Annotated in this window: 55 protein-coding genes and 1 tRNA gene (1 of these 56 running past the window's edge); 28 read left to right on the top strand and 28 right to left on the bottom strand. The window is 53.7% G+C overall.

What is annotated here, in order from left to right; genetic code table 11:
* Positions 1–938, top strand: the 3' portion of a protein-coding gene (locus K9N21_02700; protein MCF8142809.1) for a site-specific integrase. The gene continues 238 nt to the left of window position 1, outside the view; the window shows 938 of its 1,176 coding nt (coding positions 239–1,176); the start codon falls outside the window, past its left edge; the stop codon is at positions 936–938.
* A gap of 19 nt (positions 939–957) precedes the next feature.
* On the opposite strand, the gene K9N21_02695 is transcribed toward K9N21_02700, so the two are convergent.
* The 4 genes from K9N21_02695 to K9N21_02680 all read right to left on the bottom strand — a co-directional run bounded on the left by K9N21_02695 (position 958) and on the right by K9N21_02680 (position 2,890).
* Positions 958–1,034: transfer RNA gene (locus K9N21_02695), tRNA-Arg, on the bottom strand.
* Positions 1,035–1,106: 72 nt separating this feature from the next.
* Positions 1,107–1,646, bottom strand: coding sequence for a D-glycero-beta-D-manno-heptose 1-phosphate adenylyltransferase (rfaE2, locus tag K9N21_02690; GenBank protein MCF8142808.1), 540 nt, complete (start codon positions 1,644–1,646; stop codon positions 1,107–1,109).
* Positions 1,647–1,745: 99 nt separating this feature from the next.
* The gene (locus K9N21_02685; GenBank protein MCF8142807.1) at positions 1,746–2,486 is read right to left on the bottom strand and encodes a ComF family protein; all 741 of its coding nucleotides are present in this window, start codon (positions 2,484–2,486) and stop codon (positions 1,746–1,748) included.
* Positions 2,483–2,890, bottom strand: coding sequence for a YkgJ family cysteine cluster protein (locus K9N21_02680; GenBank protein ID MCF8142806.1), 408 nt, complete (start codon positions 2,888–2,890; stop codon positions 2,483–2,485). The genes K9N21_02685 and K9N21_02680 overlap by 4 nt, the downstream gene beginning before the upstream one ends.
* 443 nt (positions 2,891–3,333) lie before the next feature.
* Here K9N21_02680 and K9N21_02675 point away from each other — a divergent pair, with 443 nt between their 5' ends.
* The gene (locus K9N21_02675) at positions 3,334–3,624 is read left to right on the top strand and encodes a TIGR04076 family protein (GenBank protein MCF8142805.1); all 291 of its coding nucleotides are present in this window, start codon (positions 3,334–3,336) and stop codon (positions 3,622–3,624) included.
* A gap of 116 nt (positions 3,625–3,740) precedes the next feature.
* Here K9N21_02675 and K9N21_02670 read toward each other — a convergent pair whose 3' ends face one another.
* The 3 genes from K9N21_02670 to K9N21_02660 form a co-directional block, all read right to left on the bottom strand.
* A complete protein-coding gene (locus tag K9N21_02670; protein MCF8142804.1) occupies positions 3,741–6,629 on the bottom strand; it encodes a DEAD/DEAH box helicase in 2,889 nt (962 codons plus the stop codon).
* A 9-nt stretch (positions 6,630–6,638) separates the two neighbouring features.
* Positions 6,639–6,983 (bottom strand): hypothetical protein, encoded by a 345-nt coding sequence (locus tag K9N21_02665; GenBank protein MCF8142803.1) that lies wholly within the window; start codon positions 6,981–6,983, stop codon positions 6,639–6,641.
* 94 nt (positions 6,984–7,077) lie between these two features.
* On the bottom strand, positions 7,078–9,090 hold the full coding sequence (locus K9N21_02660; GenBank protein MCF8142802.1) for an ABC-F family ATP-binding cassette domain-containing protein: 2,013 nt from the start codon (positions 9,088–9,090) through the stop codon (positions 7,078–7,080).
* Between the two features lie 147 nt (positions 9,091–9,237).
* Here K9N21_02660 and K9N21_02655 point away from each other — a divergent pair, with 147 nt between their 5' ends.
* A complete protein-coding gene (locus K9N21_02655) occupies positions 9,238–11,298 on the top strand; it encodes a Rid family detoxifying hydrolase (GenBank protein ID MCF8142801.1) in 2,061 nt (686 codons plus the stop codon).
* Here K9N21_02655 and K9N21_02650 read toward each other — a convergent pair.
* From K9N21_02650 to K9N21_02610, 9 genes are all read right to left on the bottom strand, one after another.
* Positions 11,295–11,735 (bottom strand): CoA-binding protein, encoded by a 441-nt coding sequence (locus tag K9N21_02650; protein ID MCF8142800.1) that lies wholly within the window; start codon positions 11,733–11,735, stop codon positions 11,295–11,297. The genes K9N21_02655 and K9N21_02650 overlap by 4 nt on opposite strands.
* A gap of 11 nt (positions 11,736–11,746) precedes the next feature.
* Complete coding sequence (gene tatA / locus K9N21_02645; GenBank protein ID MCF8142799.1) at positions 11,747–12,058, bottom strand: twin-arginine translocase TatA/TatE family subunit; 312 nt, start codon at positions 12,056–12,058, stop codon at positions 11,747–11,749.
* A gap of 254 nt (positions 12,059–12,312) precedes the next feature.
* Positions 12,313–13,368 carry a phosphoribosylformylglycinamidine cyclo-ligase gene (purM, locus tag K9N21_02640; protein MCF8142798.1) on the bottom strand — a complete coding sequence of 352 codons (1,056 nt, stop codon included), beginning with the start codon at positions 13,366–13,368 and terminating at the stop codon, positions 12,313–12,315.
* Positions 13,369–13,393: 25 nt separating this feature from the next.
* Entirely contained in the window at positions 13,394–14,536 is a 1,143-nt protein-coding gene (locus K9N21_02635; GenBank protein MCF8142797.1) for an acyl-CoA dehydrogenase family protein, read from the bottom strand.
* A gap of 143 nt (positions 14,537–14,679) precedes the next feature.
* A complete protein-coding gene (locus tag K9N21_02630) occupies positions 14,680–15,006 on the bottom strand; it encodes an SCP2 sterol-binding domain-containing protein (protein MCF8142796.1) in 327 nt (108 codons plus the stop codon).
* On the bottom strand, positions 14,984–15,505 hold the full coding sequence (locus K9N21_02625; GenBank protein ID MCF8142795.1) for a MaoC family dehydratase: 522 nt from the start codon (positions 15,503–15,505) through the stop codon (positions 14,984–14,986). The genes K9N21_02630 and K9N21_02625 overlap by 23 nt, the downstream gene beginning before the upstream one ends.
* Positions 15,506–15,523: 18 nt before the next feature.
* Positions 15,524–16,300 carry an enoyl-CoA hydratase/isomerase family protein gene (locus tag K9N21_02620; protein ID MCF8142794.1) on the bottom strand — a complete coding sequence of 259 codons (777 nt, stop codon included), beginning with the start codon at positions 16,298–16,300 and terminating at the stop codon, positions 15,524–15,526.
* A 212-nt stretch (positions 16,301–16,512) separates the two neighbouring features.
* Positions 16,513–17,631, bottom strand: a complete 1,119-nt coding sequence (locus tag K9N21_02615; protein ID MCF8142793.1) for an acyl-CoA dehydrogenase — start codon at positions 17,629–17,631, stop codon at positions 16,513–16,515.
* A gap of 24 nt (positions 17,632–17,655) precedes the next feature.
* A complete protein-coding gene (locus K9N21_02610; GenBank protein ID MCF8142792.1) occupies positions 17,656–18,798 on the bottom strand; it encodes an acyl-CoA dehydrogenase family protein in 1,143 nt (380 codons plus the stop codon).
* Positions 18,799–19,087: 289 nt separating this feature from the next.
* On the opposite strand from K9N21_02610, the gene K9N21_02605 reads away from it, so the two are divergent.
* The 11 genes from K9N21_02605 to rny all read left to right on the top strand — a co-directional run bounded on the left by K9N21_02605 (position 19,088) and on the right by rny (position 28,570).
* Entirely contained in the window at positions 19,088–19,495 is a 408-nt protein-coding gene (locus tag K9N21_02605; protein MCF8142791.1) for a polymer-forming cytoskeletal protein, read from the top strand.
* Positions 19,496–19,604: 109 nt separating this feature from the next.
* On the top strand, positions 19,605–20,033 hold the full coding sequence (locus tag K9N21_02600) for an ATP synthase F0 subunit B (GenBank protein MCF8142790.1): 429 nt from the start codon (positions 19,605–19,607) through the stop codon (positions 20,031–20,033).
* On the top strand, positions 20,030–20,626 hold the full coding sequence (locus K9N21_02595) for an ATP synthase F0 subunit B (protein MCF8142789.1): 597 nt from the start codon (positions 20,030–20,032) through the stop codon (positions 20,624–20,626). The genes K9N21_02600 and K9N21_02595 overlap by 4 nt, the downstream gene beginning before the upstream one ends.
* Complete coding sequence (locus tag K9N21_02590; GenBank protein ID MCF8142788.1) at positions 20,623–21,174, top strand: F0F1 ATP synthase subunit delta; 552 nt, start codon at positions 20,623–20,625, stop codon at positions 21,172–21,174. The genes K9N21_02595 and K9N21_02590 overlap by 4 nt, the downstream gene beginning before the upstream one ends.
* Entirely contained in the window at positions 21,174–22,688 is a 1,515-nt protein-coding gene (gene atpA, locus K9N21_02585) for a F0F1 ATP synthase subunit alpha (protein MCF8142787.1), read from the top strand. Before K9N21_02590 ends, atpA begins: the two co-directional genes overlap by 1 nt.
* 102 nt (positions 22,689–22,790) lie before the next feature.
* Positions 22,791–23,672: an ATP synthase F1 subunit gamma gene (gene atpG / locus K9N21_02580; GenBank protein MCF8142786.1), complete on the top strand. Its 882-nt coding sequence runs from the start codon at positions 22,791–22,793 to the stop codon at positions 23,670–23,672.
* 36 nt (positions 23,673–23,708) lie between these two features.
* Positions 23,709–25,124 carry a F0F1 ATP synthase subunit beta gene (atpD, locus tag K9N21_02575; GenBank protein MCF8142785.1) on the top strand — a complete coding sequence of 472 codons (1,416 nt, stop codon included), beginning with the start codon at positions 23,709–23,711 and terminating at the stop codon, positions 25,122–25,124.
* Positions 25,125–25,135: 11 nt separating this feature from the next.
* Positions 25,136–25,546 carry a F0F1 ATP synthase subunit epsilon gene (locus tag K9N21_02570; GenBank protein MCF8142784.1) on the top strand — a complete coding sequence of 137 codons (411 nt, stop codon included), beginning with the start codon at positions 25,136–25,138 and terminating at the stop codon, positions 25,544–25,546.
* Positions 25,547–25,822: 276 nt separating this feature from the next.
* The gene (zapB, locus tag K9N21_02565) at positions 25,823–26,104 is read left to right on the top strand and encodes a cell division protein ZapB (protein MCF8142783.1); all 282 of its coding nucleotides are present in this window, start codon (positions 25,823–25,825) and stop codon (positions 26,102–26,104) included.
* 146 nt (positions 26,105–26,250) lie between these two features.
* Positions 26,251–26,550: a cell division protein ZapA gene (locus K9N21_02560; GenBank protein ID MCF8142782.1), complete on the top strand. Its 300-nt coding sequence runs from the start codon at positions 26,251–26,253 to the stop codon at positions 26,548–26,550.
* A 451-nt stretch (positions 26,551–27,001) separates the two neighbouring features.
* Positions 27,002–28,570, top strand: coding sequence for a ribonuclease Y (gene rny / locus K9N21_02555; GenBank protein ID MCF8142781.1), 1,569 nt, complete (start codon positions 27,002–27,004; stop codon positions 28,568–28,570).
* Positions 28,571–28,670: 100 nt separating this feature from the next.
* Here rny and K9N21_02550 read toward each other — a convergent pair whose 3' ends face one another.
* The 5 genes from K9N21_02550 to K9N21_02530 all read right to left on the bottom strand — a co-directional run bounded on the left by K9N21_02550 (position 28,671) and on the right by K9N21_02530 (position 32,579).
* Positions 28,671–29,441 carry an NRDE family protein gene (locus K9N21_02550; protein MCF8142780.1) on the bottom strand — a complete coding sequence of 257 codons (771 nt, stop codon included), beginning with the start codon at positions 29,439–29,441 and terminating at the stop codon, positions 28,671–28,673.
* A gap of 6 nt (positions 29,442–29,447) precedes the next feature.
* Entirely contained in the window at positions 29,448–29,639 is a 192-nt protein-coding gene (locus K9N21_02545) for a hypothetical protein (protein MCF8142779.1), read from the bottom strand.
* Positions 29,640–29,711: 72 nt separating this feature from the next.
* Entirely contained in the window at positions 29,712–31,013 is a 1,302-nt protein-coding gene (locus tag K9N21_02540; GenBank protein MCF8142778.1) for a TRAP transporter large permease, read from the bottom strand.
* A complete protein-coding gene (locus tag K9N21_02535) occupies positions 31,010–31,531 on the bottom strand; it encodes a TRAP transporter small permease (protein MCF8142777.1) in 522 nt (173 codons plus the stop codon). Before K9N21_02535 ends, K9N21_02540 begins: the two co-directional genes overlap by 4 nt.
* A gap of 37 nt (positions 31,532–31,568) precedes the next feature.
* Positions 31,569–32,579 (bottom strand): TRAP transporter substrate-binding protein, encoded by a 1,011-nt coding sequence (locus K9N21_02530; GenBank protein MCF8142776.1) that lies wholly within the window; start codon positions 32,577–32,579, stop codon positions 31,569–31,571.
* Between the two features lie 614 nt (positions 32,580–33,193).
* Here K9N21_02530 and K9N21_02525 point away from each other — a divergent pair.
* The 4 genes from K9N21_02525 to K9N21_02510 all read left to right on the top strand — a co-directional run bounded on the left by K9N21_02525 (position 33,194) and on the right by K9N21_02510 (position 36,888).
* Positions 33,194–34,513, top strand: a complete 1,320-nt coding sequence (locus K9N21_02525) for a YihY/virulence factor BrkB family protein (protein MCF8142775.1) — start codon at positions 33,194–33,196, stop codon at positions 34,511–34,513.
* Positions 34,514–34,864: 351 nt separating this feature from the next.
* The gene (locus K9N21_02520; GenBank protein MCF8142774.1) at positions 34,865–35,533 is read left to right on the top strand and encodes a nitroreductase family protein; all 669 of its coding nucleotides are present in this window, start codon (positions 34,865–34,867) and stop codon (positions 35,531–35,533) included.
* Positions 35,534–35,649: 116 nt separating this feature from the next.
* Positions 35,650–36,201 (top strand): YkgJ family cysteine cluster protein, encoded by a 552-nt coding sequence (locus K9N21_02515; GenBank protein ID MCF8142773.1) that lies wholly within the window; start codon positions 35,650–35,652, stop codon positions 36,199–36,201.
* Positions 36,202–36,357: 156 nt separating this feature from the next.
* On the top strand, positions 36,358–36,888 hold the full coding sequence (locus K9N21_02510; GenBank protein ID MCF8142772.1) for a flavin reductase family protein: 531 nt from the start codon (positions 36,358–36,360) through the stop codon (positions 36,886–36,888).
* Between the two features lie 163 nt (positions 36,889–37,051).
* On the opposite strand, the gene K9N21_02505 is transcribed toward K9N21_02510, so the two are convergent.
* Positions 37,052–37,657, bottom strand: a complete 606-nt coding sequence (locus K9N21_02505; GenBank protein MCF8142771.1) for an alpha/beta hydrolase — start codon at positions 37,655–37,657, stop codon at positions 37,052–37,054.
* A 336-nt stretch (positions 37,658–37,993) separates the two neighbouring features.
* Between K9N21_02505 and K9N21_02500 the strand changes: the two genes are divergently transcribed.
* The gene (locus tag K9N21_02500; protein MCF8142770.1) at positions 37,994–38,308 is read left to right on the top strand and encodes a cupin domain-containing protein; all 315 of its coding nucleotides are present in this window, start codon (positions 37,994–37,996) and stop codon (positions 38,306–38,308) included.
* A gap of 262 nt (positions 38,309–38,570) precedes the next feature.
* Complete coding sequence (locus tag K9N21_02495; protein ID MCF8142769.1) at positions 38,571–38,903, top strand: DUF3147 family protein; 333 nt, start codon at positions 38,571–38,573, stop codon at positions 38,901–38,903.
* A gap of 7 nt (positions 38,904–38,910) precedes the next feature.
* Here the strand turns inward: K9N21_02495 and K9N21_02490 are convergent, their stop codons facing one another.
* The 4 genes from K9N21_02490 to K9N21_02475 form a co-directional block, all read right to left on the bottom strand.
* Positions 38,911–40,221 carry an MFS transporter gene (locus tag K9N21_02490; protein ID MCF8142768.1) on the bottom strand — a complete coding sequence of 437 codons (1,311 nt, stop codon included), beginning with the start codon at positions 40,219–40,221 and terminating at the stop codon, positions 38,911–38,913.
* Between the two features lie 269 nt (positions 40,222–40,490).
* Positions 40,491–41,255: a succinate dehydrogenase/fumarate reductase iron-sulfur subunit gene (locus tag K9N21_02485; protein ID MCF8142767.1), complete on the bottom strand. Its 765-nt coding sequence runs from the start codon at positions 41,253–41,255 to the stop codon at positions 40,491–40,493.
* On the bottom strand, positions 41,252–43,165 hold the full coding sequence (locus K9N21_02480) for a fumarate reductase/succinate dehydrogenase flavoprotein subunit (GenBank protein MCF8142766.1): 1,914 nt from the start codon (positions 43,163–43,165) through the stop codon (positions 41,252–41,254). Before K9N21_02480 ends, K9N21_02485 begins: the two co-directional genes overlap by 4 nt.
* 11 nt (positions 43,166–43,176) lie before the next feature.
* Positions 43,177–43,818 carry a succinate dehydrogenase cytochrome b subunit gene (locus K9N21_02475; GenBank protein ID MCF8142765.1) on the bottom strand — a complete coding sequence of 214 codons (642 nt, stop codon included), beginning with the start codon at positions 43,816–43,818 and terminating at the stop codon, positions 43,177–43,179.
* Between the two features lie 528 nt (positions 43,819–44,346).
* On the opposite strand from K9N21_02475, the gene K9N21_02470 reads away from it, so the two are divergent.
* From K9N21_02470 to K9N21_02435, 8 genes are all read left to right on the top strand, one after another.
* Positions 44,347–46,080, top strand: a complete 1,734-nt coding sequence (locus K9N21_02470) for a YcaO-like family protein (protein MCF8142764.1) — start codon at positions 44,347–44,349, stop codon at positions 46,078–46,080.
* Positions 46,081–46,394: 314 nt separating this feature from the next.
* The gene (locus tag K9N21_02465; GenBank protein ID MCF8142763.1) at positions 46,395–47,366 is read left to right on the top strand and encodes an ABC transporter ATP-binding protein; all 972 of its coding nucleotides are present in this window, start codon (positions 46,395–46,397) and stop codon (positions 47,364–47,366) included.
* 34 nt (positions 47,367–47,400) lie between these two features.
* The gene (locus K9N21_02460; GenBank protein ID MCF8142762.1) at positions 47,401–48,147 is read left to right on the top strand and encodes an ABC transporter permease; all 747 of its coding nucleotides are present in this window, start codon (positions 47,401–47,403) and stop codon (positions 48,145–48,147) included.
* A 13-nt stretch (positions 48,148–48,160) separates the two neighbouring features.
* Positions 48,161–50,044, top strand: a complete 1,884-nt coding sequence (locus K9N21_02455) for a Gldg family protein (protein ID MCF8142761.1) — start codon at positions 48,161–48,163, stop codon at positions 50,042–50,044.
* On the top strand, positions 50,041–51,210 hold the full coding sequence (locus K9N21_02450; GenBank protein MCF8142760.1) for a DUF4340 domain-containing protein: 1,170 nt from the start codon (positions 50,041–50,043) through the stop codon (positions 51,208–51,210). The genes K9N21_02455 and K9N21_02450 overlap by 4 nt, the downstream gene beginning before the upstream one ends.
* Positions 51,211–51,380: 170 nt before the next feature.
* Entirely contained in the window at positions 51,381–51,581 is a 201-nt protein-coding gene (locus K9N21_02445) for a cold shock domain-containing protein (GenBank protein MCF8142759.1), read from the top strand.
* A 175-nt stretch (positions 51,582–51,756) separates the two neighbouring features.
* Positions 51,757–53,694, top strand: coding sequence for an ATP-dependent DNA helicase (locus K9N21_02440; protein MCF8142758.1), 1,938 nt, complete (start codon positions 51,757–51,759; stop codon positions 53,692–53,694).
* A gap of 13 nt (positions 53,695–53,707) precedes the next feature.
* Positions 53,708–54,265: an NUDIX hydrolase gene (locus K9N21_02435; GenBank protein ID MCF8142757.1), complete on the top strand. Its 558-nt coding sequence runs from the start codon at positions 53,708–53,710 to the stop codon at positions 54,263–54,265.
* Positions 54,266–54,409: 144 nt separating this feature from the next.
* On the opposite strand, the gene K9N21_02430 is transcribed toward K9N21_02435, so the two are convergent.
* Both K9N21_02430 and K9N21_02425 read right to left on the bottom strand, forming a co-directional pair.
* The gene (locus tag K9N21_02430) at positions 54,410–55,621 is read right to left on the bottom strand and encodes an HDOD domain-containing protein (GenBank protein MCF8142756.1); all 1,212 of its coding nucleotides are present in this window, start codon (positions 55,619–55,621) and stop codon (positions 54,410–54,412) included.
* A 120-nt stretch (positions 55,622–55,741) separates the two neighbouring features.
* The gene (locus K9N21_02425) at positions 55,742–56,554 is read right to left on the bottom strand and encodes a response regulator (protein ID MCF8142755.1); all 813 of its coding nucleotides are present in this window, start codon (positions 56,552–56,554) and stop codon (positions 55,742–55,744) included.
* Positions 56,555–56,897: the final 343 nt, after the last annotated feature.

Below are 56,897 nucleotides of genomic sequence, written 5' to 3'. Positions count from 1 at the left end.
TGAACCATAAACCGTCAACAAGGGATTCCTATCGATCGGCATTGGATCTGCATCTTATCCCTGCCTTTGGGGAGATGGAAATCGACAAGATCACCAGAAAGGACATCAAGGCTTTTATCAATACCAAACGACAGGGAGGGCTTTCTTCTGCCAGTGTAAGGAACCTGAAGGCTTACTTGAGCGCGATCTTGGGAGAGGCCCTTGATGATGAACTGATCCCGTTCAACCCTGCGGCCGGCACCGGGAAATTGATCCAGAAAGACGACAAACCTGAAATTCGACCTCTTACCTGGGAAGAAACAAAGAAATTTGAAAATGCTGTCCAAGAACACTTCCCGCGATACTATCCATTCTTCCTCACAGGATTACGCACCGGAATGCGTTTAGGCGAGCTTGTGGCACTGAAACCCGGGGATTTGGATTTTAACGGAGGATTCATTGAGGTCAGAAGGAGCTTCACAAAGGGGCGTATGGGAAGACCAAAAAACGGCACATCCCGGAAGGTGGACATGAGCCAGCAGCTCCAGGAGGTCCTGAAAAAGCATCTGACCGACCGGAAGAAAGACACCCTAAAAAACGGATGGAAGGAACCTCCGGAGTTTCTGTTCTACAACGAGATCGGCGGTATGATCGACGGAAACAACCTCCGGCGCCGGACGTTCACCAAGGCCCTGGAAAAGGCAGAGCTGAGGCATATCAGGATGCACGATTTGAGACACACATATGCATCTTTGAGGATCAGCAAGGGCGATAACATCCAGGATGTGAGCAAGCAGCTGGGCCACGCAACCGTTGGCTTTACGTTGGCCGTCTATTCCCATTGGCTACCAGGACAGGCCAAAAACCAGGTTGACGAACTGGATTGTGTAGAGGCACCCACTTGCACCCCAGCTGCACCCTCCACCGAAAATGACAAAGAAAAAGGGGCAGCTTTATAAGCTAACCCCTTAATATAACTGGCGCGCCCAGCAAGATTCGAACTTGCGACCTACGGATTCGTAGTCCGTCACTCTATCCAACTGAGCTATGGGCGCAGAAGAGACAAATGTAGCTATACCAGAATCAGGATCGTGTGGCAAGACGGGATTTTATTTCGGAGGGGATTTTCAAGTATATCTTTCGACCACCCTCTCGAGGATGTCGGTGGTCGAAAATCCGGTCGCAAAAGGGATGCGTTTCACCTCGCCCCCTCCTTCCTTTACCACCTCGGCACCAATGATCTTGTCCTCGGCCCAGTCCCCCCCCTTGACAAGGGTGTCGGGAAGCAGGTCCTGGATTACCCGGAGCGGATTGTCTTCCTCGAAGATCAGGACCAGATCCACCGATTCCAGAGCGGCTACCAACTCGGCCCTGGCTGCTTGTTCAAGGATCGGCCGCTTCGGCCCTTTGATCATGCGTACAGATTCATCGCTGTTGATGGCAACGACGAGAAAGTCACCCAATTCTCTGGCCGCAGAGAGATACCGGGTATGGCCGGGATGAAGGATGTCAAAGCAGCCGTTGGTGAACACCACCTGCTTTCCCGACATCTTCATGCGGGAGCATTCGTTTTTTGCCTCGGCAAGGGTCTTTATTTTGGTAAGGTACACATCGCACCATCCTGTGACACATGAAAATTTAAACTGAAAATGAGATTTCAAGGCCATGAAGTGCCATTTGCGGTTGATGTCATCGCAGGTACACTGGCGCTCGAAACCTGAACCCCCTGTGACAAAAAACCTCCCCAACACCCCGACCTCGCCTGTCTACCTCCCCGCCCGCGCAAGGCTGAGACCGAAGACCTTTTCCGCGCCCCCCCTCCTGAGTATCCGGGCGCATTCGTTGAGGGTGTTTCCTGTGGTGACCACGTCATCCACCAGGAGGATGAATTTCCCTTTGACCGCGTCTGTGTTTGTCAGTTCAAAGGCCCCTCGAACATTTTGCAATCTCTCTTTTTTGGCCAGGCCGGCCTGGGGCGGCGTATATCTTACCCTTCTCAAAGAGAGAAAGTCCAGATCGATGTGAAGGGCCCGGGACACGTGCCTTGCCAGAAGGAGGCTCTGATTGAATCCCCTTTCCCGAAGCCTCTTGGGATGCAGTGGAACGGGAATAATTAGAACACTCCCTGATCGGTCAAACCGGTCTTCCGCAAACCGGACCAGGAGAGGGCCAAAGGCGTCGGCCAGGAAGCTTTTTGAACCGTATTTGAAACGATGGATTCCCTCCAAAATCGCTCCCTCGTAACGGTACGGGGCCCAGGCGGCCTCATAAGCCGGCCTGTTTCTCAGACAGTCCTCACAGAGATGATCCTCAATTACCTCTGAAGAAAAGGGCTGTCCGCATATAGGACATAAGGGCGAGGCAATACAACTAACATCGGCTGTGCAGCCCGGGCAGAAGAATGAGGAATGGGTCTCTCTTGAAAGTGGGCCCTTCCAGAGAAAGCGATCGCAGACGGCGCATCTCGGGGGGTAAATGATATCGGCGAACAATTCCAAAAGGTTCATGAAGTCTTGGTACGCGCTACAGGTTTGTCCTGGATGGCGGCCTGGGATTCCCGGACAAATTCCTCAAATGAACTCTCCCGATCAATCCCCCGGCAGGCCAGCTTTGCCATTTCCCAGGTTTCCCGATCCTTGACATTTGCAGGGTAATAGGGCCACAAGGCGCAACGGGCCGGTTTGACAGGATGTATCCGGCACCCTTTTCCCTTTTCGTAAAAGATGCAGAAATTGTCTTCCCCGGTCGTCAAATATGTGCGGCAGTTTCTCTCTTCACAGAACCGGTCCAGGAAGTCCGGCGTACGGATGCCAAGGAATCGGGAGATCCTCTCTTTCTCATTTTTATCAAGAAAGATGCCCCCTTCGCCGTAGCAACAGTCTCCGCACATCTTGCAGTCAAATGTCGTCATGAGGAAAACACCTGGCAGTGCCTGAACGAAAACCCGGTTCAGGCACAATTGAATATTGAAGAATTGAATATTGAAAATTGATGGAATAAATTCAGGCTTAACAAAACGGATTCTCACAATTGACTGTTTCTTGATTTCCGGGTTTCCGTTCAGACACCAAATAAGCCGCTTATCCACTGTTCAGCCGCGCTGTCCCGGACTACCGGGTGGAAGGAGGGTAAAATGGTTCAGCGTTTAGGGTCGGTTCATTGCCTTGCGTCCTCCTTTTGCTCCCTGACTTTCCCATTATAGCACAAAGGAAGACGCGTGCAACCTGAACAACGGCGGAACCGGATTATTCAGCAGAACCTCGAGATCTTGAAATCGATTCAATCCATGTGTTATAAACCATCAAAGCGTATCATAAACAGTCCTGTGACACCAGCAAGAAGGAGGGCATAAAGATGGCAAGAGATCCTGGAATCGGCAAAAAAGTAGTGGGAACCATTACAGGCGTGCGAGGTCAGTGCGATGCCGGCCATCAGGTTGGGGACACATTCGAGATCAGTTGTCATAATCCGGGCGGTTTATGCGGGTTTTTTTATCATGATATCTTTCCCAGTCTTTCCACCTTTCAATTCGGCGGGAATCTGCCGTGGTGGGAGGGTGATGCGATTGAGCTGCAATGCCCCGACAGCCATAACCTCGTATCCATAAGATTGGAGAGATTCGACCGGACACCCAGCTCGACATAGCCGAAGCCCAAGAGTCATGGCGTAAGGACCCTCGAATCTTCCGAACTGTCGCACGGGATCAGGGGCCTGTGAGAACGACAACCAAAACGAACGTTCTGAAAAGGTGGGACGGATTATCAACCTATCAGCTTCTCCAGATCCCAGTCCACGAGGAGCCGCAGCCTGATGTCGTCATCCTTTCTTCTGTAGATGAGATGTCCGTTTTCGATGCCGTACAGGAAGAGGTCCCGGGTGGCCGCCACATCGCGGCAACAGTATTCGGTCAACTTTTTCATCTCCCCCTGCCGGAACCATTCCACGGCCTGCAGGCCGTCGGCCGTCTTTCCCTGCTTCAAGGTCTCCGTGGCCAGGTGGTCGAGCCCGAGTCGGAATCCGAGCCGGCGGTAGACATCCTCCAGAATGTCAAAGGTGGGGAGTCGGGACAATTTCTGCTCAGAATAGGCCCCCAGGACCCGGTAATCGAATTGTTTGATATTGAATCCGATGATCAGATCGCCCTTCCTCAAATAAGCGAGCAGATCGTCGATTCTGTCTTCTTCGAATATCAAGAAGTCGTCTTGAATGCTGTCAAAGAGGACCGCCACCGAGATCCGCATGAGGTGGCAGTTCTGCCAGCCTCCCACCTCCTTGGCGATCTTCTGGGTCTCGAGGTCCAGATAGAGGATCCTGGGGCCGCTGGTTTCTTCAGTAAGGATCGCCGGGCCCGGAAACGGCTCCACCGGGACCTGATCGTCCTCGGCCGACATATCGCTCAAGGGAATATGCCCCAACAGCCCTTCAAGGATCAGTTGCGCTGCCCCCTTGTCCAGGGGCTTATTGCCCGAACCGCATTTGGGGGAATGGATGCAGGAGGGGCAGCCCTCTTCGCATGGACATTCTTTGATGATCTCCCAGGTTTTTTCGAGGAGTTCCAGTATGGCGTCGAACCCTCGCTGGGCCAGGCCCACGCCCCCGGGATAGGCGTCATAGATGAAGATGGCGCTCTTGCCCACCTGGGGGTGATGGGGATAGCATATGCCTCCCACATCGTTTCGGTCGCAGAGGGCGAAGAGGGGGAAAATGCCGATCGCCGCGTGTTCGATGGCGTGGATTCCCCCCATAAAATGGAGCCCTTTCCCCTCTATGAACCGCTTCATCACCGGCTCGATCTCAATCCAGAAACCGATGGTTTCAAAGACCTGGGGAGGGAGGTCCAGGTCGAAGACCCCGATCAGGCCCTGGCCCGGCAGTGCCCGCTTTTCATAACCGGTAATCACCTCGGTGACCCGAAGCCTCCCCTCCCGCACCAGGAACTGTCTTCGGGGCCTGCTGCGGTTGACCTCAATAATTTCGGTCTCCTTTTCACTGCGGGTGCGGGTGAAATATTTTTGGTGAGAGTGGTGGACGACGATATCCTTCTTGTCAAGGAGGAGCCGGTCCACTGTATATGCCCGGGCCCGGTGAAGGTAGATGGCCCCGGGATGACATTCCTTGAAGGCCCGAATGCCGTCGACGGTCCCGATGGCCTCTCCGGTCGCTGCATCAAAAATGGTATAGGTATCTCCTGAGGAGCGGATATTGACTGACAGTGCCGGGTTCCGCCTGGCCGGAAACCATGCGGGTTCCCCCTCGGCCGTTCGGTTCAAGTGCCCCTCTCTCTCCAGTTTCTCGAGGTGGCCCATCAGGTCCTTGGGCCAGAAGACTTTGTCCGCGAGGGTGAGGGGGATCTCTGCTGCAGCACAGGGGAGATGGGCGTCCACCACGTAAGAATTGTCGGGGTCCAGCACAGCGGCCTCAAAAGATCTTTCAAAGAAGTCCTCCGGATGCTTCATGAAGTATTGATCCAATGCATCAGGCTTTCCCACCAGGATAATGGCGGATTCCCGTCCCGAGCGTCCCACCCGCCCCCCCCGCTGCCAGGTATTGATGATGGTCCCGGGATACCCTACCAACAGACAGATATCCAGGTTACCGATATCGATTCCCATCTCCAGGGCACTGGTGGAAATGACACCCAGGAGGCTGCCGTCTGCCAGGCGTTGTTCAATGTGGCGCCTTTCTCCGGCCATGAAACCGGCGCGGTATGAACTGATCTTGTTCCTCAGTTCAGGAGCCAACTGGGAGACCCAGAGATGGATCAATTCCGTCACTTTCCTTGCCTGGGTAAAGACAATGGTCCGGAATCCGTTACGGAGACAATCGGCAAATAGCCTGGCCGAATGGTAATTGGGACTTTCTTCGGGATTGAGGAAGAGGAAATGCTGGCCTGACCTTGGACTCCCTGAGGAGCAGACCACCTCGAGCTCCTCTTCGATCAATCTTTCGCCAAAGTTCTTCGGGTTGCTGATGGTGGCGGATAGGAGGACAAAACGCGGAGACGAGCCATAATGGCGACACAGTCGCTTCAACCTCCGGATGACCTGGTTGAGGTGGGAGCCGAAGATACCCCGGTAGGTGTGGACCTCGTCCAGTATTACAAATGAGAGGTTCCTGAGAAGCGGTTCCCAGTTCTGATGAAAGGCCAGAATGCCGCGGTGGAGCATATCGGGATTGGTGAAAAGGATATCCGGCATCTTTTCCCGGATCTTCTTTCGGTGGTAAGGGGTGGTGTCTCCATCGTAAATATGGGCAGAGATCTTTCTGCTGTGAATCCCCTTTAGCCACAAAGAGAGGTTTTTCATCTGGTCCTGTGCGAGCGCCTTAAGGGGAAAAATATATAGGGCCTTGGCATTCCCATTCTTTAAAACTTCCTCAATGACCCCGAGGTTGTAGATCAGGCTCTTGCCGCTGGCTGTTTCCGTGGCCACCAGGAGATTCGATCCTCTTTTCAGGTGATGGATGGCCTCTGCCTGGTGACGATACAGACTGTCCAGACCCAGTCGTTTCATGACCGCAAGGATCTCGTGGTGGATTTCCGGCCCGGGAGCGAACTCAGGCTTTCGGGGAGGGAGGTACCGGTGGTACACCACGGCGCCCTGAAAATCCGGATGGGCTTTCAGCCTGCTGATATATTGGGAGAGGGTCACTGTGAGCGGCTATTCGGCATTTGTATTGAGAGTCTTCCAGAATTTCTTCCGGAGGGTCTCTGAGATCTCTTGCTCGCCTGGCCCGGCATGGGACCCTGATTTCTTTCGAACCTCTTCATGTGCAGCCTTCAGTATATCACTCATAAAGGTGTCGTTTTCGTCGCTCCACGCACTCCAGCCGTCGATGCCGATATATTCGTTATAGGACGTTGTGTAATAGGGGTCGTAAATCCGGACGCCCCGCTTCGCATCAAATTCGTAGCTGACGAATTTTCCGTCAAAAAGCTCAAAATCCTCATCACCCAGCCCCAGTTTCTTTAAAAGGGGCTTGTGCGCTTCTTTTACTTCCATCATTGACTCCTTGTGCCGGCGCCGCCTTCATCCAAGTGGTTAATGAGGCCAAAAGGACTTGAAGGACCCAAAGGGATCCACGATACGGAATCAACCATCAATCCTGGACTCCCAGGCGCTTTTTTGTCGATTCCAGTTTATGCTGGGCCTCCTCCCATTGAAGGAGCCGCTCGTCCAGTTCGTGGCGGATGTCGCGGTATTCGGCAAGGAGGGGCACGCTGACGTCCTTATCTGCAAAGATATCGGGATCTGCCAGCATTTTTTCCACCTGTTGTTGTCTGGCTTCAAGAGCGGCGATGCGTTCTTCCTCCCGTTCGAGCCGTTTCTGAATCGGGGTTAGTGCGTCATGGATGATCTGCCGTTTTTTTGCCTCTTGCCTTTTTTCGTTTTTGCGATCCCGTTTGCCCGTACCTGGAATCTCCACTGTTCTATCTACGGTCTTCACGCCTTCGGGGATGGATTGTTTTCTGAGGCGTTCTGCCTTCTGCCCCGGGGCGCCGTCCACCTTACGGAGGTGGTCATAATACTCCTCCAGACGACCCGGATAATCCGTTATCCCACGGCCCTGGATGTCCCAGATCTTCGTGGCCAGACTGTTGACAAAGGACTGGTTGTGAGAGACGAACAGGAGTGTCCCGTCATATCTTTTCAAGGCATGGATCAGCGTCTCCGACGATTCGATATCCAGATGATTGGTGGGTTCATCCATCAACATGAAATTGCCCGGTTTTACAAGGAGCTTTGCAAGAGAGACCCTGGCCCTTTCCCCTCCTGAAAGGACACCGATCGGCTTGTCCACATCGTTTCCTGAAAAGAGGAAGGCGCCGCAAACCGACCGGACATAACCGATCGTGGCGTGGGGAACGATCTGATAGACTTCTTCTATGACCGTGTTCCGGGGATTGAGCCAATCCGAGTGGTGCTGGGCAAAATAAGCAAGACTGACCTCATGGCCCAATGCGATCCTCCCCCGGTCCGGTTCCAGTTCGCCGGCCACTAACCGCAGCAGAGTGGTTTTGCCGCAACCGTTGGGACCGATAATGGCAATCCTTTCTCCGCGCAGAACCTTCAGGTCCAGGGCGTCATAGAGGATATTGTCGCCAAAGTGTTTTGATACGTTTTCAAAAGATGCCACCTCTCTCCCGCTCCGGGCCACTTCAGGGAAGGAGAAATGAATGGTTTTTTCTTTTCGGCGGGTTTCCACCAGTTCCATCTTTCTAACCAATTTGATCTTGCTTTGCGCCTGTCTCGCCTTTGTTGCCTTTGAACGGAAGCGTTCAATAAACTTCTCGGCGTCCCGTATCTTCTGCTCCTGATTCTTGGCCCTTGCTTCCAGGGACCGGATCTCTTCCTGTCGGGCCTTGAGATAAAAATCATAATTGCCGTTATATGATCTCATCCCTTCGGTTTCAAAAGAGACCACACGGTTAACTTGTCGATTGAGGAACTCCCTGTCGTGGGAGACAAGGACCAAAGCTCCCTTGAAACCCTGCAGAAATCCCTCCAGCCACTTGACGGACGGCATATCCAGGTGATTGGTGGGTTCGTCCAAAAGGAGCAGATCCGGTTTTTGATACAGGAGGGCGGACAAGGCGGCTCTCATCTTCCATCCGCCGCTCAGTGAGGAAACAGATCGGGTGAAGTCTTTGGTCTCAAACCCCAACCCCAGAAGGATCTTCTCTGCTTCGTGCCTCGGAAATGTCTGCTCTAACAGACTCATATCGTGATGGATTTCAGCGATCTGTCTCCCCAGACGGGCCTGTTCCGCCGCATCATGCCGGGTCTTCAGGGCGCGGTTCGCCGAGTTGAGGGCGTTTTCGAGATCAGTCCGTCCCGGAATGGCATTGAGAACGGCATCGAGAAGAGGCCCTGACGCGGATTCATGAACATCCTGCGGCAGGTAGCCGATCCGGGTTCGCCGTGCGATTTTAACCTCTCCATCGTCAGGAGAGATCTCTCCTGTGATGATCCTGAGCAGGCTGGTCTTGCCCAATCCGTTGCGGCCCACCAGGCCGATCCTGTCGCCCGGTTCCACCTGAAATCCGATGTCGTGAAAAATCTCCCTTTCGGAAAAGGTAAGGGAGACCCTGATGAGGGTAATGAGACTCATGGGTATAAAAGGCTCCTTTTATGCTGCCGCATATATATAATGGTTTGGTAAGGGTTTTCAAGCTCCAACTGTGCGCTTGTTGTATTTGGGCGGATATGATAGGTTAAAAGGGACAAGACATGAGGTGGAGCAGGAGGCTCGGGGATCGTGACTGCCGGTCATCGATCCGAGGTGAATTTTAAGAAGGAGATGTGCGTCATGGAAACCGTCAGAAGCACCTTGTGGGAGATCGTAGGGCGAATGTCCGATACGTATAAGGATCGAGATGCCCTTATTCACGCGGAAAGAGGGGTGCGGTTTAATTATGCCCTTCTATCGTGGGAAGTGGAGCGGACGGCAAAGGGGCTCGTTCGTTTGGGAATCCAGACCGGAGATCGGGTGGCGCTATGGGCACCCAATGTCCCGGAGTGGTTGATATCCATGCTGGCGCTCAGCAGACTGGGGGCTGTGACGGTTCCCGTGGCCCCGGGTGCCGGGCGGGATGAGCTGAAATTCATCCTCCAGCAGTCCGAATGCAATGGAATTATTGTCTCAAAGGCCTTGGAGGACGAAGAATGCCTGGATGCGGTCTTCTACGCAAGGGATGTGGTCGAATCCCTTGAAAATGTGGTGGTGATCGCGGATGAGACCTTTCCGATGACGGTCCCATGGACCGAATTGACCGCAATGGGAGAAGATGAGGATGCGTTGAAACTGGCAGTGATGGAAAAGGCGATCACGCCCGAGGACCCTGTAGCGATCATGTACACATCGGGAACCACGGGCACGCCGAAAGGAGTGGTCCTGGATCACCTGGGACTGATCAACAAGTCCATTGCCTCCACCAAGCGCCAGGGGATCGGCCATGAGGACCGGATGTGTCTTTTTTTCCCTCTGTTCCATATGTTTGGGAATACCTGTATCGCACTTGCCGGCCTCATCAGGGGGGCCGCATTGATCATCCCCTGCGATGTATTTGACCCTTCCAAGGTACTCAAGGCCATTCACAAGGAACAGTGTACGGCGATATATGGTTCCCCGTCCATGCTGATCGCCCTCGTGGATCATCCCGAATTTCGCAATAAGTGGTGGAATTCGGTGAAAAAAGGGACGATCGGCGGTGCTCCCTGTCCCATGGAATTGATGAAGCGGCTCGTAGATGAGATTGGGGTTTCGCATGTCACAGTAGCGTATGGGATTACAGAGGCGTCTTCGTGGATCACCATGACCCGCCCGGATGATCCCATCGAGTTAAGGGTAGGGACCATCGGGACCTCGCTTCCCTGCAATGAAGTCAAGATCGTTGACCCGGCTACCGGGGAAGATCTCCCGCCCGGGACCCAGGGGGAGCTGTGTACGAGAGGCTTTCTGATGAAGGAATACTACAGAATGCCGGGTGCCACCGCCTCGGCCGTTGACCGGGATGGATGGTTTCATACCGGGGATCTTGGGAAGATGGATGATGCCGGCTATTTCAGGATCACCGGCCGGCTGAAAGATGTGATCGTCAGGGACGGCGTGGAGATCCATCCGGTTGAGGTGGAAGAGTGCATTTACCGGCACCCGGATGTGTCGGAGGTCCAGGTCTTCGGTTTTCCCCACCCGGAAAGGGGACAGGAGGTGGCGGCATGGTTAAAGTTGAAAGAAGGATCCCATGTGTCCGGGATTGCTCTGGCCGCATATGCAAAGGATTATCTGGACGAAGCCCTGTTGCCGCACTATTTCAAGATCGTCTCCGGATTCCCCATGACCAAGAGCGGCAAGGTGCAGAAATACAAGCTTGCTGAAATGGCGGTCGCGGAATACCTTGCTGGGGAAGAAATCCGGGAGAGGGAAGGAAGTCCCGGCGTGAAGCAGGTTGTATATTCCGGCAGCGCCCCCGGGGTATTGGGTCCCTACAGCCAGGCAATCCGGGCGGGAGACTATCTCTTTACATCAGGGCAAGTGGGGGTTGATCCGGTCCTTGGCCGGCTGGTGGAGGGAGGAATTGAAGCTCAGACCCGTCAGGTCATGGAGAATCTGAAGGCTGTGCTGAAGGCCGGGGGGGCCGATTTCTCAAGGGTGATAAAGGCGACCGTGTACCTGGCCGATATAAACGACTTTTCAGCGTTTAACAAGGTGTATGGGACCTATTTTTTGTCGGATCCGCCCGCACGGAGCGCATTTCAAGTGGCGGCCCTCCCTTTAGGCGCGGCCGTGGAGATTGAAATGGTCGCCATTGCCGGCTAAACCGTTGCCAGCTTCCTGTGTTCCTGCATGATGCATTTGTCCATGATCACCTGGATGCCTGTTCCCCTGGCCTTTTGAGCTGCAGCATTGTGCACAACCCCCACCTGCATCCAGATGACGCGAACCCTTTTGTCAATGGCCTGATCCACCAGCGGCGGGACTCGGGTCGGATTCAAAAAAAGATTGACCATATCCACCTGAAACGGGATGTCCGCCACAGACCTGTAGCACGTTTTGCCAAGTATCTCTCTCTGGCCCGGATTAACGGGGACAACCTCGAAACCCTCCTGTATCAGGTAGCGGGCCACCCGGTTGCTGTCTCTTGCTTCCTTTGGAGAAAGCCCCACCACGGCGATGGTCCTGCATCGGTCGAGGATTTCTTTTATCTCTTTGGAAGGGGGATTGCCGTCAGGCAGTTCGCACGAGATCTTCTGCATGATGACAGGACCTACTTGAGCAGATTCTTGACTGTGTCTGCCTTTTTTTTTGCATTCATGACCTTCTGGACGCCTGGCACCTGTTCCAGGACCTTGTTGGCCACCTGGGCCTCCAAAGAGGGAGGAGGTTCCTCGATGCTCCTGTTATGCTCCTGCGCATCCTTGTTGGCGGCCTTGTCCGAGCTCAATTCCTTCTTAACATTCTTGAGTTCCCGGATAGCCCCCCCCAACCCTTTTCCGATGTCCGGAAGGCGCTTGGCGCCAAAGATAAGGAGGATAATAATTGCGATGATAATCAATTCTGTGGGACCGAGTCCAAACATGTCTTCTCCTATGTGTTCCCACCGGAAAAACCGGGAAAGTTGTCAAAAGCGCCTAAAGTGAGCTAAAATGCCTGAAGTGATCTAACGCGGGCGATTCCTGCAACCCAGTTCGGTGCAGATTTCCTGGAAAGAGACCCCCACGCGCCAACTGATAAGGCACCAACTTCTCCGCATCATGCGGAGAGGTTACAGAACAAGGATCTAAATTCCTAAAATCCATGGTGACATTTTACATCGGCATCAGTCTTGGACCTTCACCCTATGAATTGGACAGGATCCTCGTCCGCATCCCTTGATTCTATGGACCCGACACAGTAGGCGGCTTCTCCCATGGCCCTCGTTCTTACGAGGACCTCATCGGTCTCCTCCTCGCTCACGACGATGAGCATCCCGAGGCCGTTATTGAAGGTCAGCATCATGTCGTGATCGGATATGCGACCTGCCCTCCGGATGAACTGGAAGATCGGATGAGGAGTCCATGCGGATCGGTCGATGACCGCCTTGACCCGGGAGGGAAGGATGCGCGGCGGATTGTCGATCAGCCCGCCGCCGGTAATATGGGAGATACCGTAGATCCGAAAGTCTTTTCTAAGGTTTCTGATGGTCCGTGCATAAATGCGGGTCGGTTCCAGGAGTTCTTCCCCCAGTGTTCTGCCGAAGTCCTCCACGTGGTCATGCACCGACATCTTCAGGCCGTCAAAAAAGATCTTGCGTACCAGTGAATATCCGTTGCTGTGAAGCCCGCTGGAGCCGATGCCGACGATTTTGTGCCCCACGGCAATCTCGGCGCCGTCCAGCAGCTCCTCGTTATCCGCCATACCGACCACGAATCCCGCCAGGTCATATTCATCCTCTGGATAGAAGCCGGGCATTTCAGCGGTTTCACCCCCGATAAGCGAACATTTGGCCTCCACACATCCGGCGGCAATCCCTTTGACAATGTCCACGGCCCGTTGGGTGCTCAGTTTTCCCATGGAGATGTAATCAAGGAAGAAAAGAGGGGTGGCCCCCTGAACCACGATGTCGTTGACGCACATGGCCACAAGGTCTATTCCGACGGTGTCGTGCTTGTCGAGCATAAAGGCGATCTTCAGCTTGGTGCCGACCCCGTCGGTGGAGCTCACCAAGACAGGTTTCTTGAGGTTCTGAACGTTGAGGGAATAGACGCCTGCGAATCCGCCTATATCCGTGATGACGCCCGATGTGTGGGTCTTCTTGACGATCGGTCTGATCATATCCACAAACCGGTTGCCGGCCTCTATGTCAACGCCCGCCTCAGCGTATGCATTCTCTCGGTGATCCGTTCCCATGGGTCCTATCCTCATTTTCAGATCATCAGAGGATCATCTTGGAGATGATCTCCTTCATGATCTCCTGGGTCCCCCCCCCGATGGAGAGAATCCGATTGTCTCTATAGAGCCTTTCCACCAGGTATTCCCGCATGTAGCCAAAGCCGCCGTGGATTTGGACCGCATCATAGGTGACTCTGTCGCTGACCATGCATGCGAAATTCTTCGCCATCGAGATCTCTTTGACCTGGTTCGCACCGGCCCCTATCCTGGCCGCGACCCGGTAGGTGAATTCCCGGCTGGCCTCCACCAGGGTCCCCATATCGGCCAGTTTATGGCGCGTCACCTGAAAACCGGTCAACGGGCGGCTGAATGCCTTTCTTTCCCGTGCATATTTCAGAGATTCCTCCAAGGCCATTTGGGCGGTCATATTGGCCATCACAGAGAGCTGCAACCGTTCGTTTTGGAAGTTCTCCATAATGCCGTAGAATCCCTCCCCTTCGCTGCCAAGAAGGTTTTCAGCAGGCACCCGGCAATCGTCGAAAAAAATCTGGGCCGTATCCGATGCCCACCATCCCATTTTTTTCAGCCTTTTGGAGACCGAGTACCCAGGTGTGTCGGAATCGATGACGAGAAGGCTGATCCCGCCATAGCCCTCACCGCCGGTTCGGACCGAGCAGGTCAACTGGTTCGCCCTGACACCGCTGGTGATGAACATCTTGCTCCCGTTCACCACGTAATGGTCGTCTTTTCGCACTGCCCGGGTCCGAATATTGGCCACGTCTGAGCCGGCATCCGGTTCTGTGATGCCGAGGGCTGAGATTTTTTCCCCCCGCAGAACCGGTGGGACAAAACGCGATTTCTGGGAATCGGTGCCCAGGGCGATGACAGGGGGTATCCCGATATCGAGGGAGCCGAGGCCCGCCGCCACGCCCCCGGAGCCGCATCGCATCAACTCTTCGGTGGCGGCGATTTTGACAAAGATGTCGCCGGCAGAACCGCCGTAGGCCTCGGGATAGCCGATGCCGAGGATGCCTGCAGCCCCTGCCTTGCCATAGAGGTCCCTGGGGAATTCCCCCTGCTCCTCCCATTCATCCACAAAGGGCCGGATTTCCCGTTCCACAAATCTGCGAACGGTCTCCCTGACCATATGGTGGGTCTCACCGAAATATTCCTGAAAGCCTCTCATCCAATGCCGCCCTGCTTTCCACAAGGTCTGGTCTGCGTGTCGCTACCGTATCCTGCGAGCAAGGCTCACTGGAATCACAACCTGCGTGAAATGACCCTGGATGGTTTGGTGATCCTGTGAGCCTTGTGAAGACAACCCGCCATCTACATCGGAAACAGCTGTTCGATCCTCTGGGCCAGCATGATATCCCCACTGGCCTTGAGCTGCCCGGTCATGAACGCCTGCATTCCATTGGTCTGCTTGTTGACGATCCCGAGCCATGTGTCGCCGGACATGGTCAGTGTTACGGACGGAGATGGGTGGGTACCTTCATTGACCTGGCAAGCGCCGTCTTTGATCACCACATTCCAGCTGCCGCCGTTGTCACCGGTGATCTCATACTGGAAGACCGCATCGAGCCCCTGGGCTGCGTTCGCATTGAAGACCTCGGGCATCTTGTCAAACACCTCATTTACACTTGTTAACGCCATTTTTCTTATCCTCCTTTTCTATTGGGTTGTACGCGTCCATGTTATCCCCTTCATTCCTGAAAGGCTGAGGGGCATCCGGAGGCGGCATGACCACTGCCTCCCCTTCAGCGATGGAGGTTCCATGCTGGTTGGTCCAGGAAAGCGCCATCCGGACCCATTGCTTTTTCTCGATTTTTTCCACCACCCGGGCGGCGGCCGTGACCGTGTCGCCGAAAAAAACCGGGGCTTTGAACCGGCATGAAATCTCCACCGCGATGGTCCCCAGCCCCGGCAGCTTCATCCCCAGGACCGGGGCAATGAGACTCTGGGCAAGCCCGCCGTGGGCAATCCTTGTCTTAAAAGGGCTCTTTTTCGCAAAGGCCTCATTGACGTGCATCGGGTTAAAGTCGCCGCTGATGCCGGCGAAAAGATACACATCCGTTTCCGTTATGGTCTTGGTGAACCTCGCCTCCTCGCCGATCCGGAGCTGATGATAGCCTTTTCCCAGCTTGAAGTCCACTGCATCCCCTCTTTCCGATTACGTGCCGGTAAATTTCGGCGGTCGCTTCTGGAGAAATGCCGTCATTCCCTCCATGGCATCCCGGGTGGAGACAGCCCTGCCCAGGGCCTCGCACAGATAGTCCACTGCCGCTTCAAAGGGCATGTCGCTCATGACCCTGAAAGCCTCCTTGCCGATCCGAATGCCGATGGAACTCTTGGATTTGAGGATATTCAAGACCCCTTCAACCTCGTTGTCCAACCGTTCCGGATCGACGGCCCGCGTAATCATGCCGATGCGCTCCGCCTCAGGGGCCGGAATTTTCCGACCGGTCAGGACCATGTCCATGGCCTTTTTCCTGGGCAGGTTCCGATAAAGAAGGGCCCCTACCATCATGGGGAAAATCCCCACGTTCACCTCCGGGGTACGAAAATAGGCATCCTTTCTGGCGATCACCAAGTCGGAGGAGAGCATGAGTCCCATGCCGCCGGCAAGGCAGGGTCCGTTGATGCGGGCGACAACGGGCTTGCCGCATTTGGCCATCTCCTTCAGGAGGCGTGCATAGTTCCTGGGTCCAGACAGCCGGTCCTCTCCCTGTCCGGCCAAGGTGCCCCCCAGATCTGCCCCGGAGCAGAAGGCCTGCTCCCCTGCACCCGTGAGACAGACCGCGGCGACCTCCTTGTCCTGGTCCACATCGGCCAGCCGGTCCAGGAAAGACAGGATCATTTCCTGACTCATGGCGTTCCTCCGGTCCTCCCTGTTGAGGGTCAGATAGGCCACGCGATCCCTCACCTCATATAATAGATCGTCGTTCATTTCACGGTTCTCTGATGGATTGAAGGATCGAAGCGAGGACGACCCGAATCCGGCTGAGCATTAATTAGCAGTGTCTGAACGAAACTCGGAAATCCAAAAAGGTTGGAATCGAAAACTTGGTATTATTAATTTCAGCTCTATTCCATCAATTCGGAATTCGCAATTCCTCAATTCGCAATTGTGCCTGAACGGGGTTTATGTTCAGGCACTAATTAATATCCCAGGAGTCCGTCACCGATCTTCATCCGGGAGATCTCAGTGGATGTTCCCGCAATCTGCAGGTATTTGGCATCCCGATATCCAGCTTCCGCAGGGTTGCCCCGGATAATCCCTTTCCCGCCTAAGATCTGCAACGCCTCGCTGGCAATTTTCTCGGCAGATTCCGCACAAAATACCTTGGCACAATGGGCCAGGGCATCCGCCTCCCTTTCTTCTGATTCACACATCCAGGCCGCGCGATAGGCCAGGAGCTGGGCCGTCTGCAACAGGGTCAGCATTTCAGCCAGTTTAAAACCGATCTCCTGATAGGCGATGATCGGTTTCCCGCCGCTTCGATGGGCCTTCGCATATGCCAGCGCACCATCAAAGGCGCGTCGCATCAGACCCAGGCTTGCGGCTGTGAGGATCTGATCCTCCCATAACCGGACTGTCTGCAGGAGGTCTTTTCCGTTTATGGGGCGAATTACATGGGTAGACGAAACCAGGCAATCCTCAAGACGGACAGGCGATATGACGGCGCCCTCATACCCGAGGGTGGCAAGCCTGTCGCCTATGAAAACACCTTTGTTGGTCCGGTCAATGAGGAAAAAAGCGGTTCCGGGTTCGCCGTCGATCTTCCCAGCCACTGCGATCCAGTCTGAAATAGATGCATTGACCACATGCCCCTTGTAACCGGTGACACGAAATCCCTCAAGCGAGGAAACGCCTGTGGTATCCAGTGGGTCGTTTTCAATGTTCATGCCCTGTTCGGACAGGGCCGCCGTGCCGATGGTGCGACCGCTCGTGAGATCGGGAAGGATGGTATTTTTCTGTTCAGATGTACCGTAGACGGCAATAAGCCGTCCGAAAATTCGAGCGCTTGCCTCCACGGACAGGAAGAGGGAAGGGGCCAGGGCGGCGAGCTGTTCCTGGATGACCACCAGGGCAACGCCGTTGCGTCCGTTTAGATAGCCTGTCTGTGCCAGCGATGCAACCCAGCTGAGAGTTGCCGTCCGGACCTCTTCGGTTCGGTCGTCCTCCAGCCGGATCAGATTGGCCTCTGCATCACCGGTAAATAACCTTCTGATCCGTTCGCAGAGCTGTGTTTCCGCTTCCCCGATGTCAAAATTCATTGAGGGACATCCCCGTCGTTGCCGTTAGATGAGCTTGGATATGATTTTTTTCTGAATTTCCGAAGTCCCCCCTCCGATGGGGGCAAGCCTGCTGTCCCTGAAACACCGTTCCACTTCATATTCATGGCAGTATCCGTACCCCCCGAAAAGGGCCATGGCATCGTTGGCCGGTCTCAGGCCCCAGTCTCCTACAAACAGCTTGGCGACAGCCGCCTCTAAGTGATTGAGAGGCCTCCCCTGGTCCTTGCACCATGCGATGCGGTAACATAACGTCCTGGCCGCCTCGATAAAGATCTTGATATCGGCCAGTTTGTGTTTGATGGCCTGAAACTGGCCGATCGGCCGGCCGAACTGGTAACGTTCCTTGGCATAGCGCGTACATTTCTCCAGGACATAGGTCATGGCGCCCACAAAAGGGGCCAGCAGGGCGCTCCTGTCCCATTCCACGGTTTGCATGGCCATAAGGAATCCGCTTCCCTCCTGACCGATGAGATGCGCCTCGGGGATTTCACAGTCTTCGAAGATCAACTCCGAGGTATGGGAGGTTCGCACCCCCATCTTGATGAGATTGTTTCCAGCGGAAAAGCCCGGAGTTCCCTTTTCCACGATGAAGGCGGAGATCCCCGCGTGTTTGAGATCTTTGCCCGTCTTGGCATAAACCACTGCCACATCGGCGACCGGCCCGTTTGTGATAAACATCTTGTTGCCGTTTAAGACATACCGATCCCCCCTTTTTTCGGCCCGGGTCGTCATGGAGGCCACATCCGACCCTGCTCCGGGTTCGGTAAGTCCCATGCATCCGATCCACTCTCCTGAAGCCAGTTTCGGTATATATGCCGCGCGCTGGGCATCGGTACCATGGGCATAAATCGTATCCCCGCAAAGGAAGGTGTGGGCGCCATAAGCGAGGGTCAGGCCGCCATCCACTCCCGCCTCGCCCAGGGCCTCCCCTGCAAGCACGGTGGTCACCACGTCGGCATCACTTCCGCCGAGCGCCTCTGGAAAATGAAGGCCCAGAATCCCGAACTCGCCCAACCTGCGAAAGGCGTGCGCATCAAATTCCCCTTTGAGGTCATGCTCCTGGACTCTCGGAACGATTTCCTTCTTGGCGAAACGGATGACCTGTTCCTTGAACATTAATTGTTCGTCGGCGAAATGAAAATCCATGAATAGAAGTGCCTAAAGTTAAGATATCCTGACCGGATGAGATCTGATATGAACTCTCGCATTCAAGTACGGTAGTTAACCAGCCATTGAGTGACTTGTCAATCAATATTTTCCGCCGTACGCGGATTCGGTTTCGGGTTTCAGGCAGACCGCCATAAGTAAAAATATCAAGGAAAGCAATGGAAAATAAAGCCTTTTTTATGCTGCTTAATTATTTTGTGATTTTTCTTGCATAATGATATGCGGTGTGGTATGGACCCGTGATCAAACGACATAGATAAATGACATCATGAAATACGGAAGACATCAGATTACGGCTTTTCTGGGCGCCGATACGCAATTTGAGGGGAGGCTCTCTTTTAAAGGAATCGTTCGAATTGACGGGCGGTTCAAAGGTGATGTGAAGACCGAAGGGACCCTGATCGTGGGGCAGACGGCTGTGGTGGAATGTGATGTCCACGCTGCAACCATCATTGTGAGCGGCGAGATTCGCGGAAATCTATTAGCCGGCGACAAGATCGAACTCCTCGCTCCGGCCAGGGTTTTCGGAGACATCGAAGCACCATCCATCATCATCCACGCCGGAGTGGTGTTTGAGGGAAATTGCCGCACCGAGATTGCTCAGATAAGGGAGGAAGTGCCTGAAAATAAGGTGGCATTTCTCCAAAGGGCGTCGGAAACAAAAAATGGGACCTGACCCGTAAAAATGTTTTGACAAGCTGATTTTTTTTTTGTAAAAGGCCTTACTCCTTCACAAGGCGAGTCGTTTCGAGCAACCCAAAAAGCTATGAAAGGATGTATCTGATATGCTGAACATTGACGGTACCCTGATCTTCCAAATCGCTAATTTCCTCATTCTCCTTTTCATTTTGAATCTAATCCTCTTTAAGCCCATCCGAAAGATCCTCTCCCAGCGGGAGGAAGAGATGAACTCCCGGCGCAAAACCATTGACGACTATCAAGGTCGCGCCGCTCAGAGCGAAAAAGATATCGAAGAGGGCAAGATTCAGGCCAGAAAAGAGGGCTATACCATAAGGGAGACGCTCAAGAGCCAGGGCTTGGAAGAAGAAAAGGGGATATTGCAGGAAGCCGGGGCAGCGGTGGAGCAGAAACTCGATGTTGCCAAAAAGGAAGTCGAGGGAAAGGTGGCTGCTGCGAGAGGCGCCCTCGAAGATCAGATTGCGAGTTTTTCGAACGAATTGGCCCAGAAGATATTGGGAAGGAGCATTCAATGATCAGGTTTGAGACGGGAAGGATAAGATCTTTGTTCATCGCTGTTTGCACCGTGATGATATCGTCGGCCTTCTGCGGGCTGGCCTTTGCCGCCGAGGGGGGGCACGGCGGGGGCGATGTGACCAATCTGCTGTATCGAATCTTGAATTTTACGCTGATGGTGATCATTCTGGTGGTGGTGATCAGAAAGACGACCATCAAGGACTTTTTTTCGAACCGCAAGGAAGAGATCCGTCAGAAGCTGGAATCTTTGAAGAGCGATAAGGAGGCCGCTGAGCGCCGATATAGTGAGCTGGAGAAGAAGCTGAGCGCATTTGAGATTCAAAAAAAGGAGATTACCGACCAGTTCAGGGCCGACGGGGCTGCCGAAAGGGAAAAAATCATTAATGAGGCCAGGGAAAGAGCTGCTCAGATTCTGGCTCAGGCCAGCCTGACCATCGAGCGTGAGATTCAGGCCGCCAGGGACAGGCTGTTGCAGGAAATGGTCGAGGTGGCTGCGGCAAGGGCTGAAGATATCATTGCGAAACAGATCAAAGACAGCGATCAGGACCATCTGGTCAGCGAATTCATAGAAAGGGTGGAGAGGCTACATTGACCGGCTCAAGAATTTCCAAAAGATATGCTAAGGCGCTGCTCAGCTTAGGGCAGGAGGACGGTAATTACATTGCCTATGGAAACGACCTTAATGAATTCGACAGGTTTTGCTCTGCGAATGAGGAATTTATCAAGGTGGTTGCCAACCAGATCTTTTCCGTAGGAGAGCGGAAGCGGGTACTTGATGCCGTGCTCGCCAAGAGCGCCTATGCGGATATGGTCAAAAATTTTCTGAGGCTCCTCTTGGATAAGAACCGGATCGGGGGCATTCAAGAGATCTCGGAGTATTATTCGAAACTCACCGATGAGATCTCAAACATCACCCGTGCAGATATTATTACGGCCAAACCTCTTAAAAAGGCTGCCAGGGAAAAGCTGGCGGTGGTCCTTGCCGGGCTGACCGCAAAAGAGGTCAAAATAGAGGTAAAAGAAGACGCGTCCCTCATCGGGGGGCTTGTCGTTAAAATAGGGGATTTGGTATTGGATGGCAGTGTGAAGGCCCAACTGAAAGGGTTAAAAGAATCATTAAAAAGGGGTGAATACAACTAATGGAGATCAGAGCAGAAGAAATAAGTCAGATAATCCGTGACCAGATTAAAGACTACGAAAAAAAGGTCGAGGTGAGTGAGACCGGTACCGTACTCTCCGTAGGTGACGGTATTGCTCGAGTCTATGGGATCGAAAAGGCGATGGCTATGGAAATGGTAGAATTTCCGGGCGGCATCTTTGGTCTCTGTCTGAATCTGGAAGAAGACAACGTGGGTGTGGCCGTCATGGGGGACGACTCCAAGATCAAGGAAGGCGACACCGTTAAACGGACGGGCAGGATTGCTGAGATCCCTGTTGGCGAAGCGGTTCTGGGTAGAGTTATCGACGCCGTGGGTCAGCCCCTCGATGGAAAGGGTCCCATAGAAGCGACGGAATTCCGTCGTGTTGAGATGGTGGCGCCCGGAGTTATTGCCCGACAGCCGGTGAAGGAACCGATGTACACGGGGATTAAGGCGATTGATGCCATGACGCCGGTGGGAAGGGGACAGCGGGAACTGATCATCGGCGACCGTCAGATCGGCAAAACGGCCATTTGCGTTGATGCCATCATCAATCAGAAAAACACGGACATCTATTGCATATATGTGGCCACGGGTCAGAAGAAATCGACGGTTGCCCAGGTTGTGAATATCCTGGAACGCCACGGGGCCATGGAATATACCACGGTCGTAGCCGCCTGCGCCAGCGACCCGGCCACCCAGCAGTTTATTTCCCCCTATGCCGGATGCGCCATCGGTGAATATTACCGCGACCAGGGAAAACATGCCCTGATTCTTTATGATGACCTTTCCAAACAGGCCACGGCGTACAGACAGGTATCCCTCCTCCTAAGGCGGCCACCGGGCCGGGAGGCATTCCCGGGAGACATTTTCTACAACCATTCCCGTCTCCTTGAACGGGCCGCCAAGCTAAACGACCAATTGGGAGGCGGTTCCTTGACGGCCCTGCCGATCATCGAAACCCAGGCCGGCGATGTTTCCGCTTATATCCCCACCAACGTGATTTCCATTACTGACGGCCAGGTCTATCTGGAGCCGAACCTCTTTTTCTCGGGCGTCCGTCCGGCCATCAATGTCGGGCTTTCAGTCTCCCGGGTGGGTGGCGCGGCCCAGACAAAGGCCATGAAAAAGGTGGCCGGAACCCTTCGTCTGGATATGGCCCAGTTCAGGGAATTGGAGGCATTTGCCCAGTTCGGGAGCGACCTGGATAAGGCGACGCTGAAGCAATTGAACAGAGGTCGCCGGCTTGTGGAAGTCTTGAAACAGCCCCAGTACCAGCCCATGACCGCTGAAAACGAGGTTGCCATCCTCTTTGCCGCGGCGAATGGCTATTTGGATAAATGGCCGGAGGAATCCGTTGCCGACTATGAAAAGCAGATGTTGGAGTTCATGCACAGCAAGTATTCTGACGTCTTGAAAGACATCAAGGAAAGCGGGGATATTTCAGGGGAGACAGACAGTAAACTGAAGAAGGCCCTTGACGAATTCGGGGAGATGTTCCAGCCGGCTGCTTAACCATTGAGTTCGGCTGGTGGACCGGATGGGTCGCGCAAGAGAGATGATCCTCCCGTAATTCAGCAAGCGCACTGAACACTATCAAAAAGAGAGAAAGGCTACATGGCAACCTTAAGAGATATCCTGCGGAAGATCGGCGCGGTCAAGAAGACAAGGCAGATTACCAGGGCCATGAATATGGTGGCCGCGGCCAAGCTGCGCGGCGCCCAAACGAGGATGGAGGGGTTTGAACCCTATGCAAGGAAGTTCTCGGAGGTGCTTGGGAATCTGGCCATGCGCATTGAGCCCGATGTCCACCCCCTCCTCATCAAGCGAGACGCTGTTACCCGGGTCGAGCTCCTGCACTTCACCGGGGACAGAGGTCTGTGCGGCAGCTTCAACATGAACCTCATCACCGCGGCCGAGAAGTGGGCAAAAGAGGAACGGGGGAAGGGGATTACGTGCAGTCTAACCACTGTAGGGAAAAAGGGAAGAGATTATTTCCGCAAACGCGATTATGATCTTGTGGACAGCCATATTAATCTATACGGCAATGTGGAGATATCGTTCGTCAATCAGATGACTGCCGGCTTTATCAACCGCTACCTGTCCGGCGAGGTCGATGAAGTCTATATGATGTACAGTCATTTTGTCGGCATGGCCAAGCAGTTGCCCACCCTGGTGAAACTGATTCCGATTGAGCCCCCCAAGGCGGAAGCTGGAGAAGAGACGTCGGGCGGTGCCACGGAGTATCTCTGCGAGCCTGATCCCGAGGGGCTTCTCATAGAACTGCTGCCCAAACATATCAGTGTCCAGATCTACAATGGATTTCTGCAAAACGAGACAAGTGAACACGCAGCGCGGATGGCCGCCATGGACAACGCATCCAAGAACTGCAATGATATTATTGAAAGTCTTACCTTGGTCTACAATAAGGCACGACAGGCGGCCATTACGGCTGAACTGATGGACATCGTGGGCGGTGCCGAGGCCTTGAAGGGATAATGGTTTCTAACATATTAAGGAGGTCTTAATTTAACCATGAATGAGGGCAAATTAATACAAGTGATCGGTGCGGTTGTTGATGTGGAGTTTTCAGACGGAGAACTACCGGAAATCCTCACAGCGCTCCTTCTCACCAATCCAGCCATTGATGATACAGAGGACAATCTTGTTGTAGAGGTTGCGCAGCATCTGGGCGACAATGTGGTCCGTTGCATTGCCATGGACGTAACCGACGGCCTGGTGAGAGGCATGAAGGTCAAAAATACGGGGAAACCGATTCAGATGCCGGTTGGAGAACCCGGGCTGGGCCGTGTCCTCAATGTGGTGGGAAAACCGGTTGACGGGCTGGGCCCAGTGAATGCCACGGAATTCTACTCGATTCACCGGCATGCCCCTGCATTTGAGGACCAGGATACGAGTGTAAATGTTCTCGAGACAGGCGTTAAGGTCATTGATCTCCTGGTACCTTTTCCCCGTGGCGGGAAAATGGGGATGTTCGGTGGGGCTGGTGTGGGCAAGACCGTCGTCATGATGGAGATGATCCACAATATCGCCATGCAGCACGGCGGTATCAGCGTATTCGCCGGCGTCGGCGAAAGGACCCGGGAAGGGAATGACCTGTACCTTGAAATGAAGGAATCCGGGGTGCTCCCAAAGGCCGCCCTGATCTACGGACAGATGACAGAGCCGCCCGGAGCGCGCGCGCGAGTGGCCCTCTCTGCGCTTACCGCGGCCGAGTATTACAGAGATGAGAAAGGGCAGGACGTGCTCCTGTTTATCGACAACATCTTTCGGTTTACCCAGGCGGGATCAGAGGTGTCCGCACTTCTGGGCCGGATCCCGTCCGCGGTCGGTTATCAGCCCACTCTGGGTACCGACCTGGGCGAACTCCAGGAGCGTATCACCTCTACCACCAAGGGCTCCATTACATCGGTACAGTGCGTATACGTTCCGGCGGATGACCTGACCGACCCTGCTCCCGCCACCACCTTTGCCCATCTGGATGGAACGGTGGTGCTTTCACGGCAGATCACTGAGCTCGGAATTTATCCCGCGGTAGATCCTCTGGATTCCACATCTCGAATCCTTGACCCGAATGTGTTGGGCGAGGAGCACTATTACACCTCGCGACAGGTTCAGCAGATCCTTCAGAAATACAAGGATCTTCAGGATATTATCGCTATCCTGGGAATGGACGAACTCTCTGATGAAGACAAGCTGACAGTGGGGAGGGCCCGTCGAATCCAGCGTTTTCTGTCCCAGCCGTTCCATGTGGCCGAGACCTTTACGGGCACTGCCGGGAAATATGTTCCTGTCAAGGAGACGGTTCAGGGATTCAAGGAGATCATTGAAGGAAAGCATGATGATCTGCCGGAGGCGGCATTTTACATGGTGGGCAATATCGAAGAGGCACGGGAAAAGGCCGAACGTATGGCTGCAGCGAGCAAATAGGGGAACAGTTCATGGGAAAACTACAATTGGAAGTTGTGACCCCTGAAAAGGTTTTGGTGAGCCAGGAGGTGGAGATGGTGGTCGCGCCGGGCTCCCTGGGGGAGTTTGGCATTCTTGAGGGCCATGTGCCGTTTCTTTCGGGAATTATACCGGGTGAGTTGCGTTATTCATCGGGCGGCCGTACAGAGCGGTTCGTCGTTACCTCTGGCTTTGCCGAGGTTTCCAACAACCAGGTCTCTATACTTGTGGATGCGGCCGAAAGGGCCGCTGAGATTGATGTGGAGCGTGCGCGAAAGGCGATGGAAAGGGCTAAGGAGCGTCTGGCCAGGGAGAGGAAAACCGGAGATGTGGATTTTCTCAGGGCTGAGGCGGCCCTGAAAAGGGCCATTGTACGGATGCGAATTGCTGAAAAGCAAATATAGCCGCAAAGGCGGGGGACATATAGAAACGAGGCAAGCGCCATAGCGCTTGCCTTTTTTTATTTATTGACCTTTTTGTATTTGATCGATAATATGCATTCTACCATATTGATGTCCAAGATGGTGGGGCCGTGTTGAGTATCCACCGATGTTGGTGTGTGTCTGGGTCTTTGTGATTGAAATACTGTCAGCGGAGATGGACTCTTCGCTGATTCGGTGACCTGGAAAAAAATGACCGCTTTTTCCATAAGTTTTAATGATTGAGAGGAATTGTTGACTATGAAAACAGAAGAAGAGACCAGCCAGTACAGGGTCTGGAACACTTTGAATTCGGAAGAAGAAACCGATCAATTTCAATTGCTCGAACAAAAAATTGACAAACTGATTACCACCATAAAAAATCTGAAAACCGAGAAAGAATCGCTTAAGGAAAAACTTCAAATACAGGAAGAAAAGTCGGCGGATCTGACCCGTGAGATGGAAGGGCTGAAAGCGGGTCGGGACAAGGCCAGGCAAAGGATTGTCTCTCTCTTGGAGAAGATCGAGCAGATCGACAGCTAGGCGTCGTGGACTGCTCCCACAGTGATTTTGGGGACACTTTCATGGGATCTTGCGTGGGGGGCAGCCGGGTCAAAAAAATGGGTGTGTGGCCCGAGCACAACCCTGTCTTTGAGGGTCTCAGCATACAGTGAGAATCTGTCGGGGATATGAAGAAGCCTATCAGAATCAGAATCCTTGATCACGAGTATCTGTTAAGGAGCGATGAGGATGAAGCGCGAGTCAAGGAGATCGCTGAATTCGTAAATGGTAAGTTAGGAGAGATCAGGCATAGCGGGACCAATCTTTCAGAAGGAAAGGCGGCCATATTAGCTGCCTTTTATGTGGCCAGCGATTATTTTCAGGCATTGAGAGAACGTGATGAGCTGGCTAAATATGTTGAGGATCGCATCCGTTCAATCAATGAACAGATCGACGCATTATCTCAACAGGCGATATTCCCGGAATAAACACCACAAGAGGGGGAGTTGAAAAGGATCATATTTCTCCGGATGCAAAACGCTCTTTTCGGCGGCAAGTGTTTTTCGGAGAGTATTGTATATATGAAATTTCGGGTGAGAAGGGTTGACGGGATAACTGCACTGCATTCGAACGGCATCGTCGTTGAATCGAATGGAGATAGATAAATTGGTGTATGGAAGTTACCATGGTTTTTGAAGAACTCCCTAAAAAGCAATGAAGTAGCAGATGTTGCCCACGGGCGTTGTTGGCGTCTTTTATCCCCTCCCTCGTCAGGACATGCTGTTGTGATGTCCGGACGGTCCCTTTTCCCTTATACTGATCTTCTCTTGCGGTCAATCTGCCGCGTATTCATTCTAAACCTGAAGCCTGACGCATAAAACAGGAACTCGCAAATATTTTTCAAATGAGTTTATCAAAAATCAGGAGCGTTAAGTCAAAATGGTCATAAGCGCTGTTTATATAATTGTGTTGATCGGGGGCGGCCTGTTTGCAGGGGCTTTTATCGGCTTCTTTGTCCGCAAGAAGCTTGTGGAGAACAGGATAGAGGCCATTGAGGAATACTCCAAGAGAATACTGGCCGAGGCCCAAAAAGAGGCCAAAACCATAAAAAGGGAGACTGCCCTTCAGGCCAAAGACTCTGTTTATCAGATGAAGCTTGAATTTGAAAAGGAGACCAGAGAGAAGAAAGAAAACCTTCTGGTTCAGGAAAAACGCCTCCTTCACAAGACAGAGCAATTTGATAAAAAAGTCGAACAATTAGAAAAAAGGGAAGAAAAGATATCGGAACGGGAACAGGAAGCCGACCGGATCCGGAAGGAGATAAGAAAAAAGGAGGATGAATATCAACGACTTGTCTTAGAACAGAGAAAGCAGTTGGAGAAACTGGCCGGGATTTCAATGGAAGAGGCCAAACAGATCCTCATTAATTCCATGGAAATGGAGGCCAAGCATGATGCGGCGAAGATTATTCGAAGGATTGAGAATGAGGCGAGATCCGAGGCCGACCGGAAATCCCAGGAGATCATCGCTCTGGCTGTTAAGCGGTATGCCGGGGATTATGCGGCTGAAAAAATCGTATCTGTGGTGAGCCTTCCAAACGAAGAGATGAAGGGGAGAATCATCGGGCGAGAGGGGAGAAATATTCGTGCTATTGAAGCAGCGACGGGAATTGATCTGATCATCGACGATACCCCCGAGGCGGTGATTTTGTCCGGTTTCAACCCGGTGAGAAGGCAGGTTGCCAAGGTTTCCCTGGAGCGGCTCATCGATGACGGCAGGATTCATCCTGCCAGGATAGAGGAGATTGTCGCCAAGGTGGACAAGGAGATCGAAGCCAGCATCAAGGAGGCCGGAGAGCAGGCCACATTTGATGTGGGGGTTCATGGGATCAATCCGGAACTGGTGAAACTCATCGGACGACTCAAATATCGTTCCAGCTACGCGCAAAATGTGCTGCAGCATTCGATGGAAGTGAGCTTTCTTTGCGGTGTCATGGCCGCCGAACTGGGGGTGAACGTCAAGCAGGCAAAGCGTGCAGGGCTGCTCCACGACATCGGAAAGGCTGTTGACCATGAAGTAGAGGGTCCGCATGCCCTTATCGGGGCCGACCTGGCGAGAAGATATGGGGAATCGGCCCAGGTCATTCATGCCATTGCCGCCCATCATGAGGATGTCCAGCCCGAATCAGTCCTGTCCGTTTTAGTCCAGGCCTCCGATACCCTCTCCGGGGCCAGGCCGGGCGCCCGCCAGGAGATGCTGGAGTCATATGTCAAACGATTGGAAAAGCTGGAGGAGATTGCCACCTCGTTTCATGGAGTGAGCAAGTCTTTTGCCATTCAGGCTGGTCGGGAAATCCGGATCATGGTGGAAGGCAAAATCGTTGATGATGATCAGGCGCATCTGCTCTGCAATGAAATTGCAAAGAAGATAGAAAAGGAATTAACCTATCCGGGACAGATCAAGGTAACGGTGATCCGTGAAATCCGGGCGGTGGGGTATGCCAAATAGGCGAACGATTCAGCAAGCCGGGCACAATCCATATCTTTTCTTGGAGTATTTCCCCTAAGTTGTCGCCCCACCTGTACCAAAATATTCTCTTCATTGCCACTCAGTTTTGGATAAGAAATGTAAACGCCACGTCTCTGTGTTGCGCCCGCACTGCGTCGTGGGTCCTTTCCAGGAACGTCACACGGTCTTCACGGTCAATAAGAAGAAGTGTCGAAGATCGGGTTCCGTAGCCGGGGCCGGCGATAAAGAGGGGTGAGAGGATTCGTTCCCATTCAATCCCGACCCCCGTATCGGGAAGGCGATCATCCGATGCGACGGATCGGTCAAGGAGGATGTCAAAAAGGGCGTCTGGTAAAAGGACGGGGGAGTTTGAAAGGATGGCGTTGAGGGCGGCCTTTCCACGGGATACCTTGGGCCACGGGGTATTCAGAAGATGGTTGCTGAGACCGTGGATCCCCGGCATGATGCGCTGGATGCCACGGCCCTGGTTTGAATACCAGGAGAGTTGATCCTGGAGGCCCACGATAAGGTTGAATCCGTTGTATCTCTCTGCGTTCAAGACCAGCCCGCTGAGATAGGTCTCGGGGTCTTCTCCTCCTTTAAGGAAATCGCTGACCAACCTGCCTCTGGAGGGGGCATCGGACCGGAGAGCGGCCGGATCGCGGTAATTGGTGATGGCGGCGATCCGGCCGTTCCGGGTGATCCCGAACCATGTGCCTTTGGCTCTCAGATCTCTCCCTGCGAGGATATCGGATCTTTCATCCCAGAAGGCGGCCTGAGCCGTAGGACGATCATAGAATTCATCCCGGTTTGCCATAATGATCAGTTTATAAACAGGATGCGCTTGGAGGGCCAGGAGGAGGAGGCACATGTGTCGCTAAGTATCCGTCAACTCGAGATCCACGAGGTCAGACAGGTTGATTTCCAGCATCTTGGTGCTGGAGAGGATCCGGGCCGTGTTCCTGGCGATAGCCGGAAAGTCATCCGCCATCTGGTTCAGTTCCGTCGCGATCTTCTTCAGGGCCAGGATCCTGGCGTTCATTGCTTTCATATCGATGTGCTCGGACATTTTCTTCCTCTCTAAATATCAGTCTCGTCTGATAGGGTCAGACCCATCTTCCAGAAAACGATCATTCTGAGATTATTTCATCAAACCCGGCAGGAAAAGTGCGATCTGGGGAAATATCAGGATCAGCAGATTGCAGATGACCAACGCCAGCAGCATGGGGAGAACCCCTCTGAAAATGGCCTCCAGGGGAACGTCTTTTGCCACGCCGTACACCACATACACGTTGACGCCCACAGGCGGTGTGATCACCCCCATTTCCGTGATGAGAACGATCACGACTCCGAACCAGATGGGATCAAAGCCCAAGGCCTGGGCCACGGGAAAGAAGATGGGGACCGTCAGCATGACCATGGCCAGGGCGTCCATGAAACACCCGCCGCACAGATAAAGTAGAATGATCACCAGCATGACGGCAAAACGGGGGAGAGGCAGGGCCGCCACCCACGCGGCCAGATCAAAGGGGACCCGGGTGATGGCCATGAAATGCCCGAAGACGACTGCACCGGTCACAATAATCATGACCATGCAACTGATTCGGGTGGTGTCGGCAAGGGACTGGATAAAGCCGTTCCAACTGAGTTGGCCCCGGAGTACGGAGAGCGTCATGGTAAGGAAGGCCCCGGCGGCAGCGGCCTCTGTCGGGGTAAAAATCCCAAAGAAAAGGCCACCCATGACCAGGGCGAAAATAAGGAGGGTTTCGGCTACTCCGCCGAACGATTTGATCCTTTGCTCCCATGTGGTTTTGGGACCGGGCGGCGCTAAGGCGGGGTTCCTTCGGACGCGAAGGTAAATGACTATCAAGAACAGGGAGGCCAGGAGGATGCCGGGAAGAATACCTGCGGCAAAAAGTTTGCCGATGGATTGTTCCGTCAGGATGCCGTAGACGATAAAGACGACGCTCGGCGGTATGAGGATGCCCAGACTTCCGGCGGCAGCCACCGTGCCTGTGGCCAGGCCCATGTCGTATTTATACCGCTTCATCTCGGGGAGCGTCACGGTGGCCATGGTCGCCGCGGTGGCGTTTGTGGATCCGGAGATGGCCGAAAATCCGGCACACGCCCCGACCGTCGCCATGGCCAGGCCGCCCGGCCGGTGCCCCAGAAATACATAGGCCGAATCGTAGAGCCTGCGACTGATCCCGGAATGAAAGGCAATCTGGCCCATGAAGACAAAAAGCGGGATGACCGTCAGCCCGTAGGAGGAAAAGACGTCCCACACATCCCTGGCCAAAAGGGCCATCCCCGCTTCAACATTCACTACATAGCTGAATCCCAGAAATCCCAAGAAGCCCATGACGAATCCCACGGGCATATTGGAAAATAGAAGTATGATCAGGATGGCAATACCGATCAGGCCGATCGCTGTCAGGCTCATTTGTTAAGCACCTTCAAAAAGCTCTTGTAGATATCCATGATTTTCACGAGACATACAATCATAGCTGAGAAGGCGATACTGTAGATGAAAGGATAAAAAGGGAGTTTCAGGGTCAACGACACCTCGCCGGTAACCCTGAGGCTCTCCGCATACAGCACGGATCGCCACGCTATGAGGATAAAAAGGATCAGAACGAAAAAATTGGTGATGACTTCTACGGCCCCCTGAATCCTGTTGGGCAAAAGGCGTATGACGAGGCTCACCGCCACGTGGCCGTTTTCGTTTGACGTATGGGCCATGGCGAACGCCACCGCCACAGCCCCCATGAAGCAAACCAGTTCATAGGTCCCTGGGATAGGCATCCGGAAAAGGCGTAGGATGATGTCCGCGCAGGTCAGGAGCATCATGAAAACAATCGCCCCCCCTGCCACCCAGTAGGCCTTACTTGCGAGCCAGTTGGCCAATTTTTCGAACCTGTTCATGGCATCGTATTTTCTGAAGGGGGCCGGACATTCCAAATGCCCGGCCCCCCGCATCTAGATAAAAATGTTCAGGCTACTTTTCGCATTTTTCAATCAGTTCATTGACTTTGGCCACATTGGCTTTGCCGTTGGGCGCCTTGGTCGCATAGTCTTGGATGATCGGTTCCACGGCCTTGCGCCATTTGGCGTTTTCCTCATCGGAAAGGGTGATGATCTCGTTGCCAAGACTCAGGGTGAACTTGCGGCCTTCTTCGTCCGCCGCATCCCATGCCTTTCCATGCACATCCACCCATTCCTCAGCGGTTTCTTCGATGATCTTCTTGACGTCATCCGGCAATGCATTCCATTTGTTGAGATTCATGACCACGAACATGGCCGTGGTGTATCCCACGCTGGAGCAATCCGTCGTGTACTTGATGACCTCTCCCTGTTTCCATCCCTTGAGCACTTCAATGGGGCCGAAGGTCCCTTCCACCACGCCTTTCTGGAGGGATTCATAGGTATCGCCCTGAGGCATGGCGACAGGTACGCCGCCCAGTGCCTCGACCACTTTGGCGCTTAGGCCGGTTGCACGGATCTTCATGCCTTTGAGATCTTCCAGGGTTCGCACAGGCTTTTTGGTGTGAAGAAGTCCTGGACCATGGGCGTGGACATAGAGCACCTTGACATCCTGCAATTCCTTGGGATTGACGGATTTTGCAAAGTCATTGGCCACCCGGGTGGCCACTTTGCCGGAAGCATACCCCATGGGGAGGTCCACCACCTCCATCACCGGGAACCGGCCCCGGGTGTAGGCAAAACAGGAATTGCCCATATCCGAGATCCCCTTCACAACGCCGTCATATACCATGGGGGCCTTGGTTAGGGTTCCTCCGGGGAATGCCGTAATCTGAACCTTTCCGTCCGTCCGTTTTTCGATTTCTTTTGCAAAGTCCATTGCCGCAATTGCTTGGGCGTGGGTCGGGGGGAAGAAGATGCTGTAGGTGAGCTTTGTGGTTTCTGCCTGTGCCTTGTAAGCGCCGACGCTCATGAAGACGATTCCTATCACTGCAATTAAAAAAACCAGAAACATCTTTTTCTTCATCGTGGCATCCTCCGATATTAAAGGGGTAGAGCAAAATTTCTCACACGACTAAACCGGCAAATTACACGTCATTGTCTTTGTAAGGTTACGTCACCTCCCTTCCTCGGCTGGTTTCCGGTCCGAAAATGCTGCGATTCGCAAGATATCATATCGTCCAGAAAATTGTTATTTATATGAGAATACGAACCAAATACCTTTTAATTTCATATAACAAATGTAACCATAAGACAACAAAAATCGTAAGTGGTCACAGGTGCAAGGGCTCTGGTCGCCTCTGATTCCGCGGAGTTGGATCGAGGGCATAGACCTTATACCTCTGAAGGGGTGTTCATGAATCAGGGCCCTTTCTTGCGGGCATGGCCCACACATGGATTGTTGACACCAGGGCCGTTCCTCCCCTATACTCAGTAGCTGAACGAAAACCCTGTTCAGGCACTATTGAATATTCAAGAATTGAAAATTGAAAATTGATGGAACAAAATTTTCATTAACACAACCTTTTCTCATATTTCACTGTTTTTTGATTTTCCGGGTTTCCGTTCGGGGACTACCTATTATCGCATGTCAATGCCTGATCCCGAGAACGTGGGCTTGCTGCATAATGAAGAGGGGGTATGGTCTCGCGACTACTCGAATTTATCAGGACCGATGTCTGGAGAATTCGGCTGAAGGATCTTTCCAGGAAGAGATCGTTCGGCATCCGATTGCTCAGAATCGTGCTCCTGGCCACTCGGGGGTTCAATGAGGACCGGATCCATCTGAGGGCCTCGGCACTGACTCTCTATTCCCTGTTCAGCATAGTCCCTGTGCTGGCTATGATCTTCGGCATTGCCAAGGGGTTCGGGTTTGAAAAGTTTCTGCAGGAAGACCTCTTGGAAAGATTTCACGGCCAGGAGGAAGTGGCGACCCGAATCATTGATTTCGCCCAATCCCTGTTGGAAGCAACAAAAGGCGGGGTCATAGCGGGCGTCGGCCTGATCATCCTTTTCTGGACCGTAATACGGGTTCTGAGAGATGTTGAAAATTCCTTCAATGCCATCTGGGGCATAGAAGACGCCCGGAGCCCCGGAAGGAAGTTCAGCGATTACCTGACCATCCTTGTCGTTTGTCCCATCCTGTTGACCATGTCGGGCAGCATCACCATTTTTGTCAGTACCCAAGTGGAAATGATCACCGCGAAATTTGCCCTGCTGGGGTATTTCAGCCCTCTGATATCCCCGCTGCTGAAGTTGTTGCCCTTCTGTGTGATCTGGGCGGTTTTCGCGTTTATTTACATCTTCGTGCCGAATACCCAGGTGAGATTCAGGTCGGGTTTTATCGCAGGCATCATTGCCGGGACGGTTTATCAGACGGTTCAGTGGGGATATATCTATTTTCAGGTGGGGGTTTCCAAATACAACGCCATCTACGGGAGCTTTGCCGCCCTCCCTCTCTTTCTGGCATGGCTCCAGATCAGTTGGGTGGTCGTCCTTATCGGCGCGGAGATCGCTTTTGCCCATCAAAACGTGGACACCTACGAGTTTGAACCGGATTCACAAAAAATCAGCGTATCCTTCAGAAGGCTTCTGTCTCTCATGGTTGCCCATCTGTTGATACGGCGGTTTGCCGACGGTGAGAAGCCGTTGACCGCCCAGGAGATATCCCACACCCTCGAGATTCCCATTCGCCTGTTGCGGCAGATCCTCTTTGAGCTGGTTGACAGCGGCATTGCGTCTGAAATCAAGGCCATTGACGAGAATGATCCGGCTTACCAGCCGGCCTTCACCATCCATGGTTTGACGCTGGCCCATGTGCTCGAGGCCTTGGATCAGAGGGGCGTACGTTCCATTCCAGTGGCGGAAACAAAGGCGTCGGCGTCACTCTCAGAGGCCTTAGAGGCGTTCAGGGAGGCGATCGAAAAAGCTCCGGCCAACCGGCTTCTGAAGGATATCTAACCGGCTGATGGCATAAACGTGCTTTGCTGATACAGTCATGGTATCGGCCCCTTGAATCATCAGTTCAATCGATCCGTACTGTGGCTCATTTCACCGCTGCCACAGACCTGCTCCGGGAAGGACGGGCGAATCGCCTGGAAAACCTCCCGCTTCCCACAACGCTTTTGATGAGTTCCTCAGGCGCGCCCGACCTGTTCGTATGAGGGGGTCGGGAGGGTTGCCGGAGATGAGGAGTTTCCTGATGGATCTTCTGACGGGCTGGAGAGAAAACAGAGAGGCATGGACTCCAACAATTCGAACCCCATGGCGGGAACCGTTGTAAACGAACAGGAAACAGACTGGAGCAGGGATATGACTCAAAAAAGACTTGAACCTTATAGGGCATACCAGGAATATTCGGTTGCGGAGATGATGCAGCGGGCGGCTGATTTTTTCATGGAGATGACACGACGCAGAAGCGTACGCCAATTCGCAGATCGCCCCGTCCCCGTGGGGGTTATCAAAGACTGTATCCGAACGGCGGCCACTGCGCCCAGCGGCGCCAACCTCCAGCCCTGGACCTTTGTGGTGGTGTCGGACCCGGAAGTGAAAAAACAGATCCATGACGCCGCGGAGATCATCGAGCGTGAATTCTATACAGGCGAAGCCACACGGCAGTGGGTGGATGCGCTCGGCCATCTGGGGACCACCTATCATAAACCGTTTTTGCTGTCAGCGCCCTATCTCATTGTCGTCTTCGCCCAACGTCATGGCTATGGTAAGGACGGCAAAAAGCAGAAACACTACTATGTGCATGAGTCGGTGGGCATCGCAACCGGCATGCTCATCACGGCCCTCCACCATGCCGGGCTGGCAACATTGACCTATACACCCTCTAAAATGGCCTTTTTAAACGGGGTGCTGTCCAGGCCTTCGAATGAGAAGCCTTACATGATCCTGGTGACCGGTTATCCGGCAGGCGGCGCGGAAGTTCCGGTGTTACCAAAGAAATCCCTGGAAGAGACAGCCGTTTTTGTTTGACTTTAAAGATCCATTTCTGAGACGTTAAGGCAGAATGATCAAGACCCTATGCGGGCCCCGGGGCGCGAAGTACCTGGGGTTGCGCCGCTCAACTGTATCGTTATGCGGAGAACGTTATGAAACTCCAAACAAATCCAAAGGTTGTGGCGCGGCTTGCAGCGGAACATGAGGAAGACAACTGGGGATTCCGCTCCTTCCTTAAGGGGGTCGACCTGGAAATCGAGGAGCTCGACGCCATTGTCCATAGACACTATGAGGCCGTGTCGAGCCGGATTGATTGTTGTGCGTGCGGCAACTGCTGCCGCGAGATCCTTCCCCTTCTTGGCGCATCCGATGTTGCGAGACTGGCCTCCGGCTTGGACATATCGGAAACAGAAATGATTGACCGGTTCCTTGTGCGGGAGGAAGAAGACCACACGTTCACCTTCAGCAAAAGGCCTTGCCCGTTCCTCTCGGGCAATCGGTGTACAGCATATGAGTTTCGACCGGACGATTGCCGGTCTTTTCCCCATCTGCACAAGTCCGAGTTTGTATCTCGCCTGATCCAGGTAGTCCAAAACTGCGCGATCTGCCCGATCGTGTTCAATGTGTTTGAGCGGCTGAAGGATGAGTTCCGACGTGAACCTGACATTGTCTGGGACGAGGAAATGGACTGGATTGATGTATGACGGGTCAAGAAAAGTATCTGGTACGGGATGAGATCAATGTTAAACCCATGCTCCGGAACATGTCCATAGCGCGTACTTTGTTGGCGAAAAGACTTTTTACAATGGAGGTATTCGATGGATCAGATCAACTTGGGAGCAATGATTCCCGCCTACCCCATGCCCGTTTCCCTTGTGGGCGCCCGGGTGGACGGCAAGCCCAATTTCCTGACGGTGGCATGGTTTACCACGGTCAGCCATAAGCCGCCGAGAGTCGCCATTGCCCTCGGTAAGGGGCATTACACCAATCCCGGAATCAAAGAGAACAAGGCCTTCAGCCTTTGTCTCCCTTCCGAGGATATGGTGGAGGCCACGGACTATTGCGGCATGGTCTCAGGGAAAAAGACCGATAAGTCCGGGGTCTTTGAGGTATTCTATGGGGAGCTGAAAACAGCCCCGATGATCAAAGGCTGTCCCCTCAACCTGGAATGCAAGCTGGTGGAAATGGTGGAGGGTGATTCAAATGAGATATTCATCGGTGAAATTGTAGGGACCTACACAGAAGATAGATTTCTGACGGACGGTAAATTGGATTTCAAAAAGATGAAGCCCTTGATCCTCTCTCATGCCGACATTTCCTATTGGCGCCTGGGCGAACCCGTGGCCGGGGCATGGAACATAGGTAAGAAATACAAGGCTGAGAGTAAATGACGCTTTTTCAGTGAACAGCTCAGCCGGTTTCGTTGAATCGGCGGACACTTATATCCGAGATGCCCATCTCCATGCAGGACCTGAACACCGTTGGCTGCTGTATTTACAGGATCATAAAGGGCAAGAAAGGACGGCCATTTCGTCCCATCCGGCGCAGGAACATTTAGGCATCAACAGGCCAATGGGTATTTAAAAAGCCGAGTAGTTCTTTGTGCCACACCTCAGGCCTGTCCAAATAGCAGGGATGGGAGCCGCCTTCCACTATCACCAGTCTGGAATTGGGAATCTCCTGATGCAGAAATTTTGCATTCTTCACCGGGGAAACCTTGTCATCGCTTCCCCAAACCAGGAGACAGGGGACCTCGATCATCTTGAAACGATCGTTGTTTTTCTCGATATCCACAGACCCCACCAGGACGAGACCGCCGACCATGTCCGGCCGGGTAAAGATGAACTCCTGGCAGTGTCGACCTCCCATGGAGGGGCCGATGAGCACCGGTCGGACCATGCCCAAAGCCTGAATGCCCCCGGCCAGGACCTCTACTGTGGGGATCCGGCATTCGGAAGAAAGGCCAAATCCCGGCATGTCCAAGGCCAGGACCTCAAAACCGGCTCGGGCCAGTTGATCAAGTGTGCCGATTTCATGCCAGGTCTCGGCTGAAAAATTGGCTCCGTGCAGAAGGATGATCGATTTTCCGGTGCCCGGGGCGTGAAGGGAGTTCAGCTCACATGGCCCTGCACTTATTGTTTTTTTGGTGATGGTATTCATGCGGATCACCTTTATTGCATGTTATTGTTCTAAAGCAGATACCCGCAACCAATCCCGCCCAAATATAGGCGGGACTCACACAAAGACGCAAAGCACACAAAGGATTTTTTTGTAAAGAAACGGAAACATGCCTCTTTCTCTGTGTTCTTTGTGGCTCCGTGTGAGTCTACAAATAAGGCGTACTGAGATACAAACAGATTTTCTTGTTTTTTGTTACAGGGTTATTGGAAATAAGGTACTAAATATACACAAAAGCGGACAAGAATACAATGATATGCCCGGAAGGGCAAGGGAATTCCCAAGAAGCCCTACGGTCAGTCCAAAATGGTTATAGAGATGGGATCGCTATTTAAAGACATACCACCGGAACTGCCTGAAGAAATCTTCGACACCATATGCGCAAGAGACAGCGTAAAGATTGAACGAATAGTATCGAGAGGACACGCTTCGCCTGAAGGGTTTTGGTACGATCAGGACCGGAATGAGTTCGTTTTGGTTGTGAAGGGAAGTGCCGGCTTGAGGCTCGAAGGTGAAGCTGATATCCTTGTCCTGAAGGCAGGTGATTATGTGAACATCGGTTCTCATGTAAAGCATCGTGTTGAATGGACCGATGCCTCATGCGATACCATTTGGCTTTCCGTGTACTATTGAAGTCCGCCGAATCCGTCACCCCGTCACCCTACGTCTCACTTGGGGTATTGAAGGATTACATGTCATTGGTGCACCCGGAGAAATTCATATCCATGGCACAGAGCGTCGGCTTAAGCACAAAGGGGAAGAGGATATGGAAGGCGGCCGGGGGGAAGGAATTCGTTGCTCTGGATCTTTACCCATCGCATACCAAGGGGGACGGCTGAATGGACGGTCCTTCGCACGTATTTCGGCTGATGACGGTTATACAATCAGAGATATCATGCAGATGATCGTCAAAATTGTGATCAGCGTAGCCGTTATCCTTGCGGCCACGGCAATCGGAAAGCGGCTGCCGTCTACGGCCGGTCTAATCGGGGTCATGCCGCTTACCGGCGCACTTATCCTGGTGTGGGTGTATTTGGAAAACAGGGGGGATCCTCACGCCATGCAGGATTTCGCCAAAGGCGCCCTCTGGGGAATCCTGCCCAGCATCCTTTTCTTTATCGTGGCATTCTTCTGCTTCAGAAAGCATCTTCCATTGTCTATCGTTCTCATCTCAAGTTTTGGAGCATGGCTGGCTGGAGCAGTGGTTCATCAATGGCTTTTGAAATGAACGGATATCACGCTTCCGGGCCTGAGATATTCTGAAGCTCCTGCCTCCCTTTTTCCTGATTGACAAAAAGAAGGAGGATGCCCCCGGCCAGGAAAAAAAAGGAGACCGCCGTGATGCTGATCCTCGACGCCATATTGCTGGAATATCCCATGGATCGGACCGCAAGACCGACCCCGCCCATGAACCCCGGACCGATGATTGCGGAGAATTTCCCCATCATATTGTAGAACCCGAAATATTCAGCTGATTTTTCGGCAGGAATGATTTTCGCATAAAAGGAGCGGCTCAAGGCCTGGATGCCGCCCTGGACCAGCCCGACGGCCATGGCCATAATATAAAATTCCCTGCTGGTGTTCATGAAGGGCGCCCAGAGCGTAATGAAGAGATAAACCGCAATGGCCGCGAAGATGGCCTGCTTGGCCCCGATCCGGTCACCCAGGAATCCGAATCCGATGGCAGAGGGGAATCCCACGAATTGCGTGATGAGGAGGGCGACGATCAGGTCATTGGTTTCAAGACCGATGGAGATACCGTAATCCACGGCCATTCGGATGATTGTATCCACGCCGTCGATGTAGAGCCAGTAGGCCAGGAGGAAGAGGAAGATGGTCTTGAGGCGGCGGATTTTTTGAAAGGTATTCTTCAGCTCACTGAACCCTCCCCGCACCATATTAACACCGGATGCCGGTTTCGTTGTAGGGGGTTCTCGGACAAAGAGAAACAGCGGTATTGAAAATACGGCCCACCAGATTCCCACGGTGAGGAAGGAAAACTGCACGGCCTCACCCGGTCCGGAAAAACCGAAGGTCCCAGGGCTCAGGGTCATCCAGACGTTCAGGGCGAAAAGGACGCCGCCGCCCAGATATCCGAGAGAAAACCCGAGGGCGGAGACCACATCCATCTTCCTCTCGGGCGCGACGGCCATGATCAGGGCATCATAGAAAATATTACCCCCGGCGAACCCGATGGTTGCGAAGACGTAGAAAATGACGGCCGCCGGCCAATTCCCCCTGGACACCGTGTACAGGGCCAGCGTCATGACGACGCCCATGAATGCAAAAAAGAGGAGAAATTTCTTTCTTGAGGACCCCTTGTCGGCAATGGCGCCCAGTGCAGGGGCGCAGAGGGCCACGGCGATTCCCGCCAAGGAGTTGGCCAGCCCCAACCGGGCGGTGCTCAGGGTGGTGTCTGCCCCGACGCTCCAGAACTGTTTGAAGAATACAGGAAAAAATCCGGCCATCACCGTAGTGGCAAAGGCCGAATTGGCCCAGTCATACATGGCCCAGCTGAAGATGGCTTTTCTGTTAGACTGTTGCATGGTATTGGGGGGGAATGGGTTGGTCCAGGCGTCGCTCCGTTGATGCCCTACTGGCACACTACGAACCCCGGCGATCGATTTTGATCGAATCGGTCAGGTCCATACACGCTCATTCCGAGAGTACATTCTCATAAGCTGTAAGCCCCAGTCGGGAGAAGATAAGAGGGTGAGAGGGTGAGAGGGTCCACCCAAGACCCGCAACCCTCAACTCGTGACCTGCAACCCACAACGAGCAACCCGCAACGAGACCATATTTCAACTCTCTTTGACTATGTTTCAGGCGACAAAAGACCTGCCTTGAGAAATTCCTGGTTGAACCTGGCAATGTTTGTAATCGAAATGGCCTTTGGGCAGACCTGTTCGCACTCGGTCTCGTTGCTGCAGTTGCCGAAACCCAGCTCATCCATTTTTCGCAACATACTGAGAGCCCTTTGAGCCGCTTCTGGTCTTCCTTGTGGGAGGAGGGCCAGATGGGAGATTTTGGCCCCCACAAAAAGCATGGCCGACGCATTGGGGCAGGCAGCCACGCAGGCCCCGCACCCGATACATGCAGCCGCATCCATGGCCAGTTCGGCGGTTTTCTGGGGGACGGGGATGGTGTTGCCGTCCGGGGCCCCGCCTGTATTGACGGAGACATATCCCCCCGCCTGGATGATCTTGTCAAACGCGCTTCTGTCCACAACCAGATCTTTAATGACCTTGAACGCCTTTGCGCGCCACGGCTCAATGACAACGGTGTCTCCATCCTTGAAATGCCTCATATGAAGCTGGCACAGGGTCGTTTCCTTCTGGGGACCGTGAGCGATGCCGTTGATCACGGCCCCGCACATCCCGCAGATCCCTTCACGGCAATCATGATCAAAGGCGATAGGGTCTTTCCCTTCGAGGGTCAGCTTGTTGTTCACGCCGTCCAGCATTTCCAGAAAGGACATATCCGTTGAGATCTCCCTGGCCTCGTAAATCTCCATGTGCCCTTTATCACCAGTCCCTTTCTGGCGCCAGACCTTAAGGGTCAGATTGATCGTTTTACTCATTTATAGCTCCTCTGGGTCAGCCCGACATTTTCGAAAGTAAGGGGCTCCTTGTGAAGCCTGGGCGCCTCTCCCTGTCCCGTGAATTCCCATGCCGCAACATAGCAGCATGCTTCATCGTCGCGCAGGGCCTCGTGATCCGCCGTCTGATATATTTCATTAAAATGACAGCCGCAGGATTCCTTCCGGCTCAAGGCATCCTCAACCAGGAGCTCGGCAAATTCCAGAAAATCGGCGACGCGGCCTGCCCTCTCCAGGGACTGGTTGAAATCCGCGGATGCGCCCGGGACATTGACATCCTTCCAGAAGGCTTCCCGAAGTGCCGGAATCAGTTCCTTGGCCTTGCGCATCCCTGATTCGTTCCGCGACATGCCGCAATGTTCCCAGAGGATGTGGCCAAGTTCCCTGTGAAAATCGCTCACGGTCCGTTTCCCTTTGATGGAAAGGAGCTTCTCTGTGATATCATTCGCCCTCTTTACGGATTCGCCGAATGCCGTGTGATGTTCGTCCACGGGGTTAAGGGTAGCGCTTGCCAGGTAGCCTCCGATGGTATAGGGAATGATAAAGTATCCGTCGGCCAACCCCTGCATCAGGGCGCTCGCCCCGAGCCGGTTGGCCCCGTGATCGGAAAAATTGGCCTCGCCCAGGACGAAAAGCCCTGGAATGGTGCTCATCAGGTTGTAGTCCACCCATAACCCGCCCATGGTATAATGGATCGCAGGATAGATCATCATCGGGGTCTTATAGGGGTTATCGTCCGTGATCCTCTCGTACATCTGAAAGAGATTGCCGTATTTCTTTCGAATGGCGTCAACTCCGTCTCTCCTGATGGCATCCCTGAGATCCAGATAGACGGCATACCCGGTCGGTCCCACCCCTTTCCCCTGATCACACTGCTGCTTTGCATTCCGGGAGGCCACGTCGCGGGGAACGAGATTTCCAAAGCTGGGATATTTCTCTTCCAGATAATAGTCTCTTTCGCTCTCTGGTATTTCTTCCGGCGGACGTGTATCCCCCGCCTTTTTAGGGACCCAGACGCGACCGTCGTTTCGAAGACTCTCGCTCATGAGGGTCAGTTTGGACTGGTAATCGCCGTGCACCGGAATGCATGTGGGATGGATCTGCACAAAAGAGGGATGGGCGAAAAAGGCCCCCTGTTTGTAGGCCCGCCAGATGGCGCTCACATTGGAATTCATCCCGTTGGTAGAGAGAAAATAGGCATTGCCGTAACCGCCTGTGGCCAGCACCACCGCATGGGCGGAATGGCTTTCAATGGCGCCTGTAATCAGATTTCGAACGACGATGCCGCGGGCGCAGCCGTCGACCAGGACCAGATCCAGCATCTCCCGGCGGGGAAACATCCTGACCTGTCCCATGCCGATCTGCCGCATGAGCGCACTGTAGGCCCCCAGGAGGAGCTGCTGACCTGTCTGCCCTCTGGCGTAAAAGGTCCGCGATACCTGGGCCCCTCCAAAGGATCGGTTGGCCAGCAACCCGCCATAGTCCCGGGCGAAGGGCACCCCCTGGGCCACACACTGGTCGATGATTTCAACGCTGACCTGGGCCAGTCGATAGACATTCGCCTCCCTGGAGCGGAAGTCGCCTCCCTTGATGGTGTCATAAAAGAGACGCCAGATACTGTCCCCGTCTCCCTGATAGTTCTTTGCTGCATTGATCCCGCCCTGGGCCGCGATGCTGTGTGCGCGACGGGGGCTGTCCTGGATGCAGAAGGTCTTGACATGATATCCCAGTTCAGCCAGGGTGGCCGAGGCAGAGGCCCCGGCGAGCCCCGTGCCCACCACGATGATCTCATACTTCCGCTTATTGGCCGGGTTGACCAGCTTCAGCTCAAAACGATGGCGGTCCCACTTTTGTTGCAGCGGACCTTCCGGCACCTGTGAATCAAGAGGCATGCAACATCTCCTTAGCTGTTTATCATCATAAAAACGGGGATGGATCCAAAGCCAGCCGCGACGAACAGGCTAAATATCAGGCTGAGCGTCCGGATCAGGGGCATATATTTGGGATGATTGGCGCCGAGTGTCTGGAATGCGCTCCAGAAGCCGTGCTTGACGTGAAAGGCCGCAACAATCATTGAAAAGGCATAAAAGACGACATATTCCGGATTGGAAAAAACATCGGAAACGAGCCGGAAGATGCCCTGTGCACGGTAATCGACAAAATGGAAGGTCAACAGATGGAGAATCACAAAGACAAGGAGATAGAGACCGGTATAAGGCATCAGGGTGGAGCTGATGGTTCGGCCCCCGGCATTTTTTTTCATCACATACCGGACCGGTCTTGCCTGCCAGTTTTCCAGATAGAGGAGGGCTGCGAGAAGGATATGGATGATGGCCAGAACCAGGAGACCGATTTCGGCCGCGTTGATTAGCAGGCCAAAGGAATGAAGGTGTTCGGAATAGGCATTAAACCGTTGCTCCCCTCCGTAAATCGTGAGGTTTCCAAAAAGATGAACCGCCAGAAAGGCACAGAAACTGAGTCCGCTAAGCGCCATCATCTGTTTCTTGGGTATGGACAAAAAAAGAGTCTTGATGAACCCGTTCATTTTATCGTTATTCCCCTCCTGGACCATAGGGATTATCGCACGATCCCCAATTTATTTTTTGGACGTCTGTTTATGGATGGCGGTTCCTCCGGAAGTGCGTTGTTTTCGAAAGGTCAAGAGAGACGGGAATGGTAATTGTATACAAATCCTATCCCATGGGATCGATTTTTTTTACTCTCGCAATGTTGCCCTGTCAAGCTTTTTCCCCTATTCTCCCTTTGGGCGATGGACGCAGGTCACCGTGTGACACACAACAGCTCCTTATGTGAAAGCCCCTGATCCATGTTCTCCGGATCCTCCTTCGGTAATGCCTTCTTACTCCCAGGGTGGGTTGAGAATTCCAGGGCCTTTTCCACGGCCCTTGACGGAATGGGAGAAATAGGGTAAGTGTCGTTGACCATCCATATGTAAGGTCCTTTTTGCGCTCCGCTGGTTCGAGCAATATTCTTTCCGGGACATGGCCTCGGCAGGGGAGAAGGAAATGGGCTTTGAGAAGGACTGTTATTTCGGGCCGGAGGAGATCTGTTGGTGAATCATCAAATTATATTGAAAGACGCCTACAAGGGGTACACCCTTGACCAGGATAAAATCATGTCTCCTGAAGAAACGGTCCGGCGTTTCAGGGAGAGGCTTCAAAGTCTGGACATGGATATCCTGGAAGAGACCGTTCGCATCGATAACGGCAGACTCGACATCCCGGTCTATTTCAGTGTATGCGGCCGGGACGCCGAGGCTGTCATCGGGACACGAAAACAGATGGGGAAGGGGGGCACACCGGCCCAGTCCGAGGCGAGTGCGGTCATGGAACTGGCGGAACGATTCAGCCTTTTCAGCTTCTCCAAAAATCCTGAAAACTTCATGGTGGAGGAGTACCGAAATATCCGGGACCACGCCCTCCCTTTTGAGATGATTGCCCTGTCGGTCCATGATGATTCGGAAGACCTGAATGCCGCCCGGGAGATCTTTTCACGATTGCCGCTCAAATGGACCTGGGGATACAACATGACAAGACATGAAGCCGTCCTGGTGCCTTTTGACTGGTTTTTCGCCATCAATGAGTTTAACGGCGCTTCGGCCGGAAATTGCGCGGAGGAGGCGATCAGCCAGGGGATCTGCGAGGTGGTGGAACGGCACGTATCCTCCCTGGTCAGCAGAGGGAGGCTGAAGACGCCGGCCATCGACCTGGACAGCATCACCGATCCCCTGGTCTCGGAGATCATCGGGAAATACCGTAAGGCGGGCATTCGGCTGTTTGCCACGGATTTTACATTGAACATGGGAATCCCGTCGGTCGGGGTCCTTGCCTATGATCCGGCCACGTTCCCGGAAAAAAGCGAGATTGTTTGGACCGCAGGCACCACGCCCGATCCCCAGAAGGCCTTGAACCGTGCCTTGACCGAGGTGGCCCAACTGGGGGGCGATTTCAATTCCGGATCCAATTATGTGGCCAGTGGGCTTCCCAAATTCAGGGGCCTGTCCGAGGCCGAGTTCATCCTCCGGTCCGACGATTGCATCGATATCCTCAGCCTTCCCGATCTCTCCCACACCAATATCCGGGTGGAGGTGGAAAACTGCATCCGGGCAGTGGCCCGAACAGGAATGGAAATCATACTAATAAACGTGATGCATCCCAAACTGGGGATCCCCGCATTTTATACCATCATGCCCGGGGCACATTTCAGGGAAAGGGCCGCCGGCACCAGCGTGGGGATGTTTACGGCCAAACTGATTGCTGAGAAAGGAAACCCGGAATGGGCCGTATCAGAGTTGAAACAAATGGACCGGATGCTGCCGGACAAATATTATGTCAAATTCTTTTTAGGCCTCTCATACATGGAACAGAATGACCTGTCAAACAGCCTGGCCGCTCTTCAGAAGGCCCTTGAACTGGAGCCCAATGACGAAGACAGGGTCAGCATCTACGCCTATCTGGGGGCCTGCCTCAAGGATCTGGAGCAGTACGGCGAGGCCATTGAAATCCTTGAAAAGGCGGCGCAGATCGATGATGAGCGACCGGACGTGTATAATCTCCTGGGATTTTGTCATTTCAAACAGAAGGCGCATGAGAAGGCCATTTCGGCCTTCCGGAAGGTTATTGAACTCAATCCCGCGTCGGCCATCGACTATGCCAACATCGCCTCCAACTACAGGGACCTGGGCGAGAGGGATAAGGCGGTACAATACTACAAACTGGCCCTGGAACTGGATGAGAGCATCGATTTTGCAAGGGAAAATCTCAGGAGATTAGGGGCTGAAGTATGAAAAAATCCGGGAGGCGGCCTTGACTACCGGCCTCATGAGATTATTTTCATGGCCAAGTCTCTTGGATCCGGGCGACGGTCACCGGCGCCCGGTATGGGGTATACGGGATATGCAGTATGTGACAACCAGTGACAAGGGCCGGGCGTCAGGAGTCAGCGGTCCGGGGCCAGAAAACGCTCAATTTTAGTATCGGGAAACGAGCAACCCGCGCAGGCGGCCCAAGATTTTGGGCGCAAGGGGTTCATGCTTCACCCAGTAGCCAGTAACCAGTATCGAGTATCCAGCAACCAGCAACCAGGAACCGAGGTTTGTTCATGATAGAGGTAAACCATCTCAGTAAATATTTCGGGGAAACCGGCGCTGTGAATGACATCTCCTTTACCGTGGAACGGGGAGAGGTCCTGGGCTTCTTGGGCCCCAATGCCGCGGGGAAGTCGACGACCATGCGGATGATCACCGGATTTCTTACCCCTACCTCAGGGACGGCCGTTATCGGAGGGAGCGATATCCTCGAAGACTCTTTGGGGGCCAGGAAAAAGATCGGATATCTCCCTGAGAACGCCCCAGCCTACCCTGACATGACGGTTTCAGGATTTCTCGGCTTCATTGCCGGGATTCGGGGGTTTTCCGGCGATGACAGACGGGCGCGCATTCGAGACACCATTGACCGCTGTTTCCTCTCCGATGTCCGGAATCAGACCATCAACACCCTTTCCAAAGGATATAAGCAGAGGGTCTGCTTTGCACAGAGCATCCTCCACGATCCTGAATACCTTATCATGGATGAACCGACAGACGGCCTCGATCCCAACCAGAAACATGAGGTTCGTGCCATGATCCGTGACATGGCCCGTGACAAGGCCATCGTCCTTTCCACCCACATCCTGGAAGAGGTGGAACAGGTATGCACGCGGGTCATGATCATCGCCCGGGGTCGCATCATGGCGGATGATACGCCCGAAGGCCTGAGGAAACGGTCGGCCCTCCATGGGGCGATCTGTCTGACAGTCAGAAAGGAGGGTGGAAAGGACCTGCTCGAAGGCATCCGGGACCTCCCCGAGGTCCATCGGAGTGAGGTAGTGGGTGAGAGCGAAGGAGATATGACGCTCCGTCTCTTTCCGAAGGAAACCGCTTCTTCCCGTGACAGCGGGGCGGATCGGATTGTCCGGCGCCTGTTTGAAAAGGGGTTTTCCGTGGAGACATTTTTTGTGGAAAAGGGCCGGTTGGATGAGGTTTTCCGAATGATTACCAGACCGGATTCGCCGACGACGGACCGGATTGCCTAGTCGGCTGTGATAACACGATCTGAATGGGGTAACTATGAATGATTTTGTAAGGAACACTTCGGGGATCCTGATACGGGAATTTGGCGGATATTTCGGGTCGCCGGTGGCCTATGTCTTCATTGTCATTTTTCTGATGCTGTGCGGGTTCTTCACCTTTTCCCTGAGCCATTTCTATGAGATCGGCCAGGCAGACCTTCGGATTTTTTTTGAGTGGCATCCCTGGATCTTCCTCTTTTTGGTGCCTGCTGTGGGGATGCGGTTGTGGGCCGAGGAACGCCGCACCGGGACCATCGAACTTATCTTGACCCTGCCGGTCACCCTTGTGCAGGTCATTGTGGGAAAATTTCTGGCTGCATGGCTGTTCATCGGTGTGGCCCTGATCCTGACCTTTCCGATGGTGCTGACCGTTCTTTATTTGGGCGATCCGGATATGGGGGCCATCGTATGCGGGTATTTCGGCAGCTTTCTCATGGCCGGGGCCTACCTGAGCGTGGGGTCCATGACCTCCGCCATGACGCGGAACCAGGTGATCAGTTTTATTCTTGCCGTGGTGATCTGCCTATTTCTGGTATTGGCCGGGTGGCCGCCCATAACGGATGCCCTGACCGGATGGGCCCCTGTCTGGTTGGTGAATGTGGTCTCCGGATTCAGTTTTATGCCCCATTTCGCGTCCATGGAACGGGGAGTCGTGGATCTGCGCGATCTTATCTATTTTGTATCTGTGATATTTTTCATGCTTTTTGCAAACGGTGTGATCCTGCAGAACCGCAGGGCAAACTGAGGAGGCGCTGACAATGGCAATGGGAAAAGGTTACGATTATAGGAAGGCGCTCGTATCGGTTACGGGATTGGCGACGCTATTTCTTGTCCTGGTCTTTGTCAACATCATTGCATCGTATGCAACCATTCGATGGGATGCCACTGAAGACAATGCCTACTCTCTTTCAGACGGGACGCGGCAGATCCTCGATACCATGACAGAACCGGTTACCATCAAATTTTTCTACTCCAGGAGCAATCCCGATATCCCGGCCGAAATCAAGGTTTATGCCAAACATGTGGAAGATTTTCTCTCCGAATACCGGCACGTGGGCAAGGGCCGGATCAAAGTGGAGGGGGTGGATCCAAAACCCGACTCGGATGAGGAGGAATGGGCCCAGAAGTACGGCGTCGAACCTATGCGGACCCCGGGCGGAAAGGTCTATTGCGGCCTGGTCTTTCTTTCTGCAGACCAGGAAGAGGTCATCCCATGGCTGGATCCGGCAAAGGAACAGATGCTGGAATACGATCTTACCAGCATTATCCAGGGGCTTCAGACTACGGAAAAAAAGGGGGCCGGCATCATCAGCAGCCTTCCGGTCTTCGGGACCAAGGGAAGGGCGATGCCGGGCCAGGCTCCGGGGGAGGAATGGCTCTTTGTCACAGAGATGAAGAAGATCTATGATGTCCAGGCAATCAGCCCTCTGGTCCAGACCATCGATCCGTCCCTGGATCTCCTCATGGTGGTGTATCCAAAAAATATCAGTCCCCGGTTGGAGTACGCGATAGATCAATATGTCCTTTCGGGAGGGAACGCCATTATCTTTGTGGACCCGTTGTGCGTTTCAGACCGGGAACAGGGACAGCAGCAGTTCATGCGGTCTTCGGGAACTTCCCTGGATAGGGTTTTCAAGGCATGGGGGATATCGATGGATCCGGCCAAGGCTGTCGCCGATTTCGGTCAACCGACCCGGGTCAGGACCGGCAGCAACAGCACCGAAGACAACCCCCTGATGATATCGGCCAGGGGCGATGCATTTAATCGGAAGGACGTTGTCACCGCAGGTCTGGAGAGCATGCTCTTCCCGGTGGCCGGGGCGATCGAGAAGACCGGCGACATGGACCATGAATTCGAGCCGCTGGTGGATTCGAGCACCAATGCTGCCCTGACGGATGCCTTCAATGCATTCCTGGGCATGGAAGCCGTGAAAAAGGGGTTTGTTTCGGCCGGGAAGTCATTCAACCTTGCGGTCCGCCTTCGAGGGAAATTCAAAACCGCATTTCCCGAAGGCCGTCCCGAATCAGAAGGCCCTGGGACTGAATCCCCTGAGGCGCCGAAGGGCCCCCATCTCAAAGAAGCGAAAACGGTCTCGACCCTTATCGTTGTCTCTGATGCGGATATGCTTGCCGATCAGTTTTATGTGCAGCGGAGCAATTTCTTCGGCCTACCCATCTCAGAGATGTTCAACGATAACCTGAACTTTTTTTCCAATGCCGCGGAGATCCTCACAGGAAGCGACGAGCTGATCGGGCTCAGGTCCCGTGGAAAGCTGGAAAGGCCGTTTACGGCGGTCCTGGAGCTGAAACGAGAGGCCCAGGAACGCTGGCTGTCAAAGGAAAATGAACTGGTTCAACAGATTGAAGAAACCAACCAGAAACTCCGCCAACTGGAACAACAGAAGGACGGTTCCCAGAAAATGATTATCAGCCCTGAGCAGGAGGCGGAGGTGGCCCGGTTCAAGGAGAAGCGTCAGAAGATCAATCGGCAACTGAAAGAGGTTCGAAAAAACCTGCGCGCCGATATCGAGACCCTCGGCGCCACTCTCAAAGGAATCAATATATTTCTAATGCCCTTTTTGGTCTCCATCATAGGGATAGCTTTTGCCATCTATAAACAGAGGAAGATCAGGAGAAAATGAAGCCGAAGACACTTGTGATTCTGTTGGTCGTTCTGGCGGTCCTCGCAGGCGCGGGGACCCTCCTCATTCATTCAGGGGGTATGCGCTCCCCATCGGGAGAGATGGGCGCGTACCTTTTGGAAGACCTCCCGGTCAATGACATTGCTTCAATTATTATCAAGACGCCGACGTCAACTGTTTCTCTGACGAGGGCGGACCATTCATGGATTGTGGAAGAGCGTTTCGGCTATCCGGCGGATTTTTCCAAGCTCTCTAATTTTGTGAGGACCCTGAAAGAGGCCAAGGTCGGACGGAAATTCAGCGCCTCGGACCCGGTCTTACAACGCCTTTCCATCAAATCTCCAGAGGACGGCGATGCCTCGGAAGAAGAGACAGGGACCCATGTCCGGATGACAAACTCAGAAGGGAAGGCGCTTCTCGACATGGTCTTGGGGAAAACCAGATCCAAGGATCCGCAGAAAGGTCCCCCGGACGGCCAGTATGTAATGTTGGGCGATGCCTCCGAAATCTACCTGATCGACAAAATTCTGTCCTCATTTGAGAGCGGGCCTGCGGACTGGCTGGAAAAAAGCCCGATCCGGGTTGATGCCGGGGAAATCCGGAAGATTGCCTGCCTGGGACCAGGGTCACCTTCTGTTCGCTACGCCTTTGAGCGCCCTGCCAGGGGGAAAGACTTTGTGCTGACAGATCCTTCGACAGATAAGACGATCAAAAAATCCTCTCTCAATCGATTGGCCAATGCCCTGTCGTCTCTCAAGATCACGGACGTGGATCCCTCCTCCGCATCCTCAGAACCGATGGCAAGAGGTGCCTCTGTGCGCCTGGACTACACGCTTTTCGATGGCCGGGTGTATGGTGTCGCCGTGGGAGAGGACTGCTCGCCGACCGTTCCCTGCAGGATCCGGATCGAAGTCGGCTATGACCCTCCGGGGCCTTCGGGACCGGCGGAAGCCGGTGAGAGGGCCGAGACAGAAGCGGCGCCATCTCCTGAGGCCAAGAGCGAAGAGGCAAAAGGAGTTGCCGAGGCAAGAGAAGAAAACGAGCGTTTGAAACCCTGGGTCTTCACCATCCCGGAATGGCAGTATCAGGCTTTTTTTACCGATCTGGAACAGATGCTCGAAAAAGAGACGGAAAAAAAGAGGATGGGCGGCGATCCCGGCAGATAATGCCCACTTTTTTCTTGACCCTTGACAAATTGATATAATAGCATATTAAATTCCTTGTGGCCTGGTTTCATTTGCGGGTCGAATTTGTTCTGAGGAATCGTTTCCTCCTGCCGGAGTGGCGACCTTGCGCTTGAGACCGTATTATGAACTTGGGAAAGGAGGTTGGCACTTTGGGAGAAGGAGTTGTGAAGTGGTTCAGTGAGAGAAAAGGGTTTGGGTTTATTGAGCAGCAAGATGGTCAGGATCTGTTTGTTCACCACTCGGCGATCAATATGCCGGGTTTTCGAACGCTCAATGAAGGTGACAGGGTAAACTTTGAGATTGAAGAAAGTGACCGTGGGCCTAAGGCCAAGAACGTCACCAAGATGTAATCCATTAAGTCGAATTCGTAAAAGGCACCCCGTCCGCAATGAGATGGGGTGCCTTTTTTGATTGACGATTGACGATTGAACAAATCACACAACCCGTAACTTGCTCGGTTTGCCTAAATCCTTATTCTTTAATCATTTTGTCCTAAATTATTTTGCCATTTTCAATTATCGCTTTATGCCCAAGCCACCCGACACCATTGAGCGCATTCTGGGGCCGGACGGGTGTTTGGCCCGATCGCTTCAGGGGTTTGAGTTCCGCCCTTCTCAGATTCAGATGGCCCGTCTCGCACAAGAGGCGATCCGCAGAAATATGCCCGCCCTGATAGAGGCTGGAACAGGGACAGGCAAGACCTTTGGCTATCTGGTCCCCGTCCTGCTCAGCGGGAAGAAAAGTGTCATATCCACGGGCACCAAAAACCTTCAGGAACAGATTATCTTCAAAGACATCCCTCTCCTGCGCAAGGGGACCGGGCTTCCCATCGATGCCGTGATGATGAAGGGAAGAGAAAATTATCTCTGCCTTCATCGGTATCGTCAATACACCTCTCAGGCCTCTTTTTTGAAGACATCTCAGACAGACAGAATCGGCAGAATCGAGAGTTGGCTCAGGAAAACCACTTACGCGGACCGGGGCGAGATCCCCTGGCTCAGTGACGATGATACGCTGTGGGCCGCCCTCTCTGCTTCATCCGACCAGTGTCTGGGATCGAACTGCCCCTGTCTGGATGACTGTTTCCTGGTACAGCTGCGCAGCAGGGCTGCCAGGGCCCGGATCATCGTTGTCAACCACTATCTTTTTTTTGCCGATCTGAAGGTAAAGGTAGCCGGATTCGGGGAGATCATCCCCCGGTTCCAGGCGGCTGTTTTTGACGAGGCCCACACCATCGAAGAGATCGCCACTTCCTATTTCGGCGAGAGCCTCAGCACCCGGCAGCTCACAGACCTGGTGGGCGACTTGCGCAAGGAGGTCAGGGACAGGGGTCAACTGGACAGGCGGTTGGATGTCATACAGGCCGGAGCAGAGCGTCTGAGGGGTGAATTTGAGGCATACGAGGAAAAGGGAAGACTTGCCCCGGAGTTCATGCTTCAGCTGAGCCAGGGCACGGGGCGCAACATCCAAGGCGGTCTCAAGGATATATGTGAGGACTCGGGTCTCAAGGATGATCCTCAGCTTCGGCCTCTTCTGGACAGGGCCAGGGAACTGGGCCGTCTGTTGGAGGAAATCCTCAGAAAACGGGACCACAACTGGCTCAACTGGTATGAGAAGCGAAAGAAGCGTCTGATCCTCCATGTATCGCCCCTCGATATATCCGAATCGATGAATGATCTCCTTTACGGCGCCATTCCAGCCACCCTTTTCACCTCTGCCACCCTGGCGACAAACGGGACATTCGATTATATCCGCACGCGCCTGGGGCTCCCGCAGACGACCCTTCATGAAATCTGTCCGCCTCACTTCGATTTCACGTCCCAGACGCTGCTCTACATTCCCAGACGCCTCTCCACCCCCAATTCGCCGGATTTCGGACGAGACGCCGGACACGAGATCATGAGAATCCTTCATCGGACCGAGGGGAGGGCACTGGTCCTCTTTACCAGTTATCATAACCTCAATATTGTGCATGAGATCCTAAGGGAGCAGCTCCCCTATACCCTTCACAGGCAGGGCGATGCGCCCCGGTCCGTCCTGTTGGACAGGTTCCGGGAGGATATCCATTCGGTTCTCCTGGCCACCGGGGCCTTCTGGCAGGGGGTGGATGTGCCGGGCGAGTCCCTGAGCTGCCTCATCATCGACAAGCTCCCCTTTGACTCCCCCGGAGATCCGGTTGTCTCCGCCAGGATCGATGCCATCCGCAGCCGGGGCGGGAATCCCTTTATGGAATATCAGATTCCCTCGGCCATTATCACATTGAAGCAGGGTCTCGGAAGATTGATCCGAAAGCGATCCGACCGGGGGATCCTTTCTATCCTGGATGTCCGGATCCTGACCAGCCGGTATGGCCGGTTCTTCCTGGAGAGCCTCCCTTCCATCCCCGTGACCCACAATCTGTCGGACATCGATTCATTTTTCGCTGAAACAGGTTCGACGCGTCAACGCCTCAACAAGATGTGAAGGAGAAACCGACATGCCCCCCAAGCCGTGGAAGGTTGTGACCAGCACATGGGATATGTCCTATCGGGTTTTCAACCTGCGCACAGATCAGGCCGTATCCCCCCGGACCGGCTTGACGCACCCGTTTTTTATTCTGGAATCGTCACCCTGGGTCAACGTTATCCCCCTTACCCCGAAACAGGAGGTGGTCCTGGTGAGACAGTATCGCCACGGCACCCGGTCGGTCACCCTGGAAATTCCGGGCGGCCTTGTTGAGGATTCAGATACGCCCGAAGATGCGGCACGAAGGGAACTGCTGGAAGAGACCGGCTATGTGGCGGAAGAGATGTCGGCACTGGGTTGGGTCCACCCGAATCCGGCCATCCTGAACAATCGCTGTTACACCTTTCTGGCCTTGAACGCGGTCTTCTCAGGCGCACGTCACCAGGACGACCGGGAAGACATCGAAGTCCTCCTCAGACCCCTGGCCGCCGTCCGGCGCCTGATCCGGGAAGGAGAAATATCCCACTCCCTGGTGGTGGCTGCTTTTTATCGCTTTTTCATGGAATATCGGCCGTGCTTCCCGCGTTGAAGCCATTTTGGATTCTCAGGAAAATGGCGAGGGTAGGGTCCGTAATCGCTGGTTTGGTCTGCGGGGTATTGATGGGAGATTGATATTTGAATGGATTTTGACCGGGGATGGTGCTGAGGCCGCGGTACGAACTGTATCAGGCCGCTAAAGTGAAGCCAGGCTTTCCGCCCACGCCGTTGCCTCCAGATAGGATTGGGGAATGGTTTCTTCTTCTACGCCTGCTTTTGTCACTGCGTCTCGTAATCGCTGCCAGTCTCCGGTTTCGTAGGAATATGCAATATCGAGATATGCGGCGAGCCTCCCTTCTCCCCGGACAATGGCCGATTTGATATCTTCCGAAAGGGGAAGCTTTTCCATTATGTCCATGATGGGTTCGTCAAGTATGGCGTCGATGAGGGAGAAGAGGCCAAGGGTAAAGAGTTCGGCTTCGTCCACATGAACGCCATCCCCCTTGCCCAGGAGTTCGCATAGCTTGGCCCTTATGATGGAGGCCCTTACCAGTTCATCCGGTTTGTCTTCCGCCAGGTTTGCCAAGGCCATCAGGGAGACGAATCGGCGGATTTCCTTTTCCCCGAGAAGGACAATGGCCTGCTTCATGGAGGAGACCTCCTGGACGCGTCTGAAATAGGCCGAGTTGATATATCGCATGAGCTTGTAGGCGATGGCCACATCCCGCTGGATCACCGTTTCAATGTGTGAGAAACTGCAATCCTCCCTGTTGGCCTCGGCCATGATCTGAAGGATGGTCAGTTTAGCCGGCGAGGTGCTTTTCCCCTTGAGTATCTCGGGTTTGCTGAAAAAATACCCCTGAAAGTATTCAAAGCCCATGTCGAGGGCCTGCCGGAATTCCTCATAGGTTTCCACTTTCTCGGCAAGGAGCTTCAGTTTAAAAGGGAGTAGCTTGCCCAAGAGATCTGCCAGCTTGTCCCTGGGCGTGAGTACGAAGTCGATCTTGATGATACCGGCAAGGGCCATGAGGGGCTCCAGGCTTTTCCTGTATACAAAGTCGTCCATGGCCAACTGGTATCCCATTCCACGCAATTCCCTGCATGCTTCCAGCACGGGTTCCACGGCCTCCACGTCCTCCAGGATCTCGACCACAAGCTTGTCTTTCGGGAAGAGCAGCGGGATCCTTTTCACAAGGAGCTGGTCGGTGAAGTTGATGAAGGCGAACCTGCCGCCGGTGATGGCGTCCATGCCCATGGAAAAAAAGCTGTGGGAAAGGATCTTGGAGGTAGCGGCGTGACCGTCTACATCGGGAAATACATTTGAGAGGCTGTCCCTGAAGAGGAGTTCATAGCCGTACAGTTTTTTCTTTCTGTTGAAGATAGGCTGCCTGGCTACATATATGTCCATTTTGGCTCTGTCTGCGCGGGCCGCAGGCCTGGTCAGAAGGCTTTTATTTTTCAGCAGAGTGACGTCATCATATCTCTAATAGAGGTCGTCGGGCCGTGGTGGTCCGGCCGTAGTGCCCTCTCAGGAACCATCAGCGTGGGAACAGGCGAATTTTCGAAGCGGCACGGCGATGACCACCACAGACCATTCCAGGTTGTCTTCGACCGGGAGAATCTTAAGCAACAGGGCTTCACCATTTGCCTGAACACGGAACGAATCGATCGTTTCCGGGCTGCCGGCCCCGATGGCTTTCAGCACATCGGCGATCACCTTACGTTCCGTTTCATCAAAGAGGTCGATAAATGGTTTGCCCAGAAGCATTTCTTCAGAACCGCCGAACAGAGACAAGGCAACATTGTTGGCGAAAATGACCTTTCCTTCAGAATTCAGCTCGAGGACGCCCTCGGAGATGTTGTTCAATATGGTTTCCATGTGTCTTTGAACGGAGAGGAGCTCTTTGGTAATCCCCCGGCGATAGATGCCCGTGAGATCCACAGCGCGTTCGTCCGGGGAGAGCGATGAGGAGCGGCCCGCCTCGTCTACCGCATCGAGTATGCGCCCGGACATTTCGTCAAGAGGTCCCTTGGCGATGCAGGCGTTGGCCCCCAGCTCAACAAAGCGGATCGGTTCCTCGGCCACGGTTGCCGATAAGACCACAATGTATGGATTCCTGAGATCCGGCATTCTTCGAATAATCCGGCACAACCTGTCGCCGCTGATGTTCGGCATGACAAGGTCCAGGAACACAATGTCAGGAATGTAGGTCTTCAGGATTTCCAGCGCTGAGAGTCCGTCTTCGGCGGCCTTGACGTCGTGGCCCTGTTCCCTCAGCAAGTCGGTGATAAATTCCAGCATAAATCGATCATTGTCGACCGTCAGAATTTTTTTACCCATATCAGGTCCTTTGTGACGACTTGAATCTTTGGTTGCAACTCCTCTGGGGCATGTGGAGAAGTTGGTGCCTTATGGGTAAGCACTCGGAAAATTTCCGGGATTTGCACCAATATCTTTTTGGTTGCAGCCGTCAGGCCGCCTTAGACTCTTTGTCTGTAACTTCTCTGCAACGTGCGAAGAAGTTTGCCCGTGGGGGTCTCTGCTCAAGAGCTGCAAAAACCGAATACAGCTCCTGGGGACGGCAGCAGGGCTTTACAATACAGTCTGTTCCAGCCCCAAGTACAGCCTTTTATGGGACGGTATGTCCTTGCTGCCTTTCCGTAAACATTATCCGGAGCCCGGG

The sequence above is a fragment of the Deltaproteobacteria bacterium genome, from assembly GCA_021737785.1.
Lineage (GTDB): Bacteria > Desulfobacterota > DSM-4660 > Desulfatiglandales > Desulfatiglandaceae > AUK324.
This window is presented reverse-complemented; position numbering and strand designations above follow the sequence as displayed.

Excerpts from the sequence above, each read along its gene's own strand:
- rfaE2 (MCF8142808.1), bottom strand. The coding sequence starts at position 1,646 with ATGGCCTTGAAATCTCATTTTCAGTTTAAATTTTCATGTGTCACAGGA.
- K9N21_02685 (MCF8142807.1), bottom strand. The coding sequence starts at position 2,486 with ATGAACCTTTTGGAATTGTTCGCCGATATCATTTACCCCCCGAGATGC.
- K9N21_02680 (MCF8142806.1), bottom strand. The coding sequence starts at position 2,890 with ATGACGACATTTGACTGCAAGATGTGCGGAGACTGTTGCTACGGCGAA.
- K9N21_02675 (MCF8142805.1), top strand. The coding sequence starts at position 3,334 with ATGGCAAGAGATCCTGGAATCGGCAAAAAAGTAGTGGGAACCATTACA.
- K9N21_02665 (MCF8142803.1), bottom strand. The coding sequence starts at position 6,983 with ATGATGGAAGTAAAAGAAGCGCACAAGCCCCTTTTAAAGAAACTGGGG.
- K9N21_02660 (MCF8142802.1), bottom strand. The coding sequence starts at position 9,090 with ATGAGTCTCATTACCCTCATCAGGGTCTCCCTTACCTTTTCCGAAAGG.
- K9N21_02650 (MCF8142800.1), bottom strand. The coding sequence starts at position 11,735 with ATGCAGAAGATCTCGTGCGAACTGCCTGACGGCAATCCCCCTTCCAAA.
- tatA (MCF8142799.1), bottom strand. The coding sequence starts at position 12,058 with ATGTTTGGACTCGGTCCCACAGAATTGATTATCATCGCAATTATTATC.
- purM (MCF8142798.1), bottom strand. The coding sequence starts at position 13,368 with ATGGGAACGGATCACCGAGAGAATGCATACGCTGAGGCGGGCGTTGAC.
- K9N21_02635 (MCF8142797.1), bottom strand. The coding sequence starts at position 14,536 with ATGAGAGGCTTTCAGGAATATTTCGGTGAGACCCACCATATGGTCAGG.
- K9N21_02630 (MCF8142796.1), bottom strand. The coding sequence starts at position 15,006 with ATGGCGTTAACAAGTGTAAATGAGGTGTTTGACAAGATGCCCGAGGTC.
- K9N21_02620 (MCF8142794.1), bottom strand. The coding sequence starts at position 16,300 with ATGAACGACGATCTATTATATGAGGTGAGGGATCGCGTGGCCTATCTG.
- K9N21_02615 (MCF8142793.1), bottom strand. The coding sequence starts at position 17,631 with ATGAATTTTGACATCGGGGAAGCGGAAACACAGCTCTGCGAACGGATC.
- K9N21_02610 (MCF8142792.1), bottom strand. The coding sequence starts at position 18,798 with ATGGATTTTCATTTCGCCGACGAACAATTAATGTTCAAGGAACAGGTC.
- K9N21_02605 (MCF8142791.1), top strand. The coding sequence starts at position 19,088 with ATGAAATACGGAAGACATCAGATTACGGCTTTTCTGGGCGCCGATACG.
- K9N21_02600 (MCF8142790.1), top strand. The coding sequence starts at position 19,605 with ATGCTGAACATTGACGGTACCCTGATCTTCCAAATCGCTAATTTCCTC.
- K9N21_02595 (MCF8142789.1), top strand. The coding sequence starts at position 20,030 with ATGATCAGGTTTGAGACGGGAAGGATAAGATCTTTGTTCATCGCTGTT.
- atpA (MCF8142787.1), top strand. The coding sequence starts at position 21,174 with ATGGAGATCAGAGCAGAAGAAATAAGTCAGATAATCCGTGACCAGATT.
- atpG (MCF8142786.1), top strand. The coding sequence starts at position 22,791 with ATGGCAACCTTAAGAGATATCCTGCGGAAGATCGGCGCGGTCAAGAAG.
- atpD (MCF8142785.1), top strand. The coding sequence starts at position 23,709 with ATGAATGAGGGCAAATTAATACAAGTGATCGGTGCGGTTGTTGATGTG.
- K9N21_02570 (MCF8142784.1), top strand. The coding sequence starts at position 25,136 with ATGGGAAAACTACAATTGGAAGTTGTGACCCCTGAAAAGGTTTTGGTG.
- zapB (MCF8142783.1), top strand. The coding sequence starts at position 25,823 with ATGAAAACAGAAGAAGAGACCAGCCAGTACAGGGTCTGGAACACTTTG.
- K9N21_02560 (MCF8142782.1), top strand. The coding sequence starts at position 26,251 with ATGAAGAAGCCTATCAGAATCAGAATCCTTGATCACGAGTATCTGTTA.
- rny (MCF8142781.1), top strand. The coding sequence starts at position 27,002 with ATGGTCATAAGCGCTGTTTATATAATTGTGTTGATCGGGGGCGGCCTG.
- K9N21_02550 (MCF8142780.1), bottom strand. The coding sequence starts at position 29,441 with ATGTGCCTCCTCCTCCTGGCCCTCCAAGCGCATCCTGTTTATAAACTG.
- K9N21_02545 (MCF8142779.1), bottom strand. The coding sequence starts at position 29,639 with ATGTCCGAGCACATCGATATGAAAGCAATGAACGCCAGGATCCTGGCC.
- K9N21_02540 (MCF8142778.1), bottom strand. The coding sequence starts at position 31,013 with ATGAGCCTGACAGCGATCGGCCTGATCGGTATTGCCATCCTGATCATA.
- K9N21_02530 (MCF8142776.1), bottom strand. The coding sequence starts at position 32,579 with ATGAAGAAAAAGATGTTTCTGGTTTTTTTAATTGCAGTGATAGGAATC.
- K9N21_02525 (MCF8142775.1), top strand. The coding sequence starts at position 33,194 with ATGGTCTCGCGACTACTCGAATTTATCAGGACCGATGTCTGGAGAATT.
- K9N21_02520 (MCF8142774.1), top strand. The coding sequence starts at position 34,865 with ATGACTCAAAAAAGACTTGAACCTTATAGGGCATACCAGGAATATTCG.
- K9N21_02515 (MCF8142773.1), top strand. The coding sequence starts at position 35,650 with ATGAAACTCCAAACAAATCCAAAGGTTGTGGCGCGGCTTGCAGCGGAA.
- K9N21_02510 (MCF8142772.1), top strand. The coding sequence starts at position 36,358 with ATGCCCGTTTCCCTTGTGGGCGCCCGGGTGGACGGCAAGCCCAATTTC.
- K9N21_02505 (MCF8142771.1), bottom strand. The coding sequence starts at position 37,657 with ATGAATACCATCACCAAAAAAACAATAAGTGCAGGGCCATGTGAGCTG.
- K9N21_02500 (MCF8142770.1), top strand. The coding sequence starts at position 37,994 with ATGGGATCGCTATTTAAAGACATACCACCGGAACTGCCTGAAGAAATC.
- K9N21_02495 (MCF8142769.1), top strand. The coding sequence starts at position 38,571 with ATGCAGATGATCGTCAAAATTGTGATCAGCGTAGCCGTTATCCTTGCG.
- K9N21_02490 (MCF8142768.1), bottom strand. The coding sequence starts at position 40,221 with ATGCAACAGTCTAACAGAAAAGCCATCTTCAGCTGGGCCATGTATGAC.
- K9N21_02485 (MCF8142767.1), bottom strand. The coding sequence starts at position 41,255 with ATGAGTAAAACGATCAATCTGACCCTTAAGGTCTGGCGCCAGAAAGGG.
- K9N21_02480 (MCF8142766.1), bottom strand. The coding sequence starts at position 43,165 with ATGCCTCTTGATTCACAGGTGCCGGAAGGTCCGCTGCAACAAAAGTGG.
- K9N21_02475 (MCF8142765.1), bottom strand. The coding sequence starts at position 43,818 with ATGAACGGGTTCATCAAGACTCTTTTTTTGTCCATACCCAAGAAACAG.
- K9N21_02465 (MCF8142763.1), top strand. The coding sequence starts at position 46,395 with ATGATAGAGGTAAACCATCTCAGTAAATATTTCGGGGAAACCGGCGCT.
- K9N21_02460 (MCF8142762.1), top strand. The coding sequence starts at position 47,401 with ATGAATGATTTTGTAAGGAACACTTCGGGGATCCTGATACGGGAATTT.
- K9N21_02455 (MCF8142761.1), top strand. The coding sequence starts at position 48,161 with ATGGCAATGGGAAAAGGTTACGATTATAGGAAGGCGCTCGTATCGGTT.
- K9N21_02450 (MCF8142760.1), top strand. The coding sequence starts at position 50,041 with ATGAAGCCGAAGACACTTGTGATTCTGTTGGTCGTTCTGGCGGTCCTC.
- K9N21_02440 (MCF8142758.1), top strand. The coding sequence starts at position 51,757 with ATGCCCAAGCCACCCGACACCATTGAGCGCATTCTGGGGCCGGACGGG.
- K9N21_02435 (MCF8142757.1), top strand. The coding sequence starts at position 53,708 with ATGCCCCCCAAGCCGTGGAAGGTTGTGACCAGCACATGGGATATGTCC.
- K9N21_02430 (MCF8142756.1), bottom strand. The coding sequence starts at position 55,621 with ATGGACATATATGTAGCCAGGCAGCCTATCTTCAACAGAAAGAAAAAA.
- K9N21_02425 (MCF8142755.1), bottom strand. The coding sequence starts at position 56,554 with ATGGGTAAAAAAATTCTGACGGTCGACAATGATCGATTTATGCTGGAA.